We start from the raw sequence: 56266 nt of genomic DNA, 5'->3' as shown, positions 1-56266 counted from the left end.
GGTTTTCGGCAGGGCTGCGCCCTGCACCTGCAGACGCAACGGCAACGGCCGAAGCAACAGCGTGCATTCCGTGGGATGGCGGGGCACTGCGGGTTTGCGGGGACGGCGCAAGTACGTCCATGTAGCCTTGATCGCCGCATCCATGCGGCTCACACCCCGCAAACCCACAGTGCCCCGCCTCTGACAGATCTCCGCGGCTGTTGGTAGGTGTCGACCTTGGTCGACACATCTGTCAGATATCGAATGAGTCATCCACGCGTGGCGTGGATCTACTGTGTCGACCAAGGTCGACACCTACCAAAGCGGTGCACGACGCCGTTCTGGCAGATCGCGGCATTCTGTCGAAGCCGGGGTGGGTCCGGTTGCGGGGGCGTGAGCCGCATGGGCCCGAGGCATGCCTCGGGCGGGTTGGGCACGACGCCCAACCCCGGTCTTGCCGTGTGCGCAGGACAGCGCACACGAGCAAGCGGCGACCGAGCTTACATGGGTGAGGGCGCTTTGCTTGCGAAGCACGGCTTCGCAAGCGCCCGAACGCACAGCCGCCAGCGGCTGGGCCGGGCCCCGGAGGGGGACTTGCAGCGGCCCCCGCAACCGGACCCACCCCGCCAACCCTCAGGAAACCCGCTTCTGCTGTTGCTTCGGCCGTTGCCGTTGCTTGCGCGTCTGCGGGTGCAGGGCGCAGCCCTGCCGACCAACCCTATACTTGCCGCCGTGACTGAATTTCCTGCCCTCGTTCCGCTGGATGCGCCGCTGCTGGTGGGCTACAGCGGTGGTGTCGACTCCACCGTGCTGCTGCATTGGCTGTGGCGCTGCGCGCAAGCTTCCGGCACGGCGCTGCGCGCGGTGCACGTGCACCACGGGCTGCAGCCCGATGCGGATGACTGGGTGCTGCACTGCCAGCAGCAATGCGACGCCAGGGGCATCGAACTGGCCGTGCACCGCGTGCAGGTCGAGAACGGCACAGGCCTGGGCACCGAGGGTGCCGCGCGACTGGCACGACGCGCCGCGTTCGCGGCCGAACTGCGCGACGGCGAAACCCTGGCGCTGGCACAGCACCAGGACGACCAGGCCGAGACCTTCCTGTTGCGCGCCCTGCGCGCTTCCGGCGTCGATGGCCTGGCGGCGATGTCCACGCACAGCCGCCTTGGCGAAAAGCCTCTATGGCGACCGCTGCTGGCAGTGCCACGCAGTGCACTCCTCGACTACGCCCACCAGCATGCACTGCACTGGATCGAAGACCCCAGCAACGCCGACGACCACGCCGATCGCAACTTCCTGCGCCTGCAGGTACTGCCACTGTTGCGCCAGCGCTGGCCGCATGCCGCTGCGGCGATGGCGGGCAGCGCAACGCACTGCGGGCAGACCCGCGAACTGCTTGACGAGGAAGACGCCGAGCTGATCGCACACCTGGAAGTCGCTCCACGCGTGCTGTCGCTGCAGCTGCTTCGCCAGGTCTCAACGGGCCGTGCCGCACGCGTGCTGCGTGCCTGGGTGGCCGGCCACGACGCGGCACCGCTGCCGGCCACCGTGCTGCAGCAGGCGCTGGACGAGCTGCTGCCGGCCGACAACGATCGCCAGGCGCGGGTGCGCTGGCACGATCACGCGATCCAACAGTGGCGCGACCACGCCTACCTGCTGCCGGCCCGGCTGCCTGCGCTTCCCCACGAGTGGCAGGCCGAATGGGATGGACGCGCACCGCTGGCACTGCCCGATGGTGGACAGCTGCGCCTGCAGGGCACCCCGGCCTTCGATCGCCCGCTGCAGGTCCGTGCACGCGTGGGCGGTGAGCGCATTCTGCTGCCCGGTCGCCAGCATTCGCACGCGTTGAAGGACTGCCTGCAACGCGAACACCTCGCCCCCTGGCGACGCGCGCAGCTGCCGCTGATCTTTGATGGCCCGCTGTTGCTGGCCGCCGCCGACGTGGTCATCGCCGCACCGCTGCAGGCCTGGTTGCAGGCGCATGGCGCGCAGTTGCAGTGGCGCCCGGGCGGCTGGTGAATTGACCCCCGCGCGCGGCCCGTCCACACTTGCCGCATGGCCAAGAAGTCCCCCGAAAACGCCTCCCCGGTCGCCCAGTTCGAGCAGTCGCTCGAATCGCTGGAGCAGCTGGTGGAGCAGATGGAAACCGGCGAGCTGAGCCTGGAAGCTTCGCTCAGTGCTTACGAACGTGGCGTCGGTCTGTATCGCCAGTGCCAGCAGGCGCTGGAGCAGGCCGAGCTGCGCGTGCGCCTGCTCAGCGATCCGGCGCAGCCGGAAGCATCCGAGCCTTTCGATCCGCCCAGCCATGACAGCTGAGGTTCTGTTTGCGCGCTGGCGCGACCGTATCGAAAGCCAGCTCGACGCCGCGCTGCCCTCGCCTGCCGAAGCACCGCAGCGCCTGCACCAGGCCATGCGCTATTCGGTGCTGGGCGGTGGCAAACGCATGCGCCCGCTGCTGGTCTACGCCAGTGGCCACCTGTTCGGTGCGCAGCCGGAAAGCCTGGATGCGGCCGCCATGTCCGTCGAACTCATCCACGCCTACTCGCTGGTGCATGACGACCTGCCGGCAATGGATGACGACGCGCTGCGTCGCGGCAAGCCGACCACCCACATCGCCTTCGACGAAGCCACCGCGATTCTGGCAGGCGATGCGCTGCAGACGCGTGCCTTCGGCCTGCTGGCCGATGCACCGCTGCCTGCCACGCTGCGCGTGGCCTGCCTGCAGACCCTGGCCCACGCGTCCGGCGCCGCTGGCATGTGCGGTGGCCAGGCGCTGGATATCGATGCCACCGGCCAGCAGCAGACGCTGGCGGCATTGACCCGCATGCATGCCCTGAAGACCGGCGCGCTGATCCGTGCGGCGGTGCGCATGGGCGCGCTGTGCGGCCAGGCCCACGAACCTCAGCTGGCCCAGCTGGACAGCTTCGCTGACGCACTCGGCCTGGCCTTCCAGGTACGCGATGACATCCTCGATGTCGAGGCCAGTTCCGAGCAGCTGGGCAAGACCGCCGGCAAGGACCAGGCGCAGGACAAGAGCACCTTCCCTGCCCTGCTCGGCATGGACGGTGCCAAGGCTCAGCTGCACGAACTGGCCGCACGCATGCAGTCGATCCTGGCCGGGTATGGCGAAGAGGCCGATGCACTGCGTGCACTGGCGACGCTGGCGGTCGAACGCGATCATTGATCGCTCGCCGGGCACCGCCCGTCGCTCCCCGCACATGAAAACGCCCGGCAATGCCGGGCGTTCTCAATTCCGCATGCCGCCGGTATTACTTGACCAGGCGCAGCGCGAACGGGTAGCGGTAGGCTTCGCCGTTGTTCGCCTTGACCGCGGCGATGATGCAGAACACCAAGTTCAGGATGCCGACGATCGGGGCCAGGATGCCGCCGATGATCACGATGGTCAGCACGATGCAGATCAGCATCGCGATGGTGATGGTGATCTGGAAGTTCAGCGCTTCCTTGGCCTGGTCGGTCACGAAAGCCTTGCCGGCGTCGTCCTTGTTGATCAACCAGATGATCAGCGGACCGATGAACCAGGTGAAAATGCCCAGCAGGTGCGCAGCCAGCGCCATGGTGCGCTGGTCGGCCGGGGCCTCGGTGGTGGCCGGCGGCGGCGGGACGTTATCGAATTCGCTCACGACAAAACTCCTTTTCATTGGGTGGTCTTGACCCACCAGCACCAAGCTGGTTGCGTCAGGCGGGCATAGCTTACGCCATCAATACCATCAATCATTACCGGCGATGGTCATCCGCCCCAGCAGGATCGAACCGGTCCGGATGTGCGAGCGCGGGTCGACGTCGCTGCCGACCGCTTCGATGCTGCTGAACATCTCGCGCAGGTTGCCGGCGATGGTGATGCCATCCACCGGGTACTGGATCTCACCATTCTCGACGCGGAAGCCGCCGGCACCGCGCGAGTAGTCGCCGGTCACCCCGTTCACGCCCTGCCCCATCAATTCGGTCACCAGCAGGCCATCGCCCATCTGCCGGGCGATGTCCTGCAGGGAGCCCGCGTTGGCGGCCAGCTGCAGGTTGTGCACGCCACCGGCATTGGCGGTGGTCTGCAGCCCCAGCTTGCGTGCCGAGTAGCTGCCCAGCACATAGCGCTGCAGCACGCCGTCACGGACCAGGGCCGAAGCACGCGTGGCCACCCCGTCACCGTCGAAGGCGGCCGAGCGCAGGCCACGGCGCAGGTGGGGCAGTTCCTCGATCTGCATCCAGTCCGGGAACAGCTGCTGGCCAACGCTGTCCAGCAGGAAGCTGGCCTGGCGGTACAGCGCACCGCCGGACACCGCCGACAGCAGGTGGCCAACCAGGCTGCGCGCTACTTCCGGGGCGAACAGCACCGGCATGGTGCCGGTGGCCATCGAGCGAGGCTGCAGGCGGGCGACGGTGCGCTCGGCAGCACGACGGCCGACCAGGCCCACGTCTTCCAGGTCCTCCCGGGCCAACGCGCTGGTGTACCAGCCATCGCGCTGCATGCCATCGCCCTGGCCGGCGATCAGCGCACAGCCCACCGAATGATGGGTGCCACGCTCACGGCCGAAAAAGCCATGCGAATTGGCGTACACCGACAGGCTCTGCATGCTCGACACCGAGGCGCCGTCGGAATTACGGATCTGCGCATCGGCCTCACGGCCTGCGTTCTCGCAGGCCAGGGCCAGGTCCACCGCCTCGTCGGCCTGCAGCGCCCAGGGGTGCCAGGCATCCAGATCCGGGAAATCGGTGGCCATCAACGCGGCCTCGGCCAAGCCGGCAGCCGGGTCATCTTCGGTGTGCCGGGCGATCGCACAGGCCTGCTCGACCGTGGCGGCAAGGCTGGCCTCGTTCAGGTCGCCGGTGCTGGCGCTGCCCTTGCGTTGGCCGAAATAGACGGTGACGGCGATACCGCGGTCACGGGTGGACTGCACGGTCTCCACCTCGCCAAGGCGGACATTGACCTCCAGGCCACGATCCTCGCTGCAGCTGACCTCGGCCTGGCTGGCGCCCAGCGCACGGGCGCGGTCGAGCAGCTGCTGGGAGAGGTCGGCCAGCCGTTCCAGCCGGGCCAGGCTGTCGTCGCCGACAGCGACTTCAGGGGCGATCACGTTCAATGCTTTATCCTGTACGGGTTGGGCCCGGCATCACGCCGGGCGACTTTTTTTGAGATCAGGTAGGAACGATGCGCGGACGCGACGAAGAAACCGGTGAATTCCACGACAAGAGCCGCAGCCAGAACCGGCGCGACGCGCTCGACGTCCTGGCCCTGGGCGAGAAGCTGGTGTCGTTGACCCCGGCGCAGCTGGCACGCCTGCCGATCCCGGAAGACCTGCTGCCGCATATCGCCGAGTGCAAGCGCATCACCGCCCACATCGCCCACAAGCGCCAGCTGGCGTTCCTGGCCAAGCACATGCGCCGCGAAGAAGACGCCACGCTGGATGCGATCCGCGATGCGCTGGACGCCAACAGCGAAACCGGCCGCCGCGAAGTGGCGATGATGCACCGCGCGGAAGACTGGCGCGAGCGCCTGCTGGCCGAGGGTGACAAGGCGCTGGCTGCACTGCTGGACGACTACCCGCAGGCCGACCGCCAGCAGCTGCGCACGCTGGTGCGCAATGCCCAGGCCGAAAAGGCCAGGAACAAGCCGCCACGCGCCTACCGCGAAATCTTCCAGGTGCTGCGCGCCCTGATGCTGCCGGCCGCACTGGGCCTGAAGGCCAGCGCCGAAGACGCCGACCCCGTCGACAGCGACGAAGCCGACGAGGACTGAGTCCGCGCCGGCCTGGGCGGTGGCGCTGGCCATCGCCCGGCTCAGGCCTGGGTACCGCCGACCGTGATGCCCTCGATCAGCAGCGAGGGCTGGCCGACACCCACGGGCACGCTCTGCCCGTCCTTGCCACAGATGCCCACGCCCTCGTCCAGGGCCAGATCGTTGCCGACCATGCGCACCTTCTGCATGGTTTCCGGACCGTTGCCGATCAGCGTCGCACCCTTCACCGGCGCGGTGATGCGGCCATCCTCGATCAGGTAGGCCTCGGTGGCCGAGAACACGTACTTGCCGCTGGTGATGTCGACCTGACCGCCACCGAAGTTGACTGCGTACAGGCCCTTCTTCACCGAACGGATCATTTCCTGTGGGTCGTGCTGGCCGGCGCGCATGTAGGTGTTGGTCATGCGCGGCATGGTCAGGTGCGCGAACGATTCGCGGCGGCCGTTGCCGGTCGGCGCCATGCCCATCAGCCGCGCATTGAGGCTGTCCTGCATGTATCCCACCAGAATGCCGTCCTCGATCAAGGTGGTGCACTGGCTCGGATGGCCCTCATCGTCGATGTTCAACGAACCACGGCGTCCGTCCAGCGTGCCGTCATCGACGATGGTCACGCCCGGGGCGGCAACGCGCTCGCCGATGCGGCCCGCGTAGACGCTGGTGCCCTTGCGGTTGAAGTCGCCTTCCAGGCCATGGCCGACCGCTTCATGCAGCAGCACGCCGGGCCAGCCCGGACCAAGCACCACCGGCATCACCCCGGCCGGTGCCGGAACGGCGTCCAGGTTCACCAGCGCCTGGCGCAGCGCCTCGCGGGCAAAGGCCTCGGGGCGGCCGTCGGCGAACAGCTCCTCATACCCGTAGCGGCCACCACCGCCGGCATAGCCGGACTCGCGGCGGCCGTTGTGCTCGACGATCACCTGCACGTTCAGGCGCACCAGCGGGCGCACGTCAGCGCCCAGCACACCGTCGCTGCGGGCGATAAGTACCGTATCGACGCCGCCGGACAGGCTCACCATCACCTGCTTCACGCGCGGGTCGGCGGCGCGCAGGTAGCCATCCAGGCGCTTGAGCACCTCGACCTTGGCCTCGTTGCCGATGCCATCGATCGGGTCCAGCGCCGGGTACAGCGCGCGCGCGTTGCCGCGCAGCAGCGACCGCCCGGACTGGGCGCCACCTTCACGCGAGATCGCACGCGCCGACTGCGCCGCCGTCAGCAGCGCATCGGCATGGATGTCGTCGGAGTAGGCGAAGCCGGTCTTCTCGCCGGAAATCGCCCGCACGCCCACGCCCTGCTCGATGGAATGGGCGCCGTCCTTGACGATGCCGTCTTCCACGCTCCAGCTCTCGCGGCGGGCATGCTGGAAATAAAGGTCGCCGAAGTCCACACCGGGGCCGAGCAGCTGGCCGAAGGTGCGCTCCAGGCCAGCGGTATCCAGGCCGCCGGGGCGCAGCAGGCGGTCTTGGGCAAGCGTCAGGGCGATATCAGTCATGGTTCTCGATCTGGGGATGCGGGGGCGCTCAGGCAAGCCCCGTGAACAGGAAAGCCGCGCTCAACGCGAGCGCGGCAGGCCGGTGACGGTCGGCGGAATGGCCGGCGCCGGTGCCGGTACGGGTGGCGGAGCCTTGTCGCGGCTGCGCTCGATCACTTCCACCTTCGGTTCCTTCCATGGACCGGTCACCTTGTAGGTACGGGCGCCAATCTCGCCCAATGGCTTGGACAATACCGCATTGGTGGCCGCGCCCAGCGCCGCCCCCACCGGACCACCGGCGACCGCACCCACCACGGTCAGCAGATTGCCTGCACGCGGGTTGACGTCGATGGTCTGGTCGAACTGCTGGTTGCGCAGGTCGGCCTGGCCGCGGATGGTGATGTTGGCTGCCGGGCCTTCGATCAGCACTTTGTCGGTGCGTGCCATGCCCTGGCCGAACTGCATGCTGCCGTCGATCTGGTTGAACGCGAAGCCCTTGGAGAAGAAGTCGCGGAAGTCGAACATCAGGCGCCGCGGCAGCTGGGTGACACTGAGCAGGCCCAGCACCCGGCCAGCGCCCGGTTCCAGCTCCAGCAGCTGGCCGTTGCGCGCGTGCAGGTCCAGGCGGCCCTGCAGGTTGCCCAGCTGGAAGTCCGACGGCCCCCCACTCCACGTGGCCTGCAGCTGCGCCTGGCCGGAACCGCCACGCAGCTGGCCGCCGTAGTCGAGGTTCTGCATCAGTCCGCCCAGGTCCTCGCTGCGCACCTGTGCGGTCAGCTCGGTGCGGGCACCACCGGTGCGGCCCAGCCAGCGACCGCTGATGTCGATCTCCTGGTCGGGCGCACGGAAGCGCAGCTCGTCCACGTTCAGGCCATTGGCCAGCGGCCGCGTACGCAGTACCGCCTGGCCCAGCACCACCTTGCCGAACTTCAGGTCGGCGATGTCCAGCGCGAACGGCGGCAGCTTGGCCGGGTCCATGTCGTTGGCGCCGGCCTGTACCCGTGCCGGTGCGGCCGATGCACCCGGAGCCGCCGGCAGGGATTGCCAGTGCACGCGGTCGAGCTGGCCACTGATGGTGCCGCCGTCTGCATTGGGGACGGTCAGGCGCCCGGCCAGCGACGGGCCGTCCAGGCGCACATCCAGTGCCTGCGCGCCCGGGCGCAGCTGCAACCGGGTCTGCTCGAACACGCCACCGATCAGCTTCAACTGGCCGACCTGCACGTCCACCGCACGCAGCGGCATGGCGTCGTCATCACTGCCACCCCGCGCCAGACTGATCCACTCCAGAGCGTCCAGGGTCGGACTGCGGCCATTGACGGTCAATCCGCTCGGCGGCGGCTCGCGGTCGACATGGTCGCTGCCCAGCGTCACCTGCACACCGGTCTGGTTGTTGTGGCTGCGTGCGGCCAGCGCCAGGCGCTGGCCGAACGCCACGTCGATGCGGCCGGCCCCCATCGGCAGCTGTGCAGCCACGGTGGTCGCCAACGGCTCGGCAGCCGGTTTGTCCAGCGGCGCCGGCAGGTCCAGCCGGGTCCCGACCAGATCGGAGCTCAACCGCAGCTCGCTGGGCGGCGCAGGCGCCCCCGGAGTGACCTTGGGCAGGCTGACCGCGATGGTCCACGGCGAGGTTCCGGTGATGTAGGGCTTGAGCCAGGCCATCTCCGGCGCGCGGTCGATCAGCACGCCGGCATCCAGCGTGGCCGACAGCTGCGATTCGAAGGCCAGTCTGCTGTCGTGCACGTAGCCACCGGCACGCAGGCTCAGGCGACCGTCCTGGCCGAGGTGGCGCACCGACAGCGCCTCGGCATCGAAACCGCCATTGCTGTAGCGCGCCTGCCCCTGCATGTTGTCGAAGGCGAGCTGGAAGCGCTTGTCGACCAGCTTCACGCCGGCCAGATCGACCGTCCCCTGCAGGTGGCCGCCACCTTCATCGTGGTGCAGTGGCTGCAGCAGATCGAAGGTCACATGCGCCGGGCCGGCAGCAGTGAGGTTGTCCAGGGTGTCGCCATAATCCTTGTGCAGCGGGCTCTGCCGCAGCATCGCCAGCAGCTTGCCCGCCTCGCTCTGCGCATCGGCGCGCACATACAGCGGCTGCTGCCCGAAATCCGGAATGCCCGCCTCGAACTTCTGCACCGCCACACCGGCCAGATCGCCGCGCCCATGCATGTCGAAGCCGGGGCCGATGAAGGCGATATCGGCGTCGACCTGGCTCATCAACGGCCAATCGTGCTGGAAACGGATGTCACCGTTGGTGATATGGCCGGTGGCCTCGAAGCGGCCATCGTTGTTGTCGAACGGCCAGTCGTCCAGGTCGCCACTGACCAGGCCGATGCCATTGCGCACCTGGCCGCCGGCCAGCGCCATGTCCAGCCAGTCGGTGGCGCCCTTGCTCATCTTGGAGTGGATCCAGAAGCGCTTGGCCGCAGTCATCGGCACGTCGTCCAGCTTGGCCGCCAGCTGCAGCCACGGCCGCGTACCGTCCCCCTGGAACCAGACCCCGCCGCGCACGTCGGCCGCATAGTCGGTGCCTTCCACGCGCATCGCCGCAGTACCGATACGCCAACCACCGCCCTCGTCGCGCCAGCCCACCACCTGTCCCGCCAGATGCAGGTCATGACGCACACCAAAGCCGGTCGGCCAATCGAACTGCAGCTGCCGTTGCGGCTGCAACTGCAGGCTGAAGCCATCCGCGTCGCCTTCGAAGCGCCCGCCCAGGCCGCGCAGGCCGGGCGAATTGCCCACGCTGGCGAAGCCCAGCGACTGCAGTTCGCCCTGCGCCCACAGCGGGCCATCGCGATCGCCCGCCAGCTGCAACTCGCGCACATCCAGCTGCGGCCTGGACAGGAACAGCCAGCGACGCAGGCCCAGTTCGAGACGATCGCTCAGGGCCAGCGCACGCAGCGCGGTGCCGGCCTGCACTTCGCCAGAACGGACCCGCAGCTGCTTGCCAAGCTGCAGCTGCAGGCCATCGAGCTGCTGCTCGCCCTCTTCGGTTTTCAGGCGCAGGCGCGGCACCTGCAACGCCCAGCCATCAGCCTGGCGCTGCCAGCGCAGGCGTGCCTGCAACCGCTGCAGCTGCAGTTGCGGAGCCGCCATCGAGGGCATCGGTGCGCCATCGATGCGGACATCACGCAGGTCCGAATCGGTGGTCACCGCCACCGGCGCGAAATCGCGCAGGGTCAGCCACAGGTTGAGTTCGCCCTTGCCTTCGCGCAGGCGCACACCGCCGGCCGCCAGCAGCGGCGACCAGGCATGGAAATCGACCGGATCGGCGCCCAGCCAGGCCTGGCCATTGCCGCGCACGCGGTCCACGTCCAGCACCGCCGTCAACGGCAGCGCTTCGGTCTGGGCCCAGGCACGCACGCCTACACGCAGGCGGTCGCCATTGACCCGCAGGCGCACGTCGATGCGTGGCAGCGTGGTGTCGATTCCCAGCCCCGGCGCATGCACGCCCAGGCGGCCTCCGATCACCTGCAGTTCGCCCAGCCGGCGCAGCGCATCCAGCGGGTCCCCGCCATTGGCGGTCTGCGGCAGGCCGCGTACCGACCAGCGACCGTCCTCGCCCTGCTGCAGGTCGAGCGCCAGGCCACGCAGGCGCAGCTCGGTCAGCGACCGGCCAGGCAACAGGCCGCTGTACATCGATACCAGCACTTCGGCCTCGCCGATCGCCAGGCCCTGGCCGGCGCCGATGCGCAGGCCCTTGAGCTGCAGCAGCGGGCCACGCCGGGTCCAGGCGGTCTGCAGCTGGTCGAAACGCACCGGCTGGCCAGCGCGTTCACTCAGCCAGGCGGCAATCCTGTCGGGATGGCGCTCGGCCAGCGGCAGCAGCTGGCTGAAGGTGCCCACCAGCAGTGCAAGCCCGACCAGGCCCACCGCGCAGGCGGCAATGAAATGACGGCGGATCCTTCGCAGTCGCAGGCGCGGCGGCGCGCTCATCGGCCACCGCCGGCCTGCGGCCGGCGAGGATCAGAGCAGAACGACATCGAATTGCTCCTGCAGGTACTGCTCGTCCGCCTGGAAGCGGATGCTCTTGCCGAGGAATTCCTCCAGCTCGGCCACCGCCGCGGATTCCTCGTCGGTGATGCGCGCGACCACCTTGGTCGACGCGATCACCAGCAGGCGCGCGGCATCGAACTGGCGCACGGCACGGGTGATCTCGCGGAAGATCTCGTAGGTCACCGTCTCGGTGGTCTTGATGCTGCCGCGGCCGCTGCACTGCGGGCAGGTCTCCGACAGCTGGCGCTCCAGGCTTTCCACCGTGCGCTTGCGGGTCATCTCCACCAGGCCCAGTGGCGAGAAGTCGTACACCGTGGTCTTGGCATGGTCGCGGGCCAGCGCCTTTTCCAGGGTGCGCAGCACCTGGCGGCGATGCTCGGCATCGTCCATGTCGATGAAATCGATGATGATGATGCCGCCCAGGTTGCGCAGCCGCAGCTGCCGTGCCACCGCCTGTGCCGCTTCCAGGTTGGTGCGGAACACCGTCTCTTCCAGGTTGCGCTGGCCGAGGAACGAACCGGTGTTGACGTCGATGGTGGTCATCGCCTCGGTCTGGTCGATCACCAGGTAGCCACCGGATTTCAGCGGCACCTGCTTGTCCAGCGCGCGGCCGATCTCGTCCTCCACCCCGAACATGTCGAAGATCGGGCGATCACCGCTGTACAGCTCGATCTTCTCGGCCAGCACCGGCATGTACTTGGCAACAAAGGCCTGCAACTGCGCGAAGGTCTCCTTGGAGTCCACCTTCACCTTGTCAACGTCCTTGCGGATCAGGTCGCGTACCGATCGCAGCGGCAGGCTCAGGTCTTCATAGATGTTGCTGCACGAGGCCGCTTCGCGGCCACGACGCTCGACCACGTTCCAAACGCGCGACAGGTAGGCGATGTCCTCGGCGATGGCCTCTGCCGGCTGGCCCTCGGCATTGGTACGCACGATGTAGCCGTAGCCCCCGTGCTGCGCCGACAGTTCGGTCACCAGCGCCTTCAGGCGGGCGCGCTCGGTTTCATCCTCGATGCGTGCGGAAACGCCCACCACCTTGGATTGCGGCAGCAGCACCATGTAGCGCGAGGGAATGCTGATCTGGGTGGTCAGGCGTGCGCCCTTGGTCCCGATCGGGTCCTTCACGACCTGCACCACGATGTCCTGGCCGTCGCGCAGCAGCTCGACGATCGGCACGCTGGATGGCGGCGGCAGCGTGGTGTTCTCGGTATCGGCACTGGCCACCGGCGCCGGCCGCACCACGTCGTTGGCATGCAGGAACGCGGCACGCTCCAGCCCGACTTCGACGAAGGCGGCCTGCATGCCGGGCATCACCCGCTGCACCTTGCCCTTGTAGATGTTGCCGACCACACCCCGGCGCCAACCGCGCTCGATGTGCAGTTCCTGCAGCATGCCGTTCTCGATCACCGCGACCCGGGTTTCGCGCGGGGTCACATTGACCAGGATTTCCTCAGACATCGGCAGCCTCCCTGGCGGCATCGGCAGTTGTGGCCGGCACGCCGCAGCGCGCCAGCAGACGATCGGTATGCAGCAATGGCAGCCCCATGACGCCGGAGTAGCTGCCGGAAAGATGTTCGATCCAGCGCTCGGCCCCGCCCTGGATGGCGTAGGCCCCGGCCTTGTCCAACGGCTCGCCGGTGGCCACGTAGGCGGCGATGTCGGCAGCGTCGATCGGGGCGAAGGTCACTTCGGAAATGACCAGTTCGCTGTCCAGCCCGTCCGCGCCTACCACCACCACGGCGGTCATCACCTGATGGGTACGCCCGGCAAGGCGCGCCAGCATCGCCCGCGCATCGGCGGCGTCAGTGGGCTTTCCGAACACGTCGCCATCCAGCACCACCTCGGTGTCCGAGCCGAGCACGCGCGCCTGCGGGTCATCGGCCAGCACCCGGGCCAACCCGGCGCGCGCCTTGTCGGCGGCGACCCGGCAGACATACTGTTCGGCGCTTTCAGCGGGCGCGCGCTGCTCGACGACCTCCAGGTCCAGGGCCTGGAAGGGGCGTCCGAGTCGGGCCAGCAGCTGGTTGCGTCGGGGGGAGCGGGAAGCAAGATAGAGCATCGGCACAGCATAACCTGAGGCCGCCACCTGAATCGTCGGCAACCCGTCCCGGAACGTGCGCAACCCCGAACGGGCTCACAGCGCGTTCATCGCTACGACACCACCCTCAACGGCACAACAAGGAGTTCTCCATGCGCCTGACCGCCACCCCGCTGCTGCTCGCCCTGTCCCTCGCCCTTGGAACCTCGATGACCGCCCATGCTGCCCCGTCGTCGCCGTCGATCGCCGCCCCGGCCGAAGGCACCCTGCTGAACATCTCGGCCAATGCCGAGGCGACCCGCGTCCCGGACGTGGCCACCCTGTCGGCCGGTGTGGTCACCCAGGCCGCCGATGGCAACAGCGCCATGCGCCAGAACGCCCAGCAGATGGACAAGGTACTGGCCGCGATCAAGGCCGCCGGCATCGCCGAGCGCGACGTGCAGACCAGTGGCGTCAGCCTCAACCCGCAGTACCGCTATGCCGACAACGAAGCACCGAAGATCACCGGCTACCAGGCCAGCAACACGGTCAGTCTGAAGGTGCGCGACATCGCCAAGCTGGGCAAGGTGCTGGACGCACTGGCTGCGCAGGGCGCCAACCAGATCAACGGCCCCAGCTTCGAGATCGACCAGCCGGAACCGGTCTACGACGAAGCGCGCCTGGCTGCACTGAAGAAGGCCCAGGCCCGCGCCCAGACCTATGCGAAGTCGCTGGGCCTGCAGGTGCGCCGCATCGTCAGCATTTCCGAGAACAGCAACGGCGGTTTCCGCCCGATGCAGATGATGCGCACCATGTCGGCCGGCGCGGCGATGGACAAGGCCACCCCGGTCGCACCGGGTGAGTCGACCGTCTCGGTCAACCTGGACGTGGTGTTCGAACTGGGTCGCTGATCCCGTTCGCCATTGCCGACAAAGGCGGATCCCGCAGGGGGTCCGCCTTTTTCATGCCCGCAGCCGGCGTTGGCTGAAGGCCAGCCCAACGATCGCCCCCCTGCCTCTAGGCAGTGGCCGCCCTGTCGCGCTACTGATGGACTGCCAGCCGCGTGCGGCAACCCCGCCACGGGCCCTGGTGCGTTGAGGACTTCGTCACTGGCATGGAGGTGGACCATGGTTCGTACGTATCCCGTTGCATCCCCGCATTTCGACCCCGCCCGCGTTGCCGCCTGGAGCGCGGCCATCGCCCTGCATCTGCTGGCCTTCCTGTTGCTGCTGATCCCGGCGACCTACCAGGCCGTGCAGGTCCCACGTGACAAGACTGCGGTCAGGCTGATCGAGAAGATCCCGCCACCGCCCACGCCGCCGGTTCCGATCACGCCGAAAGAGATCGTCCAGGTGGTGCCCAAACCCCGGACGCAGCCGGTAGCACCGCCCCTGCCCGCACCTACCGCGACCGTGGAGGAGACCCAGGGCATCGCACTGCCGGCCGCCGAACCGGCCCCGCCCCAGCTGGCACCGAGCATCGACACCTCCACGCCTCTGGCCGGCGCCCAGCTGCAGTACCGCAGCGCCCCGCCGCCGGCCTACCCGCTGGCGGCACTGCGCAACCGCGAGCAGGGTACGGTGCTGTTGCGGGTAGAGGTGGACTCCCACGGGCAGCCGGCGGTGGTCAGCATCGAGCGCAGCAGTGGCTCGCGCAGCCTGGACCAGGCCGCACGCCAGCAGGTGCTCAGGCACTGGCGCTTCGAGCCGGCCCAGCGTGATGGCGTGGCCGTGCCGGCCATCGGCATGGTGCCGGTGCAGTTCTCGCTGCCGGACTGAGGTGATCGCCGGCCCGGCTGCTTGCCGGGCCGGCGCTTCCGTCCGGGCGGGTACGGACGGAACAGGATCAACTGTTATTGATTAAGCAAAAATTCACGACTTCGTCACCTGTCGGAAACCTAGATTGGTCCGTCCCGGAATCTTCCGGAGACAGCCCTCAACGCTACGGTTTTCCAGTTAGGAGAGAAGCTGTGAAACACCTGATCCAACGGCCCGCCAGCCGCCGCCGCACCACCCTGGCATCGTCCATCACCCATATCCTTACCGGCGGCACGCTGCTGCTGGTTGGCGCCGTGGCTTCCACCTCCGCTTTCGCGCAGGAAAAGGCCACCAACCTGGACCGCATCACGGTCACCGGTTCGAACATCCCGCGCACCAACACTGAAACACCGTCCCCGGTGCAGGTGGTGACCCGCCAGGAAATCGACCGTACGGGCAAGACCACGGTTGCCGAGTACCTGCAGACCATCACCGCCAATGGCGCCGGCTCGATTCCCAAATCGTTCGGCAACGGCTTCGCCGGTGGTGGCGCCGGCATTTCGCTGCGTGGCCTGGGCGCGGGTTCGACCCTTGTCCTGTTGAATGGCCGCCGCATGGCCACCTACGGCCTGGCCGATGACGGCCAGAAGGTCTTCACCGACCTGAGCACCATCCCGCTCGACGCCGTTGAACGTGTGGAAGTGCTGAAGGATGGCGCGTCGGCGATCTATGGTTCCGACGCCATCGCCGGCGTGGTCAACATCATCCTGCGCAGCGACTTCCAGGGCGCGATCCTTCGCGGCTCCTACGGCCTGTCCGGCGACAGCGATGGCGATACCAAGAAGGCGACCCTGACCGCCGGTACCGGCGACATGGCCACCGACGGCTGGAACGCTTTCTTCAGCCTTGACGTCGGCAAGAGCGACGCGATCAAGATCAGCGACCGCAAGAACCGCAAGTGGATCGGCACCGGCGACACCCGCCAGTGGGGCTATGGCAACAATGCCCAGTTCCTGGGCGGCGCCTTCCTCAGCGGCAAGACCCGCGGCGGCGTTGGTCCCAATGGCTCGGTGTACGACGACCGCAATGTCACCGACAAGAATCCGGCCACCCTCGTACCGCTGCCGGGCTGCCAGGGCTTGACCACCATCGGTGGCCAGACCGACGCCTCTGTCGCCGCGCAGGGCTGCCTGTGGGATCCGGCACAGCTGTATCGCGATATCTCGCCGGAAGAGAAGTACGTCAACGTGTTCGGCCGCGCCAGCTTCGCGTTCGGTGAAGGTGGCGAAATCTACACCGAGATCGGCTACTCGAAGAAGGAAACCACCTTCAGCAACACGCCGTCCGCCGCGTCCGGCGGCTGGGGTTATCCCGGCGGCCCGGTCAACGGCAACAGCGGTCCGGGCGCCGTGGTGCTTGGTCCCAATCATCCTGACCGGCCTGCCGGCCTCGGTACTGGCCCGTTGCGCCTGCGCTATAGCGCTTGGGACGTCGGCCCCCGCGTGACCGACAACACCAACGAGTTCAATCGTTTCCTGGTCGGCGTCAAGGGCAACTGGGGTGATTGGAGCTACGACACCGCCTACCTGCACTCGGGCACCGACCTGGTCAACGAGCGCACCGGCTTCCTGCGCTACAGCGCCGTGAAGTGTGCACTGGGTGACGCGAACTGTGCCGGTGGCGTATGGCGCATTGGCGACAATGCCAACCTGAACTCCCAGGCGCTGTATGACTACATCTCGCCGAAGATCAGCGCACGTGCCAAGTCCAGCCTGGATATGTTCGACTTCACCGTGTCGCGCAGCCTGATGGACCTGAAGGGTGGCCCGCTGGGCCTGGCGATCGGTACCGAGTGGCGCAAGACCAGCAACAGCCTGACCCCGCAGACCTACACCGACACGGGTGACATCATCGGCCTGGGCTACTCGGCCTACGACGGCACCCAGAACGTGTACGCCGGTTACGTCGAACTGTCGGCACCGGTGTTGGAGCAATTGGAACTGTCCGCTGCCCTGCGCTACGACAAGTATGAAAGTGGTGAAGGCAAGGCCACGCCGAAGCTGGGTGTGAAGTGGACGCCGGCCGACTGGATCGCCCTGCGCGCCAGCTACGCCGAAGGCTTCCGTGCACCGAACCCGGCCGAGAACGGCGACGGTGGCCTGGCCGCGTTCTCCACGGCCTCGGATCCGATCCGTTGCCCGGACGGTGAAAACCCTGCCCCGGGCGCTTCGCCGGACGACTGCGGCTCGCAGTCGGTTGCGATCATCACCCGTCCGAACAAGGACCTGAAGCCGGAAGAATCGAAGAGCTACTCGGTGGGTATCGTGCTGCAGCCTACCCGCTCCACCTCGCTGACCGTCGATGCCTGGGAGATCAAGCGCACCAACGAGATCGCCCAGGGCGATACCGATGACGCGATCCGGGCTGGCAACGTCCTGCGCGACAACAACCTGCTCAACGGCGTCGCCGGTACCGGCAGCATCCTGGCCGTCAACACCGCCTACATCAACGCCAGTTCCTCGCGCGTTCGCGGTATCGATACCGACATCCGCCAGACCTTCGATATCGGCCCGGGCCAGCTGGAGATGGATCTGCAGTGGAGCCACCTGCTGAAGTTCGAGCGCACCAGCGGTACCAGCACCGATGACTTCCTGGGCACGCACGGAAACTGCGACGTGACCAACTGCATCGGCACGCCGAAGGACCGCATCAACTTCGGTACCACCTGGAAGCAGGGCCCGTGGAGTGTCAGCGGCGTGGCCAACTACATCTCCAGCATGGAAAACACCGACAAGCGCGGCGGCAAGTACCAGTTCTTCTATGCCGACGGCTCGCCGGTGAAGAAGATCTCTTCGTTCACCACCTTCGACCTTTCCGGCCGCTGGGCAATCACCGAAGCGTTCGAGCTGAATGCTTCGGTCGAGAACGTCTTCGACCGCATTGCTCCGCTGGATCCGCTGACCTATGGCGGCGTGAACTACAACCCGATGCACTTCAGTGGTGCCATCGGTCGCTACTTCACCGTCGGTGCCAAGTACACCTTCAAGTAATACAGGCAACACCCTTCAACGCAACAACTTCGAAGGCCCGGGCAGCTGCCCGGGCCTTCATTGTTCCGCCCCTTGCAGGCATGTTCACGGGCACATGGCTACCGTGTGCACGCGGCATCACCGCCGCAGGGGATCGCATGGCCGCAACTTCGCAACGCCTGGGCCTGCCCGCGTTGACTGCACTGGTGGTCGGCTCGATGGTCGGCGCCGGCATCTTTTCATTGCCGCAGAACGTGGCGCGCAGCGCCGGGCCTGCCGCCGCGCTGATCGGCTGGGCCCTGAGCGGCGCGGGCATGCTGATGCTGGCCTTCGTGTTCCAGGCACTGGCCAACCGCCGGCCTGATCTCGATACCGGCATCTACGCATACGCACGCGAAGGCTTCGGCAACTACATCGGCTTCTCCGCTGCGTGGGGCTACTGGGTCGCCTCGGTGCTCGGCAACGCCAGCTTCTTCGTGCTGATCTTCAGTGGCCTGGGCCACTTCATGCCCGTGTTCGGCGAAGGCAATACCCCGGCCGCCGTGGCCGCATCGTCATTGCTGTTGTGGACCGTACACCTGTTGGTGCTGCGTGGCCTGCGCACTGCAGCCATCGTCAACGGCCTGGTGACCGTGGCCAAGCTGCTGCCGATCGCCCTGTTCCTGGTCCTGGCCGCCGGCGCGTTCCGCATGGACGTGTTCCGCGCCGATTTCCTCGGCGCGCCTGCACTCGGCGACCTCGGCCAGCAGCTACGCGGCATGATGCTGGTGACCGTGTGGGTGTTCATTGGCATCGAGGGCGCCAGCATCTACTCGCGGCGCGCCGCACGCCGTGCCGACGTGGGTCGCGCCACGGTGATCGGCTTCCTCGGCGTGTGGCTGCTGCTGGTGCTGGTCAGCCTGTTGTCGATGGGCGTGCTGTCGCAGGCGGAACTGGCCGGACTGCCTAATCCGTCGATGGCCTATGTGCTGCAAGCCATTGTCGGCGAATGGGGCGCGACGGTGATCATCATCGGTTCGATCATCTCCGTTCTCGGTGCATTGCTGGCCTGGGTGCTGCTGTGCGCCGAAGTGCTCTATGCCGCCGCGGGTGACGGCACCATGCCGGCCTTCCTGGGGCGTGAGAACGCGCGCGGCGTGCCGGCCAATGCACTGTGGTTGAGCAACGGGCTGATCCAGTTGTTCCTGCTGCTGGTGCTGGTCAATTCCGGCAGCTATACCGGGCTGGTGCTGCTGGCCGCGTCGATGAGCCTGGTGCCCTACTTCCTGTCCACCGCGTTCGGTGTGCAGCTGGCCTGGCGTGGGCAGGCCTATGCCGGTGAACCAGGCGTGCGCTGGCGCGATTTCGTGGTCGCACTGCTGGCCAGCGCCTATGCGCTGTGGCTGGTGTATGCCGGTGGCCTGGACAACCTGCTGCTGTCGGTGCTGCTGTACGTGCCCGGTGTGGTGCTGTTCGCGCTGACCAGGCGCCAACGCGGCGAACAGGTATTCACGCGTTGGGAGGGGGTGCTGTTCGCTGCGATCCTGATCGTGGCGATCGCCACGCTGGTGGCGTTCTGGCGAGGCAATCTCGCGCTGTAGACCCGAGCCCACGCTCGGCTGGTTCATCCGCAGCAGCCGAGCATGGCTCGGCTCCACAACAGCAGTCGCGCAACCTCGACGCTACAAAGACGCAAAAAAAAACCTGCATCTCGCGATGCAGGTTTTTCAAGGTGGCGCCCGAAGTTGGACTCGAACCAACGACCCCCTGATTAACAGTCAAGTGCTCTAACCGGCTGAGCTATTCGGGCAGACGACTAGTATAACCACTCTTCACGCGCGATGGTAGGGGTGATTGGCAATCATTGCGGCAGCCCGATACAGCTGCTCGGCCACCACCAGGCGCACCAGCATGTGCGGCAGCGTCAGCGGGCCGATCGACCACTTCTCATCGGCCAGCGCGGACACCTCCGGCGAATGCCCTTCCGGGCCACCGATCAGGAACGCCAGGTCCCTTCCCTGCCCGCGCCAGTGTTCCAGGCGCTGTGCCAGCTGTTCGGAACTCAGCTGTCGCCCTGGCACATCCAGCGCCACTACATAGGCATTCTTCGGCAGCGCAGCGATGACCCGCTTGCCTTCATCTTCGGTGGCGCGGCGCGGATCACGCCCCTTGCCACGCAGGCCGGGCTCGATTTCCACCAGCTCGAACGGCAGCCAGTGCGACAGCCGCTTCTGGTACTCGGCGAAGCCCTGCGCCACCCAGCTGGGGGCGCGTCCACCGGTGGCGATCAGGCGGGCTTTCATCAACGGTCCTCCAAAACGTCGACGGCGCCATCGGCGCCGTCGAAGGGATGCATCAACGCGTGGCTCAGGCCACTTCGTCGTCGCTGGACGGCGGCTGGTCGCCGACGGTCCACAGGCGCTCGAGAGCGTAGAACTCACGCACGCGCGGCAGCATCACATGGACGATCACGTCGCCCAGGTCGACCAGCACCCACTCGGCTTCGCGCTCGCCTTCCACGCCCAGCGGCATCACGTCGATGTTCTTGGCGAAGCGCACGACTTCGTCGGCAATCGACTTGACGTGGCGGGTCGAGGTGCCCGAAACGACGATCATGTAGTCGGCAACGCTGGACCGGCCGCGCACGTCGATCTCGACCAGGTCCTTGGCCTTCAGGTCTTCGGTGGCTTGGCGGACGCTGGCCAGCAGTTCCGGCACGGACGGCGGCGGGCTGGGCAGATCGACCTTGATGGTCTGGGGCTGGGTCTGGTTGCTCAAAGTGGATCGACTCGATAAACGTGGGGGCGATTATACGGGGATGGCGCCGCTGCGCCATTCACGGCCTGGCCGGGCGGTACAGCCCGTGTGCAGCCACATAGTCCGCCACGCCGGGTGGCAGCAGGGCGCGCCAGGGGCCGCCGGCGGCGATCTGCGAGCGCACGGCGCTGGCCGATTCCTCGCGCAGCGGGTGGTGCAGGCGCAGGATGCGCCCGGCCGGGCTGGCGAACAGGGCCTGCTCGGTGTCGGCCCAACGCCCTTCCAGCGCCCGGCCCAGCTCGCCATCCACCGCGGCCTGCAACGGACTACCCGGGCGCTCCGCCACCACGAAATGAGCCAGCCCGAACAACGCCTCCCATTCGTGCCAGCGGGACAGGCCAAGCAGGCTGTCGGCGCCGACCAGCCAGGCCAGCGGCCGGCTCGGCCCCAGCTCGCCGCGCAGCTCGCGCAGGGTGTCCACGGTGTAGGACGGCCGACCGGGGAAACGCGCCGCGCGTTCCAGCTCGCGCCGGTCCAGCAGCAGGCCCGGTTCGTCGCCGATGGCCAGCGACAGCATGGTGCAGCGCTGCTCGGCGGTGGCACCAGGCACCGCACGGTGTGGAGGATCGGCCGCCGGCAGCATGCGCACGGCAACCTGCAGTTCGTCACGGGCAGCCCGCGCGATCGCCAGGTGCCCGAGGTGCACCGGATCAAAGGTGCCCCCGTAGTAGATCCGCAGGCTCATTGCTCAGGCCCGCGCCAGCAGGCGCACGGCACGCGGTTCGGCCACAGCCACCAGCAGGCGCTCCAGCGCCAGCCAGGCATCGCCGTCGGCGCGCCCCTTGGCGATACGGTCGACCAGTCCCGCTTCAGCCACGAAGCGCTCCCAGCGCTTGCTTTCCGGATGCCGCTGCAGCGCGCGCTTGTACGGCGCCTGCCGCGATTCCCAGATGCCGCGCGATTTCATTTCGGCGGCCAGGTTGCCACCACGGGCCTGCACCCGGGCCAGGCCAGCACCGGCCAGCAGCTCGCGGATCACCATCGGCATCAACGCAGCCACCGCCTCACCCTCGCCTCGCAGGCCGGCCAGCATGCGCAGCACCGCCGGCGGTTGCCCGGAGAATGTCGCCTCCACCAGCCGGAACACGTCATAGCGGGCGGCGTCGGCCACCAGCGACTCCATGCGCTCCACATCCAGCGGCTGGCCATCGGCCAACAGCGCCAGCTTGTCGATTTCCTGGGCGGCAGCCAGCAGGTTGCCTTCCACCCGCTCGGCCAGGCGCTGCACGGCGGCCGGGTCCGCGCGCAGGCCCTTGCCACGCAGGCGGCGCTCGATCCAGTCCGGCAGTTCGTGCGGCTTGATCGCCCACGCCACCGACAGCACGCCGATGCGGTTGACCGCTTCGGCCCACTTGCCCTGGTGCGCCTTGCTCCATTCGTTGGCGGTGATCATCAACACCACGTCCGGCGCCGGATTGGCGCAGAACTGGCTGATCACCTCGGCACCGTCCTTGCCCGGCTTGCCGCTGGGCAGGCGCACCTCGACCAGGCGACGGGCGCTGAACAGGCTGGGGGCATTGAAACTGGCGTCGAGCTGGTTCCAGTCGAAATCACGCCCATCGGCGTCGAACACTTCACGTTCGCCAATGCCCGAGGCGCGCGCACGCGCGCGGATGGCGTCGGCCGCCTCCAGCACGCGCAGGGTTTCCGGGCCGGCGATCAGGTAGACCGGCGCCAGCACGGTATCAGCGCCCTGGCTGGCCAACTGCTCCGGACGCAGTTCCATGCGCGCGGCTCAGTGCTTGGCTGCGGGGACCGGCTCGGCCGGTACCGCGCCTTCGATCGGCTTGTCCTTCGGCGCCGACAGGCTGCCGCCCTTCTCGATCTCGGCACGCACCACGCTGTCGATGCGGCGGATGATCGAGGCGGACATTTCCCGGCGCAGTTCATTGGCCAGGATTTCACGTTCGGTGGTGGTACCGGTGGCGTCGGTCGGCGGCGACACGTAGTCGCGCGACAGCTCGATCACCTGCTGCGGCACCAGTTCGCTGCCGTCTTCGCGACGGAAGATGAAGATCACCGCGTAGCGCAGGCTGTATTCCTGCGCACGGCCCTGCGAGTCGATGGCGATCGGCAGGTCGCCCCAGCGCTCGGACAGTACCTGCAGCTGGGCGCTGGGCTCCTTGCTGTCCTCATCGGCCAGCCTGGCGCCGGAGGCCAGCAGGCTGCGGTTGAGCAGCTTGACCAGTTCGCTGTACGGCGCAGTGGAAACCACCTTCACCGGTGCCGTGTCGGTCGGCAGCATCAGCTTGTTGCGCAGATGGAAACCGCAGCCGGCAAGGCCGAGGACAAGAACGAGGGCAAGCAGGATTCGGGTCATGGAGACAGTCTGGCGGAGCCGGGCGATCACGGCAACACACAGCGTGCCCGAAGCCGCGTGAATGCAGGGCCATCAAACGCCGGGCCCTGCACCGGAATGGTACCGGCCACCACGCGGGTGGCCGGTACGGGGTACATCAGGCGGCGACGATGTTCACGATCTTGCCCGGCACGATGATGATCTTGCGCACCGTCAGGCCTTCCATGAACTTGGCCGCGTTGGGCTCGGCCAGGGCCAGCGCCTCGACCTGCTCGCGCGCGGCGTCGGCCGCCACGTCGATGGTGCCACGCAGCTTGCCGTTGACCTGCACGGCCAGGGTCAGCGCGTCGCGCACCAGCGCACCGGCATCGGCCTGCGGGAACGGCTGGTCTTCCAGCAGGGTCTCGCCATGGCCCAGCACCTGCCACAGGGCATGGCTGGCGTGCGGGGTGATCGGGTTGAGCAGCAGCACGATGGCCTGCAGCGCTTCCTGGCGCACCGCGCGCCCCTGCGCGCTGCCGTCCTCGAACTTGGCCAGCGCGTTCATCAGTTCCATCACCGCGGCAATGGCGGTGTTGAAGCTGTGGCGGCGGCCATAGTCGTCACCGACCTTGCCGATGGTCTCGTGGGTCTTGCGGCGCAGTGCCTTCTGGTTGGCATCCAGTGCTGCAACATCCAGCGCCGGAGCGGCACCATCGGCAGCATGCTTCTGCACCTGGGCCCACAGGCGGCGCAGGAAGCGGGCCATGCCATCCACACCGGCTTCGTTCCACTCCAGCGACTGTTCCGGCGGCGCGGCGAACATCGAGAACAGGCGCACGGTGTCGGCGCCGTACTTGTCGACCATCGCCTGCGGGTCCACGCCGTTGTTCTTCGACTTGGACATCTTCTCGGTGCCACCGACCACCACCGGCTGGCCGTCGGCGATCAGGGTCGCGCCGGTGATGCGGCCGCGCTCGTCGCGCTGCACTTCCACATCGGCCGGGTTGATCCAGTCCTTCGAGCCATCCGGGTTCGGGCGGTAGTAGGTCTCGGCAATCACCATGCCCTGGCACAGCAGGTTGCGCGCCGGTTCGTTGCTGTCCACCATCCGCGCGTCGCGCAGCAGCTTGTGGTAGAAGCGGAAATACATCAGGTGCAGGATCGCGTGCTCGATGCCACCGATGTACTGGTCCACCGGCAGCCAGTAGTTGCCGCGCTTGTCGACGGCATCACGGGCACCCGGCGAGGTGTAGCGGGCGTAGTACCAGCTCGACTCCATGAAGGTGTCGAAGGTGTCGGTCTCGCGCTCGGCCGCGCCACCGCAGTCCGGGCAGGTGGTCTTGCGCCATTCCGGATCGGTCTTGATCGGCGAACCGGTACCCGAGAATGCCACGTCCTCCGGCAGCACCACCGGCAGCTGTTCTTCCGGCACCGGCACCGCGCCGCACTTGGCGCAGTAGATCACCGGAATCGGGCAGCCCCAGTAGCGCTGGCGGCTCACGCCCCAGTCGCGCAGGCGGTAGTTGACGCGGCGCTGGCCCTGGGCCTTGCGCTCGAATCTTTCGGCCAGGGCTTCGAAGGCACCCTGGAAATCCAGGCCATCGAACTCGGCCGAGTTGACCAGCTCGAAGGCACGGCTCTTGTCGCTGTACCAGTCCTGCCAGCGGCTGCCATCCCAGGTGCGCTCTTCTTCGGTGCGCGCATCCTTCAGCGCGATCACCTGCTTGATCGGCAGGCCGTACTTGTTGGCCACTTCGTTGTCGCGCTGGTCATGACCCGGCACGGCCATCACCGCGCCGGTGCCGTAGCCCATCAGCACGAAGTTGGCGACCCACACCGGCACCGGCTCGCCGGTGACCGGATGCAGCGCACGCAGGCCGGTGTCCATGCCGCGCTTTTCCTGGGTTTCCAGTTCCGCCTCGGACACGCCACCCTGCTTCAGGTCGGCCAGCATCGCGGCCAGTTCCGGGTTGTTCTTCGCCGCATGCAGCGCCAGCGGATGTTCGGCGGCGATCGACACGAAGGTCACGCCCATCACGGTATCCGGACGGGTGGTGAACACGCGCAGCGGATCCAGCACGCCGCCGTCAACGTCACGTACATCGAACTGGATTTCCAGGCCCTCGGAGCGGCCGATCCAGTTGCGCTGCATGGTCTTGACCGAATCCGGCCAGCCGTCCAGCTCGTCCAGGCCGTCCAGCAGTTCCTGGGCGTAATCGGTGATGCGCAGGAACCACTGCGGGATCTCGCGCTTCTCGACCAGGGCGCCGGAGCGCCAGCCGCGGCCGTCAATCACCTGCTCGTTGGCCAGCACGGTCTGGTCGACCGGGTCCCAGTTCACCACCGCATTGCGGCGGTAGGCCAGGCCCTTGCGCATCAGGCGGGTGAACATGCGCTGCTCGTGGACGTAGTAGTCCGGGCGGCAGGTGGCGAACTCGCGCGACCAGTCAACGGCATAGCCCATGGCCTTGAACTGGCCACGCATGTGCTCGATGTTCTTGTAGGTCCAGGCCGCCGGTGCGGTCTTGTTCTTGATCGCGGCGTTTTCCGCCGGCAGGCCGAACGCGTCCCAGCCCATCGGCTGCAGCACGTTGTGGCCGGTCATGCGCTTGTAGCGGCTGATCACGTCGCCGATCGTGTAATTGCGCACGTGGCCCATGTGCAGCGCACCGGACGGGTACGGAAGCATCGACAGGCAGTAGTACTTCGGCTTGTCCGAAGTCTCGTCGACTTCGAAGGCACGGGTGGCGTCCCAGTACTGCTGGGCGGCGGATTCAACCTGCTGCGGGTCGTAGGCGTTGGTTTCAGCGCTGGTCATGGAACACGCGGATGCGGCGGCAAAGCGGTACAGCGTACCGCAGTGCGGCAAACGTCTCCAATCCCGCCCGCTGAAGGCCGGCTCCGCGAGCGCCCGAGGCCGGTCTCAGCGCGGCCGCGACAACGGCAGGGCCAGGGCCAGCCAGGCCGTCCAGCAGGCGAACGCAAGCCGTTGTGCCAGCGGCGCCGCCAACACGCCCTGCAGGGCAAACGCCGCCAGCGCGGCCAGTACGCCACAGGCGAGCGCCACTGCGCCCAGCGCGCGGCCATGCGCCTGGCGCAACTGCGACGTGCCCAGCAACAGGGTCCCGGCAACGAAACCCAGCACCCAGATCATCCAGGCGCTGGCATGCAGCTGGCTGGCCGGCCCGTGCAGGTCATCCACATCCAGCGGCAGCAGCCCCATCGCGGCGAACGCCAACCCGGCCAGCAGCAGCATCTGGCTGCCCACCCTGGGCGCCCAGCCGGCGGTTGCCGACAGCCCACGGCGCAGGCACTCGGCCACAACCACCGCCAGCAGGCCCGGCAGCACCAAGCCCAGCAGATTGAAGGCCAGCGCATGCGGCACCCCCTGTGCTCCCAGCAGCGCCACCGGGTGGCGAGCCTGTGCGTAGCCATCCAGGCCGGCGCCGAAACCGAGCACCGCCAGCACGAACAGCAGTGCGGCGACCAGACCGGACAGGCGCAGCAACGGGGACAGGGACGACATGCAGGCTCCGGAAAGGACGGCGACAGGAAGGCGGCATTGTCAGGCATTTACTACAACCCGGGTTGAGACCGGCATCGATCGTCACCATAGAATCAGTCTCCAGACGCCAAACGATGCTTCCCCCCATGACCGAGACGACCTACGTATTCGACGCCACCACTGCGACCTTCGAGGCCGAAGTCCTGCAGAAGTCGCTGCAGACGCCGGTGCTGGTCGACTTCTGGGCCACATGGTGCGGGCCGTGCAAGACCCTCGGGCCGATGCTGGAAAAGCTGGCTGCCGAGTACAACGGCGCCTTCGAACTGGCCAAGGTCGACGTCGACAAGGAACAGCAGATCGCCGCCGCCTTCCAGATCCGCTCGGTGCCGACCGTGTTCCTGGTCAAGGGCGGCCAGCTGGTGGACGGCTTCCCGGGGGCCATCCCGGAAGGCCAGCTGCGTGAATTCCTGGCCCAGCACGGCATCGTGCCGGCCGACATCGGCGACGCCGTCGCCGAAGACGAAGCGCCGCTGGACCCGCAGGCGCAGGTGGACGTGCTGCGCGCGCAGATCGCCGCCGAGCCGGACAAGGACGAGCTGAAGCTCGACCTGGCGCTGGCCCTGCTGCAGATCGGTGGCGTGGATGAAGCCGGTCTGCTGATCGATGGCCTACCCGCCAACCTGGCCACCGACGACCGTGCCGTGCGTGCACGCGCCCGGCTGGCCTTCGCCTCGGCCCTGAAGGACGCCCCGGCCGCCGAAGTGCTGGACGCGCGCATCGCCGCCGATGGCAAGGACCTCAAGGCACGCCACCTGCGTGGCGTACAGCTGCTGCTCGGTGGCCACGACGAAGCCGCGCTGGCCCAGTTCCTGGAAATGCTGCGGATCGACCGCACGTTCGAGGACGGACTGCCGCGCAAGGCCCTGATCGACGCCTTCAATGTGATCTCCGACGAGGACCTGGTCGGCCAGTACCGCCGCCGGATGGCCTCCCTGCTGTTCTGAACGGGAACCCACTTCGTTCAGAATCCCTGCACTGAACGCGGGCAATAATGCGCGGGATGGCGGCCGTACGGTCGCCACGATCCGTTCGGGGGGATGAGGTCGGGGCCATGGGGTCTTGCAGCTGCGCCCCCGCATTGCCGGGATTGCAAACTGTGACCTTCGTCCGCTCGCTGTCGTTCGCCATGCGCTTCCAGGGCGCGCTGCTCTGCGCTCTTCTCTTCCTGCCGGCCATGGCCGCCGCCCAGGACTGGAACTACCGGGTCCGTCCCGGCGATACCCTGTGGGATCTGGGAGGCCTGTACCTCAAGCCCTCGGTGCGCTGGCAGCAGCTGCAACAGCACAACCGAATCGACAACCCCTACCAGCTGCCACCGGGGCAGCTGCTGCGCTTCCCGATCAGCTGGCTGCGCATCGAACCGGCACCTGCCCGCGTGCTGTCGGTGCGCGGCAAGGTCGAACTGTCAGGCGCCGATGGCAGTGCCTCGCGCGCGATACTCGCCGGGGAACAACTTCGCATCGGTGACACCGTGCAGACCGAAGGCGACTCCAGCGTCACGCTTGAATTCGCTGACGCCTCGCGCCTGCAGCTGCGCGAGTACTCCCGGCTGCGCCTGGACCAGCTCAGCCGCTACGGCCACACCGGCATGGTCGATACCCGCCTGCGCCTGCAGCAGGGCCGCGCCAGCAATCGGGTGACACCTGCCCGTGGCCCGGCCTCGCGCTACATCATCGATGCACCTACGGCGACCAGCAGCGTGCGCGGCACCGTCTTCCGGGTCAGCGCCGGTGACACCGGCCAGGTGGCTGCCACCGAAGTACTGCAGGGCAAGGTGCAGGTCGGCAACACCCACGGCAAGCGCCTGGTCCAGCCTGGACAGGCCAGCCGCAGCAGCAGCGCCGATGCCGCACCGGACGCTGTCTCCGCCCTTCTTCCAGCGCCGCAGCTGCGTAGCGACGAGGTGCGCCTGGCGCCCCTGCCGACCCTGCTTACCTGGGACCCCGTCGACGGCGCCGCGCGCTACCGCGTGGAAGTGGTACAGGCAGCGACGCCGGAAATCCTGCTGTTTGCCGCCACCACCGCCGACACCCGGCTGGCGATCGGTGACCTGCCCCCGGGCCAGCTGCGCATCCTGTTGCGCGCGGTGGATGCACAGGGCGTGGAAGGCCTCGACGCCAGCGCCGATTTCGAACTCAGCGACCAGCCCCCGCCGCCGCTCACCGTGGCCCCCCTGCATGGGCAGACCGTCAACAGCGACCGCCCGCGCTTCCGTTGGAGCCAGGCGCCGGGCGCGCGCAGCAGCGTGCTGCAGATCGCTGCCGAGCCGAGCTTCGTGCAGCCACTGCAGGAACAGAGCACCCCAGGTACCGACCTGCGCCTGGCGCAGCCGCTGCCGCCCGGCGAGTACTTCTGGCGGGTGGCGTCGCGCGACGGCAACGGCCATCAGGGCCGCTACGGCCAGGCCCTGCCCCTGCAACTGAGCAATGAACCGGTGGACCCTGCCCTGCAGCCGCCTGAGGCCGCGCATGGCGAACTGACCCTGCGCTGGCAGGCCGGCAGCGAAGGCCAGCAGTACCGGGTGCAGGTGGACCGTCGTGGCGACTTCAGGGCGCCCCTGGTCGACCAGACCGTGAGCGAGCCGCAGGTCAGCTTCAAGCGGCCGTGGAGCGGCACCCTGCATGTGCGTGTGCAGTACATCGACGACGATGGTCATGCGGGTGAGTACTCACCGGCCCAGCAGATCAAGCTGCCCTGCCGCCTGTGCTACGGCGCCGGTGGTGGCGCCCTGCTGCTGTTGCTGTTGTTATGAGGCGCTCGCCGCTGCCGTGGCCGAAGCGGATCCTGCTGGCACTGCTGGCCGGGGTGCTGACGGTGATCGCCAGCCAGGGCCAGTGGCTGTGGCGACAGGACGAAGCGGCCTACGACGCCATGGTCGGCAACTGGGACTATCGCCCCGACCCCAGCGTGCTGATCGTGGCCATCGACGAGGGCAGCCTGCAGCGCATCGGCCAATGGCCCTGGCCCCGCTCGATCCATGCCCGCCTGCTCGACCGGCTGACCGATGCCGGTGCCGAGCGCGTCGCACTGGACCTGATGCTGTCCGAACCTGATCGTCGCGACAGCCGCCAGGACGATGAACTGGCCGCCGCGATACGCCGCAACGGCCGGGTAGTGCTGCCGGTACTCGCGGCACCGGCCGCCGGCGACCGCATGGCCGAGGAAATGCTGCCGATTCCGCAGATCGCGGCCAGTGCCGCAGCGATCGGCCACACCGATGTGGAAGTGGATGGCGATGGTGTCGCGCGCGGCGTGTACCTGCGTGCCGGCATCGGCCAGGCCCACTGGCCAGCACTGGGCCTGGCGCTGGCCGACCTGCCGGCGGGCGCGGTGCACGGCCTGCCCGACCCCGCCCCGGAGATCGGTTCGCCCTATCAATGGCGGCGCAACGACTACGTGCGGGTGCGTTATGCCGGACCGCCCGAACGCCTGCCGCAGGTGTCCTATGCCGATGTGCTGGATGGTCACGTGGACATGGCGATGCTGCACGGCCGCCGCATCGTGGTGGGCATGACCGCCAGCGGCATCGCACCGCGGCTGCTGACCCCGACCACCCGCGAGTTCTGGATGAGCGGCAGTGAGTACCAGGCCAACATCGCTTCGATGCTGCTGCAGCACAAGCAGATCGACCTGCTGCCCCGCCTCGGGCAGCACGCCATCAGCGGCGTACTGGTGGCACTGTGCGTGATCCTGCTCGGCCTGCGCCTGCCATGGCTCGCGGCGCTGTGCTCGCTGCCGCTTCCACCGCTGCTGAGCTGGTTGCTGTTGCGCGCCGGTGACCTATGGTGGGCACCGGCCAGCGCCATGCTGGGCATCCTGCTGGTGCTGCTGGCCTGGGCGACCTGGCGCATCTCGGCCTGGCACCGCCTGGCCAACCGCGATGCGCTGACCGGACTCGGCAATCGCCTGCGTTTCGAGCAGTCGCTGCAACAGGAATGCGATGCCGCGCGACGCAGTGGCAAGTCCTTGAGCCTCGCACTGATCGACGTTGACCACTTCAAGCGCCACAACGACCGCCACGGCCATCAGGTCGGCGACCGCGTGCTGCGCGATGTTGCACGCCTGATCGGTGCGCATGCGCGACGCCCACGCGACATGGCCGCGCGCTACGGTGGCGACGAGTTCGCACTGGTGCTGCCCGATACCCCGGCCGAGGGCGCGCGCCAAGTCATCGAGGACCTGATCGCCTGCGTGCGTGCACTGCCGGCGCCCGGTGACGGCAGCGAAGCAGGCGTCACCCTCACCATCGGCGTGTTCACCCGCGTACCCGACGGCACGCTGCAACCACACCATTTCGTCGAAGGCGCCGACACCGCGTTGTACCAGGCCAAGGCCAACGGCCGCGACGGGTATGTCATCGACGGCGCATGAAGCAGGACATGCACACCACCTGTAGAGTCGAGCTTGCTCGACTGCCTCCGCCTCATTCCAGCGGCCAGCGACACCACGCAAGCGGATAGTCTCCCAGCCGCGATGTCAGGCCCGCGCGCACGGGGTTGGCCAGTACATACAGTGACTGTTGCCGAACATCCTCCTCATTCCGGATCAGATGATCGTAGTAGCCCCGCTGCCACACCGGCAGTTCTTCATCGGAGTGCGCATTGACTGCAATGGCCACTCTGGACTTCAGTGACTGCATGCATCGTCCCAGGGTTCCTTGACGCAGCTGCATGACCCAGTGCAGATGATCGGGCATTGCCACCCAGGCAAATGATCGCGTGAGTCCACGGCGGTCGCTGTCACGAAGGCCGTCCATCAGGGTCGCCGCGTGTCGCGTATCTGCAAAGATGCGTCGACGACCCGCAGTGACAGTGGTGACTACGTAGAAGCATCCGATTGCGGAAAATCGACCGCGCAACAAGGCAGGGCTGGGCATGTAAACAGCATGGACCGGGGACCGAGCCGTACCCATCGGGAAAACCCTGAAATAGCTATCGGATGGCGTCGAGCGTATTCGCTGCTGCCCTTGAAAGCAGTCGAGCAAGCTCGACTCTACAATTCGCCGGACCACGCCCGAATTATGCGGACGCTCGCCCGGGGTGCAACATACGCATGCGAATGGTTAGACTGGGCGCCTCGCCCTGCGCCCCCGGACCCGCATGAACGCCCGTCTGTTCCGCTTCGGTATCAATCTCTGGCCGCCGTTCCTGTTCACCGGCATCCACGTCACCCGGGTCTCGCCGGACTACCGGCAGATCGACGTCGAACTGCGCATGCGGCCCTGGAACCGCAACTACGTCGGCACGCATTTCGGCGGCAGCCTGTTTGCGATGACCGATCCGTTCTGGATGCTTGGCCTGCTGCACATCCTCGGCCGCGACTACTACGTGTGGGACCGTGCCGGTGCCATCGATTTCCTCAAGCCCGGCAGAGGCACCGTACGTACGTCGTTCCGCATCGATGACGCACTGCTGGACGAACTGCGCGCCGAAGCCGCCGCTGGTGACAAAGTGCTGAGATGGTTCAGCAATGATGTCGTCGATGAAAGCGGCGAGGTGGTCGCCCAGGTGCGCAAGCAGGTCTACCTGCGGTTGAAGCCACACGCACGCTGAGCGCGCATCAGTCGCGTCCCGCAGCAGTCGAAGCCGATTCCTTCTGCAACGGCACCGACAGCCACGGGTTCTCTTCAGCGCTGCGCGCTGGAGAGCGACGCGGCACCTGCAGGTGGCGGCCGTCGGCCGACAGCTGCGGCGCCCGCACCGGCGAGCGGAACTGCACCGGCAGCCGCTGCAGTGCGTCCACCGGATCATCCGTCTGCTGCCGCAGCCAACGCTGCGCCCCCAGCAGCCGCACCATCGCCGCGGCATCCTGTGGCCGTGACGAATAGGCAGGATAGATCGGCGCGGCGATATCGGTCAGCACGCAGCCCATGACGTTCGACAGGCAGCCGAAGTCATGCTGCGGTGGCGCCGGCACTGGCAACGGGCGATCCGCTTCCAGCGCCGATGTGGCTGCCGCGCCACAGGCCCAGCCAAGATTGCCGGCCGCGCGGGCCAGGGTGCTGCTGCGATCCAGCACCAGCACGCCGCCGAACTCCCGCGCCGATCTCTCGATCGCCGCCCGGCTCATCGCGTACTCACCCTGCATGGCACGACACAGGCTCTGTTCCTCGGCCCGCAGCGGCTGCATGGCCTGTTCGCACTCCGTCGGCAAGGGGTGGTCGGCCGGCAGTTCGACCAGCATGTCGGCCAGCAGCTGGGCATTGGCCTGCACCAGGCTGGCACCGATGATGCTCTCGACCAGATAGCTGCCGCCGGGCACCAGCCGCCGGCCCAGCTGCAGGCCACGGCAGGCGCCTCGCAGGGCACCGTCGATATCGCCCTGCACATAGGCCAGCGCGCGCGCACTGGTGGCGTCCATCACCAGGCCATAGGTCGGCAACGGAACCAGAATGCCCTCGCCCTTCGGCGGGAACGGCGACATGAAGTAGTCCGCTTCGGCCAGCTGATCCAGCCGCGCATGCAACTGCTGGTGGCCGGCGTGGGCCTCCACGAAGCGTTGCGGGTCCGCGCGGACCTGGGCGAGGCAGCCGCTGGCGGCCGGCCCGCAACTGGCACCGGGCCGCGAGCGCAGCTCGGCATGGTTGGCCACCAGGTGTGTCTGGGCGCCGCTGCTGCCCCGCAGGTCGGCCTCCCAACGGCGCACGTCCTCGGCCAGCGCCTGCTCGCGCTGGCGGGCATCCAGATCGTCGAACGGCAGCGTCCACAACAGGGCATAACCGTTGTGGCCGGTCGCCGGCAGGCGTGCTTCCAGTCGCTGCTGCGCCTGCAGCCGCGATTCGGGCACCGGCCACATGCGCGAGGCGCACCACACCACCATGGCCAGCAGCAACAGGCCTGCCAGAATCCAGCCCAGTCCGCGCAGAATCTTCAACACAGCTTCCCTTCCATGTGCCGTTACCGCAGTCGTTTCCCCAGCGTAATCGACCGGCCGCGACCGCTACAATGCGCCCATGTCGCTCGAAGCCCCCGCCCTGGTCCCCCGCCCCTCCCTGCAGCGCCTGTTCCTGACCGGCCTGCTCACCCTGCTGCCGATCTGGCTGACCTGGGTCGTGGTCAAGTTCGTGTTCGTGCTGCTGTCGGGGATTTCCAGCCCGTTGGTGGTGCCGCTCTCCGAGCAGATCGCGACCAGCTTCCCGCATTACCTCGGCTGGGTCCGTGCCGAGTGGATCCAGAACACCATCGCCCTGCTGGCCACCCTGCTGGTGATCCTGGCGGTAGGCGTCGCCAGCCGCCGCGTGCTGGGCCAGCGCCTGCTGCGCTGGGTCGGCGCGGTCATCAAGCGCATTCCGCTGGCCAGCATCATCTACGACAGCGCCAAGAAACTGCTGGACATGCTGCAGACCGAGCCGGGCAGCACCCAGCGCGTGGTGCTGATCGACTTCCCGCACCGCGACATGAAATCGGTCGGGCTGGTCACCCGCGTGATCAAGGAACACGGCACCGACCGTGAGCTGGCCGCGGTGTATGTGCCAACCACGCCGAACCCGACCTCGGGCTACCTGGAAATCGTACCGGTGGAACTGCTGACGCCGACCGACTGGACCGTCGACCAGGCCATGAGCTTCATCATTTCCGGCGGTGCCGTGGCGCCGTCCAGCGTGCCGTTCACCCGTGCCGGCGATCGCACCGGCGAACGCAGCGAATGACCCCGGCGCCGATCGAGCGCCCGCTGCAGGACCGCGCGGTCCTGCTGTTCATCGTGTTGGCTGCGTTCTTCTGCGGCAATGCGGTGCTGGCCGAGCTGATCGGGGTGAAGATCTTCGCGCTGGAAGACACCCTGGGCATCGCTCCGCTGAACTGGAACCTGTTCGGCCAGACCGGCTCGCTCAGCTTCACCGCCGGCACCCTGTTGTGGCCGGTGGTGTTCATCATGACCGACACCATCAACGAGTTCTTCGGCAAGCGCGGCGTGCGCTTCATCTCGTGGCTGGCGGTGGTGCTGATCGGCTACGGCTTCCTGTTCGCCTTCGCGGCCATTTCGCTGGCGCCGGCCAGCTGGTGGGTCACGTCGATGGATGGCCACGGCGTGCCCGACTACCAGGCGGCATTCGCAGCGGTGTTCGGCCAGGGCATGTGGACCATCGCCGGCTCGCTGGTGGCCTTCCTGCTCGGCCAGCTGATCGACGTGGCGGTGTTCCATCGCATCCGCCAGGCCACCGGCGAGCGCCACGTGTGGCTGCGTGCGACCGGGTCCACCGCGATCTCGCAGGTGGTGGACAGCTTCGTGGTGATCTGGATCGCCTTCGTGCTCGGACCGCAGCACTGGCCGACCTCGCTGTTCCTGGCCGTCAGCAGCGTCAACTACATCTACAAGATGGGCTTTGCGATCGCCCTGATTCCGTTGCTGTACCTGATGCGGCGTGCCATCACCCGCTATCTGGGTGCCGAGCGAGCCGCATCGTTGCGCGCCGCCGCTGCGGCTGACTGAAGCCCCAGCAGCAAAAAGCTGACTGCGCCTTCACGCTGGCCGTACGCGGCCGGATCGTGCAAGCTCCACGGTCTGTGTTCCACGGAAGCTCCTGATGCCGCATCCCACCCGCGCCCTGGCCGCCGCCATCGCCGCGTTGTTCCTGTTCAGCGCCGTGCCGTCGGCCGAAGCAGCGAAAAAGAAGGCCAGCCGCCCTGCCGCCGCGCAGACCCGCCAGGCCGCCAAGCCCAAGGCCCGGCCTGCCCGCGCTACCGCGCCGGCCCGTGGCAGTTCGGCGCGCCGCGCCACGCCGCGTCCGGTCGCACCGGCCCGCGCCGTACCCAAGCAGGTGCAGCTGGAGCGCCTGTATGACGAATACTGGGATGCCTCGATGCGGTTGAATCCGCTGCAGGCAACCTTCCAGGGCGAGGCCCGCTACAACGACCAGCTGCCCAACATCCTGTCCGCCGCGTGGCGCCAGCAATCGCACGACTTCACCACCGAGTGGCTGGGCAAGGTCGAGAAACTCGGCAGCGACGGCCTGCAGGGCCAGGACCTGCTCAGCTACGAGATCTTCGTGCGCGACGCGCGCGCTTCGCTGGCCGCCGAGCGCTACCCGAGCTGGATGATGCCGATCAGCCAGTACTACAACGTCGGCAGCATCATGGCGATCCTCGGCGCAGGTGCCGGCGCACAGCCGTTCAACACCGTACAGGACTACGACACCTGGTCGCGCCGTTCGCTGGGCATTCCCGAGCTGTTTGACCAGGCCATCGACAACATGCGCCAGGGCATGAAGGCCGGCGTGGTGCAGCCACGCGACCTGATGGAAAAGGTACTGCCGCAGCTGGATGCAGTGATCAAGCCGACTGCTGAAGAGAGCATCTTCTGGTCGCCGATCCGCACCATGCCCAACACCATCGCGGCCGAGGACAAGGCCCGCATCAGCGCCGAATACAAGCGCATGATCGAACTGCGCATCATGCCGGCCTATCGTGCCCTGCGCGGTTTCATCGCCACCGAATACCTGCCCGCCTCGCGCACCAGCAGCGGCCTGGGCGCACTGCCCGATGGCCAGGCCTGGTACGCCAACCTGATCGTGCAGACCACGGCCAGCGACCAGACCGCCGCGCAGCTGCACGCGCTGGGCGAACAGCGCGTGCAGGAACTGCAGGCGCAGATCGCCACGGTGATGAAGGACGCCAAGCTGCGCGGCACGCCGGCCAAGCTGCTGCGCAGCATGCGTAACGACCGCCAGTTCCAGTACGGCGACGCCAATGCGTTGATCAACCGCTATCGCCAGGTGCAGCAGCAGGTCAACGCACGCCTGCCGCAGGTGCTCGATACCCTGCCCAAGTCCACGCTGGACGTGCGCGCGGTGGAACCGGAGCGTGCACTGACCGCCGCAGCAGCGGCCTACCAGCCGTCTGCGGCCGGGCAACCGGGCGTGCTGTACGTGAACACCCGCGACCTGGCCAGCCGCAAGCGCTGGAACGTGCCGGTGCAGTACCTGCATGAAGCGATCCCCGGCCACCACGTGCAACTGGGCCTGCAGCAGGAGCTGGCCAAGCTGCCGCGCTTCCGCCGCCTGGGTGGCGATCTCGCCTTCGTCGAAGGCTGGGGCCTGTATGCCGAAACACTGGGTGAGAACCTGGGCATCTATACCGATCCCTACGACCGCATCGGCTACCTGTATTCGCGCCTGCTGCGCGCTGCCCGCGTGGTGGCCGACACCGGCGTGAACGCCCAGGGCTGGAGCAAGCAGCAGGCCGTGGCATACCTGCAGAAGACCGTGGACATGAGCAGCGATGACGCCAACGCCGAAGTCGAGCGGATCATGGCCCAGCCCGGCCAGGCGCTGTCCAACGTGGCCGGCCTGACCACCATTGTCGCCCTGCGCGACAAGGCCAAGGCACGCCAGGGTGCCGCCTTCGACCTGCGCCGCTTCCACGCCGAACTGCTGAAGGATGGCTCGATGCCGCTGGACGTGCTGGACCGCAAGATGGAGCGCTGGATGGCGCAGCCGGCCAGCGCCACACCCGCGCCTTCACCCTGACCCCTCCGGAGCCGCCATGCGCCCTGCCGTCGTCCTGTTCGCCGCCGTGCTGGGCCTGCTGCCGCTGGCCACCTCCGCCGCACCGGTGCTGACCCCACCGGATGCGGGCATCGACGGCCTGATGCAGGCCTACGATGGCCAGGTACCCGGCGCCGCCGTGCTGGTGCTGCATGACGGGCAACCGGTGTTCCGCCGCGGCTACGGCCTGGCGGTGCTGGAGGACGGCACCACGATCACCGCAGCCAGCAACTTCCGGCTGGCCTCGGTCAGCAAGCAGTTCACCGCTGCGGCGGTGCTGCTGCTGGTGGAGGATGGCCGGCTTGGGCTCGACCAGCCAGCCCGGCAGTGGCTGCCCGAGTTGCCGCCGGCTGCAGCGGCCATCACGATCCGCCAGCTGCTCTCGCACACCAGCGGCCTGCTCGACTACGAAGACCTGATGGACCCGGCGGACACACGGCAGGTACACGATGCCGATGTGCTGGCCCTGCTGTCGCGCCAGGACCGGCTGAACTTCGCACCGGGCACGCAGTACCGCTACAGCAACAGCGGCTATGCACTGCTGGCAATGATCGTCGGCCGCGCCTCCGGCCAGAATTTCGCCGCCTTCCTGCAGCAGCGCGTCTTCGCGCCGCTGGGCATGGCCCACACCGTGGCCCACCAGGACGGTGTCGATACGGTGCCAGCACGTGCCTATGGCTACAGCTGGATCGACGGTCGCTGGCAACGCACCGACCAGAGCACCACCAGCGCCGTGCTCGGCGATGGCGGCATCTATTCCTCGCTGGACGACCTGGCCCGCTGGGATGCGGCGCTGTACGACGACCGCCTGCTGTCGAAGGCCTCGCGCCGCGCCATGTTCAGCCCGTCCACCGCAACCACTGAGCCGGACGCGCCGCACTACGGCTTCGGTTGGCACCTGAATGGCCCGGTGCAATGGCACAGCGGCGAGAGCATCGGCTTCCGCAACGTGATCGTGCGCCACCCGGAGAAGCACCTGACCGTGATCGTGCTGACCAACCGCAACGACCCCGAACCCTATCCGCTGGCGCTGAAGATCGCCCGGCGCTGGCTGGACACCCTGCAATGACCCGCGATGCCGACGCCCTGCTGGGCATCCACCACGCCGCACTGATCTGCAGCGACTACGCACGCTCGAAGGACTTCTACGTGCGCATCCTCGGCCTGCGCGTGCTGGCCGAGAACCACCGTGCCGCGCGCGATTCCTGGAAGCTGGACCTGGCCCTGCCCGACGGTGGCCAGCTGGAACTGTTCTCCTTCCCCTCGACGCCGCCCCGTCCCAGCCGCCCGGAAGCCCAGGGCCTGCGCCACCTCGCGTTCCGCGTCGCCCGGCTGGAACCCTTCATCCAGCGTCTGGCTGCGCATGGCGTGGTGTGCGAACCGATCCGCGTGGACGAATACACCGGCCGCCGCTTCACCTTCTTCGCCGACCCCGACGACCTGCCGCTGGAGCTGTACGAAGTCGGTTGAGCGTTCTTCAATCGAGATTCATCCACGCATGGCGTGGATCTACCGTGTCGACCAAGGTCGACACCTACCAACAGCCGCAGAAATCTGTCAGAGGCGGGGCGCAGCCCTGCAAAGCCCCCTTCCCCATACCCCGCCGAATGGGTATACAGTCGACCCATGCCGGCAGCGTGCCGGAATGAACCCTGGGAGGGGACCATGCGCAACACCTTCAAGACCCTGCTGCTGGCACTGCCGCTGTGCCTGGCCGCCCTGTCGGCCCAGGCCGCCGACGGCGCCGCCGGCCGCTGGAAGACCATCGACGACAAGACCGGCAAGGTGAAGTCGATCGTCGAGATCACCCAGGCCGCCAACGGCACGCTGACCGGCAAGGTGGTCGACATCCTGCACTCGGACAAGGGCCCGAACCCGGTCTGCGACGGCTGTGAAGGCGCCAACAGGAACAAGCCCGTGAAGGGCATGACCATCCTCTGGAACCTGAAGGCCGACGGCACCAACAAGTGGTCCGGCGGCACCATCCTCGACCCGGCCAACGGCAAGACCTACAAGTCGAAGATGGAACTGCAGCCCGGCGGTACCAAGCTGGATGTGTCCGGCTGCATTGCCTTCATCTGCCGCGCGCAGACCTGGCAGCGCGAGTAAGCGCCCCGGCCCCCGCTTCATCCCCGTGACCCGGCCCCGGCCGGGTCACCTCGTTGCAGGCATGCGATACTCTGCGGTTCCCCTCGGCTGCACCCCGCGACCATGACCCGTACCGCGCTCGTCACCACCGCCCTGCCCTACGCCAACGGCCCCCTGCACCTGGGCCATCTGGTCGGCTACATCCAGGCTGACATCTGGGTGCGCGCGCGGCGAATGAGCGGCGGCAAGGCCTGGTTCGTCTGCGCCGACGACACCCACGGCACGCCGATCATGCTGGCTGCGGAAAAGGCCGGGGTCACCCCGGAAACCTTCATCGCCAACATCCAGGCCAGCCACGAACGTGACTTCGCCGCCTTCGGCGTGGCCTTCGACCACTACGACTCGACCAACTCGGCGGCCAACAAGGCGCTGACCGAGCAGTTCTACCTGAAGCTGGAAGCGGCCGGCCACATCAGCCGTCGCTCGGTGGCGCAGTTCTACGACCCGGCCAAGGGCATGTTCCTGCCCGACCGCTACGTCAAGGGCATCTGCCCGAACTGCGGCAGCCCCGACCAGTACGGCGACAACTGCGAAGTCTGCGGCGCCACCTATGCGCCGACCGACCTGAAGGAGCCGCGTTCGGTCATCTCCGGTGCCACGCCGGAAATGCGCGATTCGGAGCACTTCTTCTTCGAGGTGGGCCACTTCGATGCATTCCTGCGCGAATGGCTGGCCGGCGATGTCGCCCTCCCGGGCGTGAAGGCCAAGCTGGGTGAGTGGCTCAATGCCGAAGGTGGCCTGCGCGCGTGGGACATCTCGCGCGATGCACCCTACTTCGGCTTCGAGATTCCCGGCCAGCCGGGCAAGTACTTCTACGTCTGGCTGGACGCGCCGATCGGCTACCTGTCCAGCTTCCAGACCCTGTGCAGCAAGCTCGGCGAAGACTTCGAAGCGCACCTGCGCGCCGGCACCGCCACCGAGCTGCACCACTTCATCGGCAAGGACATCGTCAACTTCCACGGCCTGTTCTGGCCGGCGGTGCTGCATGGCACCGGCCACCGCGCGCCGACCCGCCTGCACGTCAACGGCTACCTGACCGTAGACGGCGCCAAGATGAGCAAATCGCGCGGCACCTTCGTGATGGCGCGTACCTTCCTCGACGCCGGCCTGGAGCCGGAAGCGCTGCGCTACTACTACGCCGCCAAGTCCGGCGGTGGCGTCGACGATCTCGACCTGAACCTGGGTGACTTCATCGCCCGCGTCAACGCAGACCTGGTCGGCAAGTTCGTCAACCTGGCCAGCCGCTGCGCCGGCTTCATCAGCAAGCGTTTCGACGGCCAGCTGGCCGCACAGCTGCCCGATGCGGCGCAGTACCAGCGCTTCGTCGACGGCCTGGCGCCGATCCGTGAAGCCTACGAGCGCAACGATCCGGCCGCGGCGATCCGCCTGACCATGACCCTGGCCGACGAAGCCAACCGCTACATCGACGACGTCAAGCCGTGGGTGATCGCCAAGCAGGATGGCGCCGACGCGCAGCTGCAGGCCGTGTGCAGCCAGGGCCTGAACCTGTTCCGCGTGCTGGTCACCGCCCTGAAGCCGGTGCTGCCGGCCACCGCTGCGCAGGCCGAGGCCTTCCTGGCCGCGCCGGTGACCGACTGGACCGAACTGGCGCAGCCGCTGCTGGGCCATCGCATCACCGAGTACACCCCGCTGTTCACCCGTATCGACCCGAAGAAGATTGACGCCATGATCGACGCCTCCAAGGACACCCTGCAGCCGGCCGCCGCTGCCGCCCCCGCCGCCAAGACCGACGCCGCCAAGCCGGCCGCACCGGCACCGGCCAAGGACGAAGCCAAGGGTGCCGATGCTCCGGCCTACATCGGCATCGACGATTTCGCCAAGCTCGACCTGCGCATCGGCAAGGTGCTGGTCTGCGAGTTCGTGGAAGGTTCTGACAAGCTGCTGCGCTTCGAACTGGACGCCGGCGAGCTGGGCAAGCGCCAGATCTTCTCCGGCATCCGCGCCAGCTACGGCGAGCCGGAGAAGCTGGTCGGCCGCAGTGTGGTGTTCATCGCCAACCTGGCCCCGCGCAAGATGCGCTTCGGCCTGAGCGAAGGCATGATCCTGTCGGCCGGTTTCGACGGCGGCGCGCTGGCGCTGCTGGACGCCGACGGCGGCGCGCAGCCGGGCATGCCGGTCCGCTGATGCCCGCAGCGGGCGTGGTTGCGGCCACGCCCGCCGGCAGCACCGGCCTCGGGGCAACGCGATGGGAGGCAACGGAATGGAACTGGCGCTGTTCGACTTCGACCACACCGTGACCACCTGCGATACCTATGGCCGATTCCTGCGCCGCGTGGCCACGGCCGAACAGCTGGCGCAGGCGTGGTGGAAAGTCGGCCCGTGGCTGGCCGCATACAAGCTGAAACTGATCTCGGCCGAGCGCATCCGCGCGCACGTCACCCGTTTGACCTTCAGCGACCGCCACAGCGATGACATCGCCACGCTGGCCGCCGGCTTCTCGCGTGAGTTCCTGCCCGACGTGGTGCGCCCGGAAATGCTGGAGCAGATCCGCTGGCACAAGGAACAGCAGCACACCGTGGTGATCGTGTCCGGCTCGCTGGACCTGTACCTGCGGCCGTGGTGCGAACAGCTGGGCCTGCAGTTGATCTGCAACCGGCTGGAGAGCCAGGACGGCCGTCTCACAGGTCGCTATGCCGGTGGCGACTGTGGCCCGCGCAAGGTCGAGCACATCCGCCGCCAGTTCGATCTGTCACGCTACGTGCGCATCCATGCCTACGGTGACAGTTCCGAGGACAAGCCGATGCTGGCGCTGGCCCACGAGCGCTGGTTCCGTGGCAAACCCTTGAAGTAACCCCAACGCGCAGCCTTCGCCACGCATGAGCCTGATTCCTCCCCTGACCGAACGCCTCGACCGCCTGCTGCCGCAGACCCAATGCGGGCAATGCGGCTACGACGGCTGCCGCCCGTACGCGCAGGCCATGGCGCGCGGCGAGGCAGGCGTGGACCGCTGCCCGCCGGGCGGCGACGCTGGCGCGCGCGCACTGGCGCAGGTACTGGACGTACCCGCCATTCCGTTTGATCGTTCGCGCGGCGAGCACAAGGCGCCGCAGGTGGCATTGATCGTGGAAGCCGACTGCATCGGCTGCACCAAGTGCATCCAGGCCTGCCCGGTGGATGCCATCGTCGGTGGCGCCAAGTACATGCACACGGTCATTGCCGATCTGTGCACCGGTTGCGAGCTGTGCATTCCACCGTGCCCGGTGGACTGCATCGAGCTGGTGCCAACGTAGCCACCAGACCAACCGGCAGTGGAGCGGCGGGGTAGAGTCGACTGTTTGTCGACTGCTCTTCGTTCCGGCGGCGCAAAACCCCGCGCTGCGCGCGATAGTCGACTAACCGTCGACTCTACCCTCCGCTGGTGGGACCTGACCTTGCCTGCCGTTACGGTACCGCCGCCGTCACTACGATCTCGACCTTCCAGTCAGCGTGGGCCAGCTTGGCCTCGACCGTGGCACGCGCCGGGGTCGCACCCTCGACCACCCACTCATCCCACGCCTTGTTCATGCCGTCGAAGTCAGCCATGTCGGCCAGGAACACCTCGGCGCGCAGCACGTGCTGGCGGTCACTGGCGACCAACGCCAGCAGCTTGTCGATTTCTGCCAGCACCTGCCGGGTCTGGCCGGTGATGTCCTGGCTGGTGTCTTCCGGAATCTGGCCGGAGAGATAGGCGACCTTGTTGTATACGGTCATTTCGGACATGCGCGGTCCGACGTCGTAACGCTCCATCATGGGCGTGGCTCCTGCGGTTGATCAGGCCTGCATTGTCCTCCAAACCGGTCGACGGTGGGTGCACGGGCGTCCTCCGCGACACGTCACTACCGGACTCGGACGGTCCCACTGGTCAAATGACGATGACAGGCGCACGATGCGCCACGCCCGCGTTGACACCGCCCTCGCCCCTCCTGCCGCACCCTTGCGCCGATGACCGCCCCCGTCGATTCCACCAATGCCTCTTCCACGCCAACCTGGAAGCGGGTTGCCACCATCGTCATCCCCCTGCTGATCCTCGCCCTGGCCCTGCACGGCCTGGCCAACGAGTTCGACGAGCACGGCTATCGCGCCATCCGCCAGGCGTTCCGGCAGCTCAGCGGCACGCAGATCGCGCTCACCGTGGTACTCGGCCTGGCCAGCTACGCCTGCCTGATCGGTTTCGATGCCATCGGCCTGCGTCGCAGCGGCATCCGCGTGCACCCCGCGCGCATCGGCATCACCGCCTTCCTCGCGCACACCCTCGGCCAGACCGTGGGCTTTGCCGCACTGACCGGCGGCGCCGTGCGTCTGCGCGGCTACCGCAGCGCCGGCCTGGACCTGGCGCAGATCGGCCAGGTGGTGCTGATGAGTACGCTCGGTTTCGTGTTCGGTGCGTGGCTGTTGATCAGCGTGGCACTGTGCATGGAGCCTGCAGCGGCGGCATTGGCGTTGCCGTTGAATCCAGACGCGGTGCGCGTGGTCGGCGTGGCCGCCCTGCTCGCATTTGTGGGCACCGTGTTGCTGGTCGGCCGCGAGGGACGGCAGTTCAGCGTGTTCGGCCATGCACTCTGGTTGCCCGACCGCCGCACCATGCTGGGTGTCACCGTACTCAGCGTGATCGAACTGGTGCTGGCCAGTGCCGCGTTCTACGTGCTGCTGCCGGACTCCACGCCGACCGGCCTGCCGGGCTTCGTCGGCCTGTACCTGGTGGCAGTGCTGGCCGGCTTGGTCTCGACGGTTCCCGCGGGCCTGGGCGTATTCGAATGGAGCCTGTTGAAGCTGTTGCCACAGGTGGCACCGGCTGCGGTGCTGGCGGCTGCACTGATCTACCGCGTCACCTACTACGTACTGCCGCTGGTGCTGGCCACGCTCCTCGCGCTCGCGCCGGCACTGCGTCAGCCGCTACAGGCCAGTGCCGGCGCAACCCGCGCCGGCTGGAACGCGCTGCGCCCGTGGCTGCCGCAGATCATCGCGCTGGCGGTGTTCAGCATCGGCGCCGCGCTGGTCATCGACGGCACGCTGCCGACGCCGCGCCGTCACCTGGTCAACGCCTCGCTGCCGATCCTGGAAACCTCGCACCTGATCGGCAGCCTCAGCGGGGTCGCGCTGCTGCTGATCGGCCAGGGCCTGGCCCGGCGCAGCCATGCGGCGTGGATGCTGGCGATGGTGGTGTGCGTGGTCACCCCGTTGCCGTTGTGGCTGCGTGGTGGCCAATGGCTGATCGCAGTTTCCGCAGTGCTGGTGGCGATGGCACTGTGGGCCGCACGCCGCGAGTTCTACCGCCAGGGTGCCCTGCTGGATGAAGCCTGGTCGTGGCCGTGGCTGCGTAACCTCGGCCTGGTGCTGGTGGCGGTGACCTGGCTGCTGTTCTTCACCTACAGCCATGTCGAATACCAGAACGAGCTGTGGTGGCAGTTCGCGCTGTCCGGCAACGCGCCGCGTGCGTTGCGCGCGTTGCTGGTGGTGGCCATCGCACTGGTGATGTTCGGCCTTGCGCGGCTGCTGCACAGCACGCGCAGCCCGCTGCAACCCGCCGACGAAGCCACGCTGCAGTCGCTGGCGCCGGTATTGGCCGGTGCCACCGATACCCAGGCCTGCCTGGTACTGACCGCCGACAAGGCGGTGCTGCGCGATGACGCGAAACAGGGCTTCGTGATGATGCAGCGCTACGGCGGTTCGCTGATCGCGATGGGCGATCCAGTCGGCCCGCCTGACGTGGCGCGCGCGTTGATCTGGCGCTTCCGCGAGGAAGCCGACCGGCTGGGCCTGCGCCCGGTGTTCTACCAGGTGGGCGAGACCTACTGGCAGACCTACCTCGACCTGGGCCTGGGCCTGGTCAAGCTGGGCGAGGAAGCGATGGTGCCGCTGCATGACTTCGGCCTGGAAGGCCGCGAACGCGCCGATCTGCGCCAAGCCTGGAACCGGGGCAAGCGCGGTGGCCTGACCTTCCGCGTGGCACCGGTGGAGGAAATTCCCAGCCTGCTGCCGCGCCTGCACGCAATTTCCAATGCATGGCTGGAAGACAAGGCCGGCGATGAGAAGGGCTTCTCGCTGGGCAGCTACGACCCGGATTACCTGGTGCGCTTCCCGGTGGCGCTGGTCGAGGCCGAGGGCCAGATCGTGGCGTTCGCCAACCTGTGGCAGGCACCGGCCGGCGCCGAGCTGTCGGTCGACCTGATGCGCCACGTCAACGAAGCACCGAAGGGCACGATGGACTTCCTCTTCATCGAACTGTTCCTGTGGGGCCGCGCGCAGGGCTATGCGCGTTTCTCGCTGGGCATGGCACCGTTGTCCGGGCTGGCACAGCATCGGCTGGCCGGTCGCTGGAACCGACTGGCCGGTCTGCTGGCGCGGCACGGCGAACGCTTCTACGGGTTCAGTGGCCTGCGCCGCTTCAAATCGAAGTTCGATCCGCAGTGGCGGCCGCGCTATCTCGCCGCGCCCGGCGGCATGCATCTGCCGGCCGCGCTGCTGGATGCCACGCGCCTGATCTCGCTGGATCCGCGGCGGAATTGAAGCCGCGATCCGCCGGGCATGACCCGGCGCTACCTGCCACCCGGTAGGTGTCGACCCTGGTGAACACGCTCATTCCACGGCACCTTCAGCCCCGGCGCCGACCAAGGTCGGCGTCTACCAACAGCCGTCGGGCGTGGCTCGACGCTACATGCGCCGGGTAGGTGTCGACCTTGGTCGACACGCTCATCCCGCGGCGCCTTCAGCCCCGGCGCCGGCCAAGGTCGGCGTCTACCAACAGCCGTCGAGCGTGGCTCGACGCTACATGCGCCTGGTAGGTGTCGACCTTGGTCGACACGCTCATTCCACGGCACCTTCAGCCCCAGCGCCGACCAAGGTCGGCGTCTACCAAACGCTACACCCCGCCCTTCAGGATCACTTCGGCGAGGCGGTCGTAGTCACCCCCGAAATGGTGGTCGCCCGGCAGCTTCACCTTCCTCACGCCGTCATTGGCCGGCAGATCCGGGCACAGCGCGTCCTCATCCTTGTCGCCGTACACGCACAGCGTTTTTTCCGCCGGCAGCCTGACCACTTCCGGTGCAATCGGCAGGCCGTCGCCGCCACCGCCCAGCCAGTTGCTGACATGGAATTCGAAGTCGGCCTTCCTGCCCACCGACAGCAGCACGATGCGCTCCAGCGCCTCACGGGTGCCAGCGTCGAGCTGGTTGATGGTGGCCGGCAGCACGTCGGCGCCCTGCGAAAAACCGATCAACATCACCTTGTCGCGGTGCCATTGCTGGCGGTAGTGGTCGATGATCTTCTGCAGGTCGCCCGCAAAGCCCTTCGGTGTGCGCTCGCTCCAGAAGTAGCGCAGCGAATCGATGCCGACGACCGCCACGCCATGCTCGTTGAGTGACGACGCCACGTTCTTGTCCAGGCCAGCCCAGCCACCGTCACCGGAGACGAACACCGCCAGCGTATCGCCGCTGCCGGTCGCCGGCATTTCCACCACGGGCAGGCCCTTCAGTGCAGCAGGCGGCGGTGCCAGGCTGACGCCGGCCTGCGCGCCGATCACCCGTGCCGCAGCCACCAGGCCCGGTGACGCATCACCGCGCGCGGTGCGCTTGAACTCGCGTGCCATCGCGACCTGCTGCACGAACGCGCTGGCCTGGCCGACCTTGCAGCCGCGGTCACCGGCCGCGCTCAACCACGGAAAATTCAGTTCGGCCGGCTGCAGCCTGCCGTGCTTCACACCATCGCCGCAGACCATGCGCTGGTGGTTGTGGTCCGGGCAGAAGCCGGTGGTCAGTACACCGGCAAACACCTGGGTATCGGCCTGCGCTGCCAGCGAATAGGCCATCTCGGCACCTTCGCCATCACCGCCGACCAGCGGCAGGTGGTAGCCGGGCAGATGCAGCGAGGCCTGCAGCCAACGTGAGAAATTCTCGACGTCACCGGAACCGAACGAACAGGTCAGGTCCCCCTCGCGCTTGAGCACACCGCGCAGGTGCGCAATGTCCACTGCCGCGACCAGCGCGCCATCGGCACGCAGGGCCTCGATCGGCAGGCGGCTGGTGTCACCACCGGCCGTGGGTTCGTGGAACCAGATCACCACCCGTTGCGGCGTGCCGGATGGCATGTGCACCGGAATCTGCTCGAACCGCCCATGGCTGAACTGCTGCGGGGTCACGGCCGCCGTTGCCGGCAGCGCGGCCAGCGCCAGTACCACACCCATTGCCCTGCCCAGCCCTGCACGCTTCATATCGCATCCCCGATGGAATGCGCACACGATACGCCGCCGCCGCGTGCACGGCACGTACCGGCGCAGGCCGTTGGGGATTCAGTGGGCTGCGGCCCGACGGCTGCGACGGTACAGCGCCATCGCCAGATACAGCAGCCAGCCAACGATCACCGCGATCACCACTTTCTGTCCCAGCCCACGCGGTGGTCCACCACGCCACAGCACATGCAGCCACAGCAGCACAAAGGCCAGCCATGCCCAGCCCCAGAGCAGGCCCGCAGCGGACTGCCAACCCGGTTCGCGGCGCAGATACCAGGCCTGCAGCAGCATGCCGACGCTGGCACACAGGAACGCCGTGTTGGCTGCCAGCCCATGGATGAACGGTGCCAGCAGCGGTGTTGCTTCAGGCAGCCAGCTGTCGCCGATGGCGACCGTCGCCAGCCCCAGCGCGGAAACCGTGAACAGCAATGGTGCGGCCGCACTGCGCCGCGGGCCGATGCTGCCGCGATACAGCGCAATGCCAAGCGCCGCAATGGCCAGCGCCAGCAGGCAGTAGGCAGCGCGCAATGCCAGCCCCCACGGCCCGTGCAGGTACAGGCTCAAGGTCGCCCGCACCCAGTCCAGATCACTGCGCGCAACCTGGGTCCACAGCGCGGTGGCCACGAACAGCACCAGTGCCACCAGCGCCAGCACCGCCGCCGGGCGTGCACGGCTCATGGTGCGGCCTCTGGATGCCGCGTCTTCCACTCGGCCAGCGCCTTGCGGTAGCGCTGCAGCTCATCGGAATACAGGTCCAGCACACACAGCGGGCAACCACTGCCGCAGCATTCGTTGGGGCCGGGTTCTTCCGGTGGCAGCGGGCGGGGATCGGGATCAGGGACGGACACGGTCGGAAACGGCAATCATTGGAAACAGGTCACCAGTGTACCGGGCCGGCTCAAACGCCCAGCTGACGTCGCAGGTTGTCACGGGCGGCCGCGTCCAGGCGCTGGTGGAAGAACTCGCTGAGGAATATCCGCGGAGCGCGCAGCAGGCCCTGCAGGAAGCGGCGACGGCCGGCACGGTACAGGAAGCCCGGCACCACCCCTTTGTATTCTTCGGCCACGCCACGGTCATAGGCAGCGAACACCGGTTCCGGCGCGGCCAGGATCGCCATGTCGCAGTCCAGGAACAGCGCCGCCTCGGCATCCACATCCTCCGGACCAAGCGCGCCGTGGCGGGCGGTCAGCAGGATCAATTGCTCCACGCGAGCGGCGTCGACAGTGGCAAGCTCTGGCGCCTGTGTGATCGCCTGCAGAGCCAGCTGCGCCGAACGCGCCTCGTTGTCCTTGCGCCCCGCCTGGTAGATCGCATCGTGATAGAGCACGGCCAGATAGATCTCGGCCGGCTGCTTCCAGCCGGGGCCGTCGGCGACATCCTGGCAATGCTGCAGCACCGCGCGCACATGGCCGAAGTGGTGGTAGGCCCTTGGCGGCGTTGCATAGCTGTCCTGCAGCGCCTGCCACTGCGCCGGGGCAAGCGTCAGCGGTGAGAAGTCCATGACCGGATCATCCCGCCTGCGCCGGCGCCGGGCAAGCTGGCGGTTTTTTCACCACGCACTCACAACGCTTGCCGGGCGGGGCCCGGAGCCAGTTGTCCACAGCTTTGTCGAGCGCTGGTCCACACCGGTTGTGGATGAACGCGGCGCCGACCAACGGTCGCTGCAGCCGGACATCCATGGGCATACACTCGCCACAGGCGGGAGCGCCCGCCGCTGCCGGGAACCGTCATGTACCGTTCTGCCGCCCATTGCCTCACTCTTTCGCTGCTGGCCTTCTGTGCTCCTGCCTTCGGCGCAGGCCAGGCACCGCCCGCCGATGTGGTGACGACCCCGACCATCACCGTGTCGGCCGCACGTGTGCCGACCCCGGAAGAAGTGTTCGCCATTCCCGCGGACCTGCGTGCGATGCTCCAGAAGCAGGTGATCCAGCGCAGCTACTCCCGCGACCAGCGGCTGCAGGCGCTCGTGGAGATGATCTTCGACCAGCACGGGCTGGACCTGCAGTACGACGCCAATGCGACCTACACCGTCAGCGATATCTGGCAGCACCGCCGCGCCAACTGCCTGGCCTTCACCCTGCTGTTCGTGACGCTTGCGCGGGAGGCTGGCATCCAGGCCCGCGTGCAGGAAGTCGGGCAGGTGGTGTCCTGGTACCAGGACCAGGACGCGGGCGTGGTCTACAGCGTCGGCCACGTCAACGCCGGTGTCGACGTCGGTGGGCGTTTCGGTACCGTCGATCTGGACCGCAATGTGCTCTATGACCGCCGCGGCCCGGTTCCCGTCAGCCGTGCGCGGGCGTTGGCGCACTTCTACAACAACCGGGGTGCGGAGCGCCTCGCCGACGGTGATTTCGTCGGCGCGCGTGCATTCTTCGACGCGTCCCTGGCTCAGGACAGCGGGTTCGCTCCGGTGTGGAACAACCTCGGCGTGCTCGACCACCGCGAAGGCAACAACGAGGCGGCGCGGCAGGCGCTGGACCGATCGCTGCAGCTGGAAGGCCGCCAGGGTGCCGCACTGACCAATGCCTCCGCGCTGTTCCGCAGCCTGGGCTTGACCGCGCAGGCGCAGTCACTTGAGCGCCGGTTGAAGTCGGTGCAGCGCGAAGATCCGTTCGCACAGTACATGTTCGGCGCCAAGGCCGAACGTGCCGGCCAGCTGGACCAGGCGATCCGCTATTACCGGCAGGCCGTTCGCCTGTATGACACCGCGCATCAGTTCCACTTCGGGCTGGCACGGGTCTATTTCCTGGCTGGCCAGCTCAAGCGCGCCGATCGCGAACTGCTGCGTGCGCAGGAACTGGGGGGCGCGCCGGAGCAGGCGCGCTACCAGGCCAAGCTGGACAGCCTGGCCCGCTGGCGCGCGCAGCAGCAGGCCAGGCGCTGAAGGCGATCAGGCCTTCTTGAGGAAGCAGGTCTTCAGGACCAGACCCTTGATCTTGTCCGAGTTGCCTTCGATGTGCTCGGCGTCATCCTCGACCAGGCGGATGTTGCGGATCACGGTGCCCTGCTTGAGCGGGATCGAGGAGCCTTTGACCTTCAGGTCCTTGATCACGGTGACGGTGTCGCCGGCCTGCAGGGTGTTGCCGTTGCTGTCACGCACGACCAGGGCGGAACCGGCGCTTTCCTCGGCGGTCCATTCGAAACCGCAGTCGGCGCAGATCCACAGCGCACCATCGGCGTAGGTGTTTTCCAGGGTGCACTGCGGGCAGGCGGGGGCAGAAGACATCAGCAAGTACCTCAAAGTGAATCAACAGCCGCCATTGTAACCGCCTGGCTCCCTGCCCTTTTCCGGCCAGCGCCCGGCGGCTCGCATGACCCGATCCGGAACCCCCACCCAGAACAGAAGGCCGCAGGAACTTGCAGTCGGCGACGAACTGCAGCAGAGTGCGCGGCCCCTGATCGCCCCCGGAACTCCCCATGCGCCTCGGCATCGACTTCGGTACCAGCAACTCCGCCGCCGCCATCGTGCATGAGGGGAAACTGCTGCCGATCCGCTTCGGCGACGCCGAGCAGTTCCGCACCAGCGTGTACTTCCCTGGCGTGGTGCCCGACCCGGACGACTTCCAGCTCGACGCCGGTCAGGAACACGAGCTGCAGCAGATGATCGACAGCGCCGCGCGCGCGGCCCGCGCCGCCGGCCAGGAACGCACGCCGCAGGCGCTGCGCCGCGAAGCCCTGCGCGCACTGCGCCGGGAATGGATGGAAGCCCGCGCCGGCAAGGAGCGCAGCGCCAGCGACCTGCTGCAGAACGCGGTCTACGGCGACGACGCGCTGGAAGCCTATTTCGAGGAACACGAAGGCAACCTGGTGCAGAGCCCGAAGTCGATGCTGGGCTACAACCTGCACCCGCGCGCGAAGCAGACCATCACCGGCATCGCCGCGCACATCCTCGAGCACATCCGCCTGACCGCCAGCGCCCAGCTTGGCCAGCCGCTGCGTGCCGCCCTGCTCGGCCGCCCGGTGCAGTTCCGCAGCTCGATCGGCGCGGCCGGCAACGATCAGGCACTGGACATCCTGCGCGAAGCCGCCACCCAGGCCGGTTTCGACCAGATCGATTTCCTCGAGGAACCGGCCGCGGCGGCCATGCATTACCACGCCGAAAGCCGCGAGCGGCACCAGGCGGTGATCGTTGACATCGGCGGCGGTACCACCGATATCGCCCACGCCGAGGTTGGTGGCGATGCTGCGCCGCGCATCCACCGCGCCTGGGGTATCGCCCGCGGCGGTACCGATATCGACCTGGCGCTGAGCCTGTCCAGCTACATGCCGCTGTTCGGCCGCGGCATCACCCGCGTGCCCGCCCACCACTACGTGGAAGCCGCCACCGTGCAGGACATGACGCGCCAGCGCGACTTCCGCCAGCACAAATACGACCATGTCGACGAACCGTGGGGCGCGCGCCTGCAGGCCCTGCAGGACACCGGCAACACCGCCCGCCTGTACCGCGATGTCGAACGCGCCAAGATTGCCCTCAGCGCCGCCAGCGAACACCGCAGCACGCTGGACTACATCGCCCGCGACCTGCATGCCGACAGCAGCGCCGACGGCCTGGCCGCCGCCGCCCATGGCTACCTGGAGCAGATCCGCGAGCTGCTGGCCCAGGTCCGCAGCGACATCGGCGGCGACCCGGACGCGGTGTTCCTGACCGGCGGCATGTCCCGTGCCGGCTACCTGCGCCAGGCCGTGGCCGAGGCCTTCCCGGGGGCCCGCATGGTCCACGGCGAGCCCTCGCTGGGCGTGGTCCAGGGCCTTGCGCTGGCGGCAGCCAGCCAGGATTAACAAAACGTTACGCGGTCTAAGTTACTCTTGGTCGGCTAGAACCACGCTGCACCTTCCGCCGGCCACGCCGGTGTGTGTTCACAGTGCAGCCTGGCCCGCCCCGCGGGCCTAGCGGCCATGCCTTCCTGGCTCGTTCATGGTCCGCGCAGCACCTGAGCCGCCATCGAGACCCGCTTTGGGCACCCGCCAGGCCCCTGTGGCCTTACAACCTGACGCAGCACCTGCACCCATCGACTGCCGCCGTTGTGACGCGGTCTGTTGCCGGCTGCCCGTGCTGCTGCAGCCCGGCGACCACGTGCCCGGCCAGTTCCTGTCACGCGACACCCACGGCCGTACCGTGATGGCGCGCAACGAGGAAGGCTGGTGCGCAGCGATCGATCCCTATCACCTGCGCTGCACGATCTATTCGCAGCGCCCGGCGATCTGCCGCCAGTTTTCGATGGGCGGCGATGACTGCCGCCGCGAGCGGCAGGACTACCTGCGCCAGGCCGATGCCTGGGCGCTTTCCTCCCCTTCCACCTGACAGGAGCAACCATGCCCCGCAAGGCAAAGACCCCCGCGAAGGCCAGCAACAGCATCCGCAGCGAACGCAAGGGCGCGGCCGCCAGCACTGTGGTCAGCAGCGATTCGATCGCTTCGGACCTGGCAGCGTTCCGCAAGGCCGGTGGCAAGATCGAAGTCCTCGGCACCACCTGGGCGCTGAAGAAAGCCAGCTGACCCAGTACCGACCGCGGCGGCGCTGCCGCCGCGGCCTGCCGGATCGCGTTCAGCGGTCCAGGCGTACCCGCACACTGCCCGAATGCGACTGAATGCGGATGTCACCGTCACCGCTGCCCAGACGCGTATCGAGGTGGCTGCCCGGCCCATAGCGCGGGCGCTCCACCTGCCCGGCATCGCTGTTGATCGATCCGCTGAAGCTGTTCACCGACAGCTGTGCCGACACCGTGCGTGGCAGGCTCAGCGTGACCGAGGCACTGACCGATTCGACGTTGATGCGGCCGCCAGGAGCCAACCCGGCCGCTGCCAGATCGATGCTGCCCGAGACGGTCTCCACCGCCAGCCGCTGCACGCGCCCGGCGTCCACCTCGACCCGGCCGGACACCGTCTGCGCACCGATATCACCGGACACGCCGCCGCCGGCCTCGATCCGGCCACTGACCGTGTTCACGTCCAGCTTCGGCGTCTGCAGGCGTGCGCTGACGCTGCCACTGACCGTGTTGAGCTTGCTGTCGCCACTGCGGCCAGCCGCGCTCAGGCTACCGCTGACCGTGTCGGCCTGCAGCCGTCGCACATCGATGCCACTGATGTCCTGGCTGGCGCTGACCGTGCTCAGCAGCAGCTCCACCGAGCGCGGCACGTTCAGTACCAGCGTCGCGCCACCATTGCTGCTGCGGCGCGGGTATTCGATCTCCCAGCGCACACGGTTGGCACTTTTCTCCTGACGCAGCTGCAGGCCGTCGCTGAGCGTGCCGGTGAGCTGCACGTCATTGCGGTCCCAGCCACGCACGGTCACCTTGCCGGCCACATTGCTCAGCTCGATGCGACCGCCCGCGGCCAGGGTGTGGCGCTCGTCGATGCGGGTGTCGGCCAGCGCCACGGCAGGGGCCAGCAGCAGCGCGACACAGCAGGAAATCAGGGTTCGGGTCATGGGGGTCTCCTCAGGTCGTCAAGCCGGACTCGGCGGCATAGGCCGCCTGCCGGGTCAGTTCCAGCCGCAGCGCGTAGGTGCGCTTGAGCTGGCCAAGCAGGTGCGGCGCACGCGGGTCCTGCGCCAGGGCGGCACGGATCTGCGCTGCGCTTTCATCCAGTTCGTGCAGCGCCGGCTGCCATTCCGGCGCCCGTCCATCGGGCAGCGAAGCGACGGCCTGCTGGTACTGCTCGGTCATCACCGCCGCCTGCAGCTGCAGGGTAGACGGCACCGGCGCGTCCGGCTGCGCATGGCGCCACGGCGCCACCGCGTAGAGCGCCAGGCTGGCCGCCAATGCCGCACCGACCGGCAGCCACCAGCGACGCCGCGAGCGCGCTGGCAGGGCCACCACGTTGTCGCCCGGCGCAGGTGCCGCCTGCGGTTCACGCGGCGGCAGCTGCGCCGACAGGCGTGCCCAGCCATCGGTGGGTACGCCGCGTTCGGTCGGCAGCGCGCGCAGCCGGGCCAGCAGATCGTGGTCGGAATCGTGGTCGTGTGTACTCATGTCATGTCTCCCAGCCGTGCGCGCAACAGGCCGCGCGCACGATGCAACTGTGCCTTGGAACTGCCGACGGCCATCTGCAGCTGTTCGGCGATTTCCTGGTGTTTCCAGCCTTCGATGTCGTGCAGTACCAGTACCGCACGTGCCCGTGGCGGCAGTGTCGACAGTGCCCGTTCGAGGTCGCGTTCGGTGCCGGCGCAACGATCGTGCACTGCCAGCTCCTGCAACCCTCCGTCCACTTCGTCGAGGCTGTCGTGATCCTGCCCGCCGGCTCGTCCGCGCAGCTCCATCAGTGCCGCGTTGACGCCCAGCCGGTGCAGCCAGGTCGACAGGCTGCTCTCGAAACGGAAGCCCGGTAGCGCCTTCCACGCCTGCAGGAACGCTTCCTGCAGCGCGTCCTCGGCGCGTGCCTGCTGGCCGCCACACAGCCGCCACAGCACAGCGAATACACGGGGTGCGTGGCGCCGGTACAGCAGTTCATAGGCAGCGGTATCACCGGCGGCCGCCGCCCGCACCAGGGCGGGTTCATCGACGGCGTCGTTGGCGGCAGGCGGCGCGGGCATGGTGGTGTCGAGCATATCGCTTGGATGCGGCGACCCGGGAAAAGGTTTAGAGCCGATCGATGATCGATGGCATGCAACCTTTTGGGTGGCTGCTGCATCCATGAAAGGTCCTTCGCGAAATTGCCGTCCAGGAGTCCTGCCATGTCCAGCCCATCCTGCGCCGCCCTGCTGGTGATCACCGCCTGTGTCCTGCTGCAGGCGCTGGGCCTGTCACTGCAGCTGCGTCCCGACAATGGCCGCGCCTGCCTGCAGCAGCACCGCCAGGAGCTGTTGTGCGTGGCCTGGAACCCGGCGGTCGAATCCCCCGCACGCGCCGGGTAACATCAGGGGCCGTTCCCGCCGCCTGTTTTCGCCCCATGATGTTGTCGCTGAAGGATCACCTGCCCGCCTGGACCCACCCGTGGTTGAACTACGCCGGCGTGGCGCTGCAGATCGTACTGGTGCTGCTGGTCGCATGGCTCCTGCGCGTGCTCGCCCGTCGCCTGATCCGCCGCTTCGCCGAGCACTACACGCTGCCGCCAGAGATGGTGATGGGTGCGCGCCGGATCACCAGTTTCGTGGTCTATTTCAGTGCCCTGCTGTACATCCTCAGCCTGCTCGGCGCGAAGCCGTCGGTGTTGTGGACCGCGTTCACCGGCTTTGCAGCCGTGGGCGCGGTGGCCTTCTTCGCGGCGTGGAGCGTGCTGTCCAACATCTTCTGCACGCTGCTGATCTTCACCACCCGCCCGTTCCGCCTGCACGACTACATCGAGGTGCTGGAAAACGGCGAGAAGCCGGGCCTGAAGGGCCGGGTGATCGACGTGAACCTGATCTACACCACGCTGCAGGAGACCGGCGACGGCCACGAGGGCACGGTGCTGCAGCTGCCGAACAACCTGTTCTTCCAGCGCACGGTGCGCCGCTGGCGTGACCCGGCGCAGGCCCCCGGCGGCATCCAGGGCGACGGCTGAGGGTGGGGGTTTCGGCAGGGCTTGCAGCCCTGCACCTGCTTGGAGCAACGGCAACGGCGAAAGCGTGCTATCCGTGGGATAGCGGGGTGGGTCCGGTGGCGGGAGACGCCGTAAACCCATCCTTGAAGTGACCCCCGGGAGTTGGACGCTAGATCCAACCCCGAGGGATACATGAACAAATACGACGCGCGTTTCAAACTGCAGGTCGCCAAAGAGGCCTGCAAGACCTCCACATCGGTCAAAGCCATTGCCCGTCGCCACGGCCTGGAGTTCTCCACGGTCAGGCGCTGGG

At 67.7% G+C, this 56266-nt stretch carries 53 protein-coding genes and 1 tRNA gene; 29 read left to right on the top strand and 25 right to left on the bottom strand.

Translation table 11 applies throughout. The features are described from left to right. Positions 1-711 precede the first annotated feature (711 nt). The 3 genes from tilS to V3B25_RS17520 are packed head-to-tail and all read left to right on the top strand — an operon-like array spanning position 712 to position 3163. Positions 712-1998, top strand: a complete 1287-nt coding sequence (tilS, locus tag V3B25_RS17530; protein WP_329811070.1) for a tRNA lysidine(34) synthetase TilS — start codon at positions 712-714, stop codon at positions 1996-1998. A 36-nt stretch (positions 1999-2034) separates the two neighbouring features. After that, positions 2035-2295, top strand: coding sequence for an exodeoxyribonuclease VII small subunit (locus V3B25_RS17525; RefSeq protein WP_285303049.1), 261 nt, complete (start codon positions 2035-2037; stop codon positions 2293-2295). Continuing rightward, positions 2285-3163, top strand: a complete 879-nt coding sequence (locus tag V3B25_RS17520) for a farnesyl diphosphate synthase (RefSeq protein WP_121504580.1) — start codon at positions 2285-2287, stop codon at positions 3161-3163. Before V3B25_RS17525 ends, V3B25_RS17520 begins: the two co-directional genes overlap by 11 nt. Positions 3164-3248: 85 nt before the next feature. Here the strand turns inward: V3B25_RS17520 and V3B25_RS17515 are convergent, their stop codons facing one another. Next, entirely contained in the window at positions 3249-3620 is a 372-nt protein-coding gene (locus tag V3B25_RS17515) for a DUF4870 domain-containing protein (protein WP_329811069.1), read from the bottom strand. Between the two features lie 87 nt (positions 3621-3707). After that, positions 3708-5075 (bottom strand): metalloprotease PmbA, encoded by a 1368-nt coding sequence (pmbA, locus tag V3B25_RS17510; RefSeq protein ID WP_121504581.1) that lies wholly within the window; start codon positions 5073-5075, stop codon positions 3708-3710. Between the two features lie 68 nt (positions 5076-5143). Between pmbA and yjgA the strand changes: the two genes are divergently transcribed. After that, the gene (gene yjgA, locus V3B25_RS17505) at positions 5144-5731 is read left to right on the top strand and encodes a ribosome biogenesis factor YjgA (protein ID WP_049398682.1); all 588 of its coding nucleotides are present in this window, start codon (positions 5144-5146) and stop codon (positions 5729-5731) included. Positions 5732-5772: 41 nt separating this feature from the next. On the opposite strand, the gene tldD is transcribed toward yjgA, so the two are convergent. Genes tldD through V3B25_RS17485 form a run of 4 tightly spaced genes read right to left on the bottom strand, consistent with a single transcriptional unit; the run spans position 5773 to position 13252 of the window. After that, positions 5773-7218: a metalloprotease TldD gene (tldD, locus tag V3B25_RS17500; RefSeq protein ID WP_277779229.1), complete on the bottom strand. Its 1446-nt coding sequence runs from the start codon at positions 7216-7218 to the stop codon at positions 5773-5775. Positions 7219-7278: 60 nt separating this feature from the next. Beyond that, the gene (locus V3B25_RS17495) at positions 7279-11133 is read right to left on the bottom strand and encodes a YhdP family protein (RefSeq protein WP_329811068.1); all 3855 of its coding nucleotides are present in this window, start codon (positions 11131-11133) and stop codon (positions 7279-7281) included. A gap of 30 nt (positions 11134-11163) precedes the next feature. After that, on the bottom strand, positions 11164-12651 hold the full coding sequence (gene rng / locus V3B25_RS17490) for a ribonuclease G (protein WP_010482960.1): 1488 nt from the start codon (positions 12649-12651) through the stop codon (positions 11164-11166). After that, positions 12644-13252: a Maf family nucleotide pyrophosphatase gene (locus V3B25_RS17485; RefSeq protein ID WP_032128990.1), complete on the bottom strand. Its 609-nt coding sequence runs from the start codon at positions 13250-13252 to the stop codon at positions 12644-12646. The genes rng and V3B25_RS17485 overlap by 8 nt, the downstream gene beginning before the upstream one ends. Before the next feature lie 131 nt (positions 13253-13383). On the opposite strand from V3B25_RS17485, the gene V3B25_RS17480 reads away from it, so the two are divergent. The 4 genes from V3B25_RS17480 (at position 13384) to V3B25_RS17465 (ending at position 19576) form a co-directional block, all read left to right on the top strand. Continuing rightward, entirely contained in the window at positions 13384-14121 is a 738-nt protein-coding gene (locus V3B25_RS17480; RefSeq protein ID WP_182266489.1) for an SIMPL domain-containing protein, read from the top strand. A 216-nt stretch (positions 14122-14337) separates the two neighbouring features. Then, complete coding sequence (locus V3B25_RS17475; protein WP_049462718.1) at positions 14338-14988, top strand: energy transducer TonB; 651 nt, start codon at positions 14338-14340, stop codon at positions 14986-14988. A 191-nt stretch (positions 14989-15179) separates the two neighbouring features. Next, positions 15180-18017, top strand: coding sequence for a TonB-dependent receptor (locus tag V3B25_RS17470; RefSeq protein WP_049398685.1), 2838 nt, complete (start codon positions 15180-15182; stop codon positions 18015-18017). Positions 18018-18154: 137 nt separating this feature from the next. Further along, positions 18155-19576 (top strand): basic amino acid/polyamine antiporter, encoded by a 1422-nt coding sequence (locus V3B25_RS17465; RefSeq protein ID WP_329811067.1) that lies wholly within the window; start codon positions 18155-18157, stop codon positions 19574-19576. A 132-nt stretch (positions 19577-19708) separates the two neighbouring features. Here the strand turns inward: V3B25_RS17465 and V3B25_RS17460 are convergent. The 8 genes from V3B25_RS17460 to V3B25_RS17425 all read right to left on the bottom strand — a co-directional run bounded on the left by V3B25_RS17460 (position 19709) and on the right by V3B25_RS17425 (position 26599). Then, positions 19709-19785: transfer RNA gene (locus tag V3B25_RS17460), tRNA-Asn, on the bottom strand. Between the two features lie 22 nt (positions 19786-19807). Next, positions 19808-20278: a 23S rRNA (pseudouridine(1915)-N(3))-methyltransferase RlmH gene (rlmH, locus tag V3B25_RS17455; RefSeq protein WP_329811066.1), complete on the bottom strand. Its 471-nt coding sequence runs from the start codon at positions 20276-20278 to the stop codon at positions 19808-19810. Positions 20279-20342: 64 nt separating this feature from the next. Beyond that, positions 20343-20753 carry a ribosome silencing factor gene (gene rsfS, locus V3B25_RS17450; RefSeq protein ID WP_005418109.1) on the bottom strand — a complete coding sequence of 137 codons (411 nt, stop codon included), beginning with the start codon at positions 20751-20753 and terminating at the stop codon, positions 20343-20345. A 58-nt stretch (positions 20754-20811) separates the two neighbouring features. Continuing rightward, a complete protein-coding gene (gene nadD / locus V3B25_RS17445; protein ID WP_197616009.1) occupies positions 20812-21477 on the bottom strand; it encodes a nicotinate-nucleotide adenylyltransferase in 666 nt (221 codons plus the stop codon). A gap of 3 nt (positions 21478-21480) precedes the next feature. After that, a complete protein-coding gene (gene holA / locus V3B25_RS17440; protein ID WP_329811065.1) occupies positions 21481-22518 on the bottom strand; it encodes a DNA polymerase III subunit delta in 1038 nt (345 codons plus the stop codon). Between the two features lie 9 nt (positions 22519-22527). Further along, positions 22528-23112 carry an LPS assembly lipoprotein LptE gene (lptE, locus tag V3B25_RS17435; RefSeq protein WP_032128984.1) on the bottom strand — a complete coding sequence of 195 codons (585 nt, stop codon included), beginning with the start codon at positions 23110-23112 and terminating at the stop codon, positions 22528-22530. Positions 23113-23248: 136 nt separating this feature from the next. Then, positions 23249-25891: a leucine--tRNA ligase gene (gene leuS / locus V3B25_RS17430; RefSeq protein ID WP_032128983.1), complete on the bottom strand. Its 2643-nt coding sequence runs from the start codon at positions 25889-25891 to the stop codon at positions 23249-23251. Positions 25892-25996: 105 nt separating this feature from the next. Beyond that, positions 25997-26599, bottom strand: coding sequence for a DUF998 domain-containing protein (locus V3B25_RS17425; RefSeq protein WP_149909442.1), 603 nt, complete (start codon positions 26597-26599; stop codon positions 25997-25999). A gap of 125 nt (positions 26600-26724) precedes the next feature. Between V3B25_RS17425 and trxA the strand changes: the two genes are divergently transcribed. The 3 genes from trxA (at position 26725) to V3B25_RS17410 (ending at position 31009) form a co-directional block, all read left to right on the top strand. After that, a complete protein-coding gene (gene trxA / locus V3B25_RS17420; protein ID WP_049463215.1) occupies positions 26725-27582 on the top strand; it encodes a thioredoxin in 858 nt (285 codons plus the stop codon). Between the two features lie 107 nt (positions 27583-27689). Then, a complete protein-coding gene (locus tag V3B25_RS17415) occupies positions 27690-29390 on the top strand; it encodes a FecR domain-containing protein (protein WP_329811064.1) in 1701 nt (566 codons plus the stop codon). Then, positions 29387-31009 (top strand): CHASE2 domain-containing protein, encoded by a 1623-nt coding sequence (locus V3B25_RS17410; protein ID WP_329811063.1) that lies wholly within the window; start codon positions 29387-29389, stop codon positions 31007-31009. Before V3B25_RS17415 ends, V3B25_RS17410 begins: the two co-directional genes overlap by 4 nt. Before the next feature lie 52 nt (positions 31010-31061). Here V3B25_RS17410 and V3B25_RS17405 read toward each other — a convergent pair whose 3' ends face one another. After that, positions 31062-31514 (bottom strand): transposase, encoded by a 453-nt coding sequence (locus V3B25_RS17405; RefSeq protein WP_049421051.1) that lies wholly within the window; start codon positions 31512-31514, stop codon positions 31062-31064. 223 nt (positions 31515-31737) lie between these two features. On the opposite strand from V3B25_RS17405, the gene V3B25_RS17400 reads away from it, so the two are divergent. Further along, a complete protein-coding gene (locus V3B25_RS17400) occupies positions 31738-32190 on the top strand; it encodes a DUF4442 domain-containing protein (protein ID WP_032128978.1) in 453 nt (150 codons plus the stop codon). Positions 32191-32197: 7 nt separating this feature from the next. Here V3B25_RS17400 and V3B25_RS17395 read toward each other — a convergent pair whose 3' ends face one another. Continuing rightward, positions 32198-33514 (bottom strand): hypothetical protein, encoded by a 1317-nt coding sequence (locus V3B25_RS17395; RefSeq protein ID WP_329811062.1) that lies wholly within the window; start codon positions 33512-33514, stop codon positions 32198-32200. 76 nt (positions 33515-33590) lie between these two features. Between V3B25_RS17395 and V3B25_RS17390 the strand changes: the two genes are divergently transcribed. From V3B25_RS17390 to rnfB, 9 genes are all read left to right on the top strand, one after another. Continuing rightward, positions 33591-34286, top strand: coding sequence for a DUF502 domain-containing protein (locus V3B25_RS17390; protein WP_049421049.1), 696 nt, complete (start codon positions 33591-33593; stop codon positions 34284-34286). Further along, positions 34283-35068 (top strand): queuosine precursor transporter, encoded by a 786-nt coding sequence (locus V3B25_RS17385; protein ID WP_049437362.1) that lies wholly within the window; start codon positions 34283-34285, stop codon positions 35066-35068. The genes V3B25_RS17390 and V3B25_RS17385 overlap by 4 nt, the downstream gene beginning before the upstream one ends. Positions 35069-35162: 94 nt before the next feature. After that, entirely contained in the window at positions 35163-37103 is a 1941-nt protein-coding gene (locus V3B25_RS17380) for a DUF885 family protein (protein ID WP_049421047.1), read from the top strand. Positions 37104-37119: 16 nt separating this feature from the next. Continuing rightward, a complete protein-coding gene (locus tag V3B25_RS17375) occupies positions 37120-38190 on the top strand; it encodes a serine hydrolase domain-containing protein (RefSeq protein ID WP_329811061.1) in 1071 nt (356 codons plus the stop codon). Further along, positions 38187-38591: a VOC family protein gene (locus V3B25_RS17370; protein ID WP_049421045.1), complete on the top strand. Its 405-nt coding sequence runs from the start codon at positions 38187-38189 to the stop codon at positions 38589-38591. The genes V3B25_RS17375 and V3B25_RS17370 overlap by 4 nt, the downstream gene beginning before the upstream one ends. A 195-nt stretch (positions 38592-38786) precedes the next feature. Continuing rightward, positions 38787-39230 (top strand): DUF2147 domain-containing protein, encoded by a 444-nt coding sequence (locus tag V3B25_RS17365; RefSeq protein WP_049421044.1) that lies wholly within the window; start codon positions 38787-38789, stop codon positions 39228-39230. Positions 39231-39332: 102 nt separating this feature from the next. After that, on the top strand, positions 39333-41414 hold the full coding sequence (metG, locus tag V3B25_RS17360; protein ID WP_329811060.1) for a methionine--tRNA ligase: 2082 nt from the start codon (positions 39333-39335) through the stop codon (positions 41412-41414). A 76-nt stretch (positions 41415-41490) separates the two neighbouring features. Then, positions 41491-42081 (top strand): HAD family hydrolase, encoded by a 591-nt coding sequence (locus tag V3B25_RS17355; protein ID WP_329811059.1) that lies wholly within the window; start codon positions 41491-41493, stop codon positions 42079-42081. 25 nt (positions 42082-42106) lie between these two features. Beyond that, positions 42107-42520, top strand: coding sequence for an Rnf electron transport complex subunit RnfB (rnfB, locus tag V3B25_RS17350; RefSeq protein WP_080291848.1), 414 nt, complete (start codon positions 42107-42109; stop codon positions 42518-42520). A gap of 151 nt (positions 42521-42671) precedes the next feature. On the opposite strand, the gene V3B25_RS17345 is transcribed toward rnfB, so the two are convergent. Then, positions 42672-43019: a RidA family protein gene (locus tag V3B25_RS17345; protein ID WP_005410556.1), complete on the bottom strand. Its 348-nt coding sequence runs from the start codon at positions 43017-43019 to the stop codon at positions 42672-42674. 192 nt (positions 43020-43211) lie between these two features. Here V3B25_RS17345 and mprF point away from each other — a divergent pair, with 192 nt between their 5' ends. Further along, entirely contained in the window at positions 43212-45776 is a 2565-nt protein-coding gene (mprF, locus tag V3B25_RS17340; RefSeq protein ID WP_329811058.1) for a bifunctional lysylphosphatidylglycerol flippase/synthetase MprF, read from the top strand. A gap of 352 nt (positions 45777-46128) precedes the next feature. Here mprF and V3B25_RS17335 read toward each other — a convergent pair whose 3' ends face one another. The 4 genes from V3B25_RS17335 to V3B25_RS17320 all read right to left on the bottom strand — a co-directional run bounded on the left by V3B25_RS17335 (position 46129) and on the right by V3B25_RS17320 (position 48994). Further along, positions 46129-47475: an AcvB/VirJ family lysyl-phosphatidylglycerol hydrolase gene (locus V3B25_RS17335; protein ID WP_329811057.1), complete on the bottom strand. Its 1347-nt coding sequence runs from the start codon at positions 47473-47475 to the stop codon at positions 46129-46131. A gap of 78 nt (positions 47476-47553) precedes the next feature. Next, positions 47554-48171, bottom strand: coding sequence for a DUF998 domain-containing protein (locus V3B25_RS17330; protein WP_032130397.1), 618 nt, complete (start codon positions 48169-48171; stop codon positions 47554-47556). Further along, positions 48168-48341: an oxidoreductase-like domain-containing protein gene (locus V3B25_RS17325; RefSeq protein ID WP_049398321.1), complete on the bottom strand. Its 174-nt coding sequence runs from the start codon at positions 48339-48341 to the stop codon at positions 48168-48170. The genes V3B25_RS17330 and V3B25_RS17325 overlap by 4 nt, the downstream gene beginning before the upstream one ends. Before the next feature lie 50 nt (positions 48342-48391). After that, positions 48392-48994 carry a hypothetical protein gene (locus V3B25_RS17320; protein WP_049421037.1) on the bottom strand — a complete coding sequence of 201 codons (603 nt, stop codon included), beginning with the start codon at positions 48992-48994 and terminating at the stop codon, positions 48392-48394. A gap of 228 nt (positions 48995-49222) precedes the next feature. On the opposite strand from V3B25_RS17320, the gene V3B25_RS17315 reads away from it, so the two are divergent. Beyond that, entirely contained in the window at positions 49223-50377 is a 1155-nt protein-coding gene (locus tag V3B25_RS17315) for a tetratricopeptide repeat protein (RefSeq protein WP_329811056.1), read from the top strand. A 6-nt stretch (positions 50378-50383) separates the two neighbouring features. Here the strand turns inward: V3B25_RS17315 and V3B25_RS17310 are convergent, their stop codons facing one another. Then, positions 50384-50719 (bottom strand): zinc ribbon domain-containing protein YjdM, encoded by a 336-nt coding sequence (locus V3B25_RS17310; RefSeq protein WP_019337002.1) that lies wholly within the window; start codon positions 50717-50719, stop codon positions 50384-50386. 191 nt (positions 50720-50910) lie between these two features. Between V3B25_RS17310 and V3B25_RS17305 the strand changes: the two genes are divergently transcribed. From V3B25_RS17305 to V3B25_RS17295, 3 genes are all read left to right on the top strand, one after another. Then, positions 50911-52272: an Hsp70 family protein gene (locus V3B25_RS17305; RefSeq protein ID WP_032129362.1), complete on the top strand. Its 1362-nt coding sequence runs from the start codon at positions 50911-50913 to the stop codon at positions 52270-52272. Positions 52273-52501: 229 nt separating this feature from the next. Then, on the top strand, positions 52502-52795 hold the full coding sequence (locus V3B25_RS17300; protein WP_081113744.1) for a YkgJ family cysteine cluster protein: 294 nt from the start codon (positions 52502-52504) through the stop codon (positions 52793-52795). 11 nt (positions 52796-52806) lie between these two features. Next, on the top strand, positions 52807-52989 hold the full coding sequence (locus V3B25_RS17295; RefSeq protein ID WP_005410566.1) for a hypothetical protein: 183 nt from the start codon (positions 52807-52809) through the stop codon (positions 52987-52989). 49 nt (positions 52990-53038) lie between these two features. On the opposite strand, the gene V3B25_RS17290 is transcribed toward V3B25_RS17295, so the two are convergent. Genes V3B25_RS17290 through V3B25_RS17280 form a run of 3 tightly spaced genes read right to left on the bottom strand, consistent with a single transcriptional unit; the run spans position 53039 to position 55039 of the window. After that, positions 53039-53920: a DUF4097 family beta strand repeat-containing protein gene (locus tag V3B25_RS17290; RefSeq protein WP_049421040.1), complete on the bottom strand. Its 882-nt coding sequence runs from the start codon at positions 53918-53920 to the stop codon at positions 53039-53041. A 10-nt stretch (positions 53921-53930) separates the two neighbouring features. Beyond that, positions 53931-54464 carry a hypothetical protein gene (locus V3B25_RS17285; protein WP_329811055.1) on the bottom strand — a complete coding sequence of 178 codons (534 nt, stop codon included), beginning with the start codon at positions 54462-54464 and terminating at the stop codon, positions 53931-53933. Next, positions 54461-55039 carry an RNA polymerase sigma factor gene (locus tag V3B25_RS17280; RefSeq protein WP_032129359.1) on the bottom strand — a complete coding sequence of 193 codons (579 nt, stop codon included), beginning with the start codon at positions 55037-55039 and terminating at the stop codon, positions 54461-54463. Before V3B25_RS17280 ends, V3B25_RS17285 begins: the two co-directional genes overlap by 4 nt. 126 nt (positions 55040-55165) lie before the next feature. Between V3B25_RS17280 and V3B25_RS17275 the strand changes: the two genes are divergently transcribed. From V3B25_RS17275 to V3B25_RS17265, 3 genes are all read left to right on the top strand, one after another. Beyond that, positions 55166-55345, top strand: coding sequence for a hypothetical protein (locus tag V3B25_RS17275; protein WP_189720790.1), 180 nt, complete (start codon positions 55166-55168; stop codon positions 55343-55345). 35 nt (positions 55346-55380) lie between these two features. Beyond that, positions 55381-55974 (top strand): mechanosensitive ion channel family protein, encoded by a 594-nt coding sequence (locus V3B25_RS17270; protein WP_080291803.1) that lies wholly within the window; start codon positions 55381-55383, stop codon positions 55972-55974. 171 nt (positions 55975-56145) lie between these two features. After that, the coding region (locus V3B25_RS17265) for a transposase (RefSeq protein ID WP_329810563.1) at positions 56146-56266 on the top strand (121 nt) is incomplete at its 3' end.

Origin of the sequence: Stenotrophomonas sp. SMYL8 (genome assembly GCF_036320065.1) — a bacterium.
Lineage (GTDB): Bacteria > Pseudomonadota > Gammaproteobacteria > Xanthomonadales > Xanthomonadaceae > Stenotrophomonas > Stenotrophomonas maltophilia_A.
Note: the sequence above shows the minus strand (reverse complement) of the source record. Positions and strands in the feature narration are given on the sequence as shown.

What these genes read in the sequence shown, in the direction of transcription:
- V3B25_RS17525 (WP_285303049.1), top strand. Translation starts at nt 2,035, where the DNA reads ATGGCCAAGAAGTCCCCCGAAAACGCCTCCCCGGTCGCCCAGTTCGAG.
- V3B25_RS17520 (WP_121504580.1), top strand. Translation starts at nt 2,285, where the DNA reads ATGACAGCTGAGGTTCTGTTTGCGCGCTGGCGCGACCGTATCGAAAGC.
- yjgA (WP_049398682.1), top strand. Translation starts at nt 5,144, where the DNA reads ATGCGCGGACGCGACGAAGAAACCGGTGAATTCCACGACAAGAGCCGC.
- tldD (WP_277779229.1), bottom strand. Translation starts at nt 7,218, where the DNA reads ATGACTGATATCGCCCTGACGCTTGCCCAAGACCGCCTGCTGCGCCCC.
- V3B25_RS17495 (WP_329811068.1), bottom strand. Translation starts at nt 11,133, where the DNA reads ATGAGCGCGCCGCCGCGCCTGCGACTGCGAAGGATCCGCCGTCATTTC.
- rng (WP_010482960.1), bottom strand. Translation starts at nt 12,651, where the DNA reads ATGTCTGAGGAAATCCTGGTCAATGTGACCCCGCGCGAAACCCGGGTC.
- V3B25_RS17485 (WP_032128990.1), bottom strand. Translation starts at nt 13,252, where the DNA reads ATGCTCTATCTTGCTTCCCGCTCCCCCCGACGCAACCAGCTGCTGGCC.
- V3B25_RS17480 (WP_182266489.1), top strand. Translation starts at nt 13,384, where the DNA reads ATGCGCCTGACCGCCACCCCGCTGCTGCTCGCCCTGTCCCTCGCCCTT.
- V3B25_RS17475 (WP_049462718.1), top strand. Translation starts at nt 14,338, where the DNA reads ATGGTTCGTACGTATCCCGTTGCATCCCCGCATTTCGACCCCGCCCGC.
- V3B25_RS17465 (WP_329811067.1), top strand. Translation starts at nt 18,155, where the DNA reads ATGGCCGCAACTTCGCAACGCCTGGGCCTGCCCGCGTTGACTGCACTG.
- rlmH (WP_329811066.1), bottom strand. Translation starts at nt 20,278, where the DNA reads ATGAAAGCCCGCCTGATCGCCACCGGTGGACGCGCCCCCAGCTGGGTG.
- nadD (WP_197616009.1), bottom strand. Translation starts at nt 21,477, where the DNA reads ATGAGCCTGCGGATCTACTACGGGGGCACCTTTGATCCGGTGCACCTC.
- holA (WP_329811065.1), bottom strand. Translation starts at nt 22,518, where the DNA reads ATGGAACTGCGTCCGGAGCAGTTGGCCAGCCAGGGCGCTGATACCGTG.
- lptE (WP_032128984.1), bottom strand. Translation starts at nt 23,112, where the DNA reads ATGACCCGAATCCTGCTTGCCCTCGTTCTTGTCCTCGGCCTTGCCGGC.
- leuS (WP_032128983.1), bottom strand. Translation starts at nt 25,891, where the DNA reads ATGACCAGCGCTGAAACCAACGCCTACGACCCGCAGCAGGTTGAATCC.
- V3B25_RS17425 (WP_149909442.1), bottom strand. Translation starts at nt 26,599, where the DNA reads ATGTCGTCCCTGTCCCCGTTGCTGCGCCTGTCCGGTCTGGTCGCCGCA.
- trxA (WP_049463215.1), top strand. Translation starts at nt 26,725, where the DNA reads ATGACCGAGACGACCTACGTATTCGACGCCACCACTGCGACCTTCGAG.
- V3B25_RS17415 (WP_329811064.1), top strand. Translation starts at nt 27,690, where the DNA reads ATGGGGTCTTGCAGCTGCGCCCCCGCATTGCCGGGATTGCAAACTGTG.
- V3B25_RS17410 (WP_329811063.1), top strand. Translation starts at nt 29,387, where the DNA reads ATGAGGCGCTCGCCGCTGCCGTGGCCGAAGCGGATCCTGCTGGCACTG.
- V3B25_RS17405 (WP_049421051.1), bottom strand. Translation starts at nt 31,514, where the DNA reads ATGCCCAGCCCTGCCTTGTTGCGCGGTCGATTTTCCGCAATCGGATGC.
- V3B25_RS17400 (WP_032128978.1), top strand. Translation starts at nt 31,738, where the DNA reads ATGAACGCCCGTCTGTTCCGCTTCGGTATCAATCTCTGGCCGCCGTTC.
- V3B25_RS17390 (WP_049421049.1), top strand. Translation starts at nt 33,591, where the DNA reads ATGTCGCTCGAAGCCCCCGCCCTGGTCCCCCGCCCCTCCCTGCAGCGC.
- V3B25_RS17385 (WP_049437362.1), top strand. Translation starts at nt 34,283, where the DNA reads ATGACCCCGGCGCCGATCGAGCGCCCGCTGCAGGACCGCGCGGTCCTG.
- V3B25_RS17380 (WP_049421047.1), top strand. Translation starts at nt 35,163, where the DNA reads ATGCCGCATCCCACCCGCGCCCTGGCCGCCGCCATCGCCGCGTTGTTC.
- V3B25_RS17375 (WP_329811061.1), top strand. Translation starts at nt 37,120, where the DNA reads ATGCGCCCTGCCGTCGTCCTGTTCGCCGCCGTGCTGGGCCTGCTGCCG.
- V3B25_RS17370 (WP_049421045.1), top strand. Translation starts at nt 38,187, where the DNA reads ATGACCCGCGATGCCGACGCCCTGCTGGGCATCCACCACGCCGCACTG.
- V3B25_RS17365 (WP_049421044.1), top strand. Translation starts at nt 38,787, where the DNA reads ATGCGCAACACCTTCAAGACCCTGCTGCTGGCACTGCCGCTGTGCCTG.
- metG (WP_329811060.1), top strand. Translation starts at nt 39,333, where the DNA reads ATGACCCGTACCGCGCTCGTCACCACCGCCCTGCCCTACGCCAACGGC.
- V3B25_RS17355 (WP_329811059.1), top strand. Translation starts at nt 41,491, where the DNA reads ATGGAACTGGCGCTGTTCGACTTCGACCACACCGTGACCACCTGCGAT.
- rnfB (WP_080291848.1), top strand. Translation starts at nt 42,107, where the DNA reads ATGAGCCTGATTCCTCCCCTGACCGAACGCCTCGACCGCCTGCTGCCG.
- V3B25_RS17345 (WP_005410556.1), bottom strand. Translation starts at nt 43,019, where the DNA reads ATGATGGAGCGTTACGACGTCGGACCGCGCATGTCCGAAATGACCGTA.
- mprF (WP_329811058.1), top strand. Translation starts at nt 43,212, where the DNA reads ATGACCGCCCCCGTCGATTCCACCAATGCCTCTTCCACGCCAACCTGG.
- V3B25_RS17335 (WP_329811057.1), bottom strand. Translation starts at nt 47,475, where the DNA reads ATGAAGCGTGCAGGGCTGGGCAGGGCAATGGGTGTGGTACTGGCGCTG.
- V3B25_RS17330 (WP_032130397.1), bottom strand. Translation starts at nt 48,171, where the DNA reads ATGAGCCGTGCACGCCCGGCGGCGGTGCTGGCGCTGGTGGCACTGGTG.
- V3B25_RS17320 (WP_049421037.1), bottom strand. Translation starts at nt 48,994, where the DNA reads ATGGACTTCTCACCGCTGACGCTTGCCCCGGCGCAGTGGCAGGCGCTG.
- V3B25_RS17315 (WP_329811056.1), top strand. Translation starts at nt 49,223, where the DNA reads ATGTACCGTTCTGCCGCCCATTGCCTCACTCTTTCGCTGCTGGCCTTC.
- V3B25_RS17310 (WP_019337002.1), bottom strand. Translation starts at nt 50,719, where the DNA reads ATGTCTTCTGCCCCCGCCTGCCCGCAGTGCACCCTGGAAAACACCTAC.
- V3B25_RS17305 (WP_032129362.1), top strand. Translation starts at nt 50,911, where the DNA reads ATGCGCCTCGGCATCGACTTCGGTACCAGCAACTCCGCCGCCGCCATC.
- V3B25_RS17295 (WP_005410566.1), top strand. Translation starts at nt 52,807, where the DNA reads ATGCCCCGCAAGGCAAAGACCCCCGCGAAGGCCAGCAACAGCATCCGC.
- V3B25_RS17290 (WP_049421040.1), bottom strand. Translation starts at nt 53,920, where the DNA reads ATGACCCGAACCCTGATTTCCTGCTGTGTCGCGCTGCTGCTGGCCCCT.
- V3B25_RS17285 (WP_329811055.1), bottom strand. Translation starts at nt 54,464, where the DNA reads ATGAGTACACACGACCACGATTCCGACCACGATCTGCTGGCCCGGCTG.
- V3B25_RS17280 (WP_032129359.1), bottom strand. Translation starts at nt 55,039, where the DNA reads ATGCTCGACACCACCATGCCCGCGCCGCCTGCCGCCAACGACGCCGTC.
- V3B25_RS17275 (WP_189720790.1), top strand. Translation starts at nt 55,166, where the DNA reads ATGTCCAGCCCATCCTGCGCCGCCCTGCTGGTGATCACCGCCTGTGTC.
- V3B25_RS17270 (WP_080291803.1), top strand. Translation starts at nt 55,381, where the DNA reads ATGATGTTGTCGCTGAAGGATCACCTGCCCGCCTGGACCCACCCGTGG.